Annotated in this window: 51 protein-coding genes, 1 tRNA gene and 1 pseudogene (2 of these 53 cut by a window edge); 24 read left to right on the top strand and 29 right to left on the bottom strand. The window is 65.6% G+C overall.

Annotation, left to right across the window (positions count from 1 at the left end; all coding sequences use genetic code 11):
- Positions 1–874: the 3' portion of a DUF979 domain-containing protein gene (locus EUV02_RS00760; protein ID WP_135245317.1), read on the top strand. 80 nt of this gene lie to the left of the window's left edge; the window shows 874 of its 954 coding nt (coding positions 81–954); the start codon falls outside the window, past its left edge; it ends in the stop codon at positions 872–874.
- A complete protein-coding gene (locus tag EUV02_RS00765; protein WP_135244326.1) occupies positions 871–1,824 on the top strand; it encodes a DUF2891 domain-containing protein in 954 nt (317 codons plus the stop codon). Before EUV02_RS00760 ends, EUV02_RS00765 begins: the two co-directional genes overlap by 4 nt.
- A gap of 136 nt (positions 1,825–1,960) precedes the next feature.
- On the opposite strand, the gene fghA is transcribed toward EUV02_RS00765, so the two are convergent.
- The 4 genes from fghA to EUV02_RS00785 all read right to left on the bottom strand — a co-directional run bounded on the left by fghA (position 1,961) and on the right by EUV02_RS00785 (position 5,720).
- Complete coding sequence (fghA, locus tag EUV02_RS00770) at positions 1,961–2,809, bottom strand: S-formylglutathione hydrolase (protein ID WP_135244327.1); 849 nt, start codon at positions 2,807–2,809, stop codon at positions 1,961–1,963.
- Between the two features lie 9 nt (positions 2,810–2,818).
- On the bottom strand, positions 2,819–3,631 hold the full coding sequence (locus EUV02_RS00775) for a bestrophin-like domain (protein ID WP_135244328.1): 813 nt from the start codon (positions 3,629–3,631) through the stop codon (positions 2,819–2,821).
- 11 nt (positions 3,632–3,642) lie between these two features.
- Entirely contained in the window at positions 3,643–4,755 is a 1,113-nt protein-coding gene (locus tag EUV02_RS00780) for an S-(hydroxymethyl)glutathione dehydrogenase/class III alcohol dehydrogenase (protein WP_135244329.1), read from the bottom strand.
- Between the two features lie 107 nt (positions 4,756–4,862).
- Positions 4,863–5,720 (bottom strand): ice-binding family protein, encoded by an 858-nt coding sequence (locus EUV02_RS00785; protein ID WP_135244330.1) that lies wholly within the window; start codon positions 5,718–5,720, stop codon positions 4,863–4,865.
- Positions 5,721–6,188: 468 nt separating this feature from the next.
- On the opposite strand from EUV02_RS00785, the pseudogene EUV02_RS16070 reads away from it, so the two are divergent.
- A pseudogene (locus EUV02_RS16070) lies at positions 6,189–6,293 on the top strand (PEPxxWA-CTERM sorting domain-containing protein); the annotation flags it as partial.
- Positions 6,294–6,346: 53 nt separating this feature from the next.
- On the opposite strand, the gene EUV02_RS00795 reads toward EUV02_RS16070, so the two are convergent.
- Positions 6,347–6,943: a GNAT family N-acetyltransferase gene (locus tag EUV02_RS00795; protein WP_135244331.1), complete on the bottom strand. Its 597-nt coding sequence runs from the start codon at positions 6,941–6,943 to the stop codon at positions 6,347–6,349.
- Positions 6,944–7,087: 144 nt separating this feature from the next.
- On the opposite strand from EUV02_RS00795, the gene EUV02_RS00800 reads away from it, so the two are divergent.
- The gene (locus EUV02_RS00800) at positions 7,088–7,915 is read left to right on the top strand and encodes a hypothetical protein (RefSeq protein ID WP_135244332.1); all 828 of its coding nucleotides are present in this window, start codon (positions 7,088–7,090) and stop codon (positions 7,913–7,915) included.
- On the opposite strand, the gene hemF is transcribed toward EUV02_RS00800, so the two are convergent.
- From hemF to EUV02_RS00815, 3 genes are read right to left on the bottom strand one after another with little or no spacing between them, the layout of a single operon-like run.
- Positions 7,912–8,751 (bottom strand): oxygen-dependent coproporphyrinogen oxidase, encoded by an 840-nt coding sequence (gene hemF, locus EUV02_RS00805; protein ID WP_135244333.1) that lies wholly within the window; start codon positions 8,749–8,751, stop codon positions 7,912–7,914. The genes EUV02_RS00800 and hemF overlap by 4 nt on opposite strands.
- The gene (locus EUV02_RS00810; protein ID WP_135244334.1) at positions 8,748–9,197 is read right to left on the bottom strand and encodes a tRNA (cytidine(34)-2'-O)-methyltransferase; all 450 of its coding nucleotides are present in this window, start codon (positions 9,195–9,197) and stop codon (positions 8,748–8,750) included. The genes hemF and EUV02_RS00810 overlap by 4 nt, the downstream gene beginning before the upstream one ends.
- A gap of 3 nt (positions 9,198–9,200) precedes the next feature.
- Positions 9,201–9,860, bottom strand: a complete 660-nt coding sequence (locus EUV02_RS00815) for a fumarylacetoacetate hydrolase family protein (protein WP_135244335.1) — start codon at positions 9,858–9,860, stop codon at positions 9,201–9,203.
- Positions 9,861–9,934: 74 nt separating this feature from the next.
- Between EUV02_RS00815 and kynU the strand changes: the two genes are divergently transcribed.
- A complete protein-coding gene (gene kynU / locus EUV02_RS00820; protein ID WP_135244336.1) occupies positions 9,935–11,179 on the top strand; it encodes a kynureninase in 1,245 nt (414 codons plus the stop codon).
- A 111-nt stretch (positions 11,180–11,290) separates the two neighbouring features.
- Here kynU and EUV02_RS00825 read toward each other — a convergent pair whose 3' ends face one another.
- Positions 11,291–12,904: a tetratricopeptide repeat-containing sulfotransferase family protein gene (locus EUV02_RS00825; protein WP_135244337.1), complete on the bottom strand. Its 1,614-nt coding sequence runs from the start codon at positions 12,902–12,904 to the stop codon at positions 11,291–11,293.
- Positions 12,905–13,120: 216 nt separating this feature from the next.
- Here EUV02_RS00825 and EUV02_RS00830 point away from each other — a divergent pair, with 216 nt between their 5' ends.
- The 5 genes from EUV02_RS00830 (at position 13,121) to EUV02_RS00850 (ending at position 18,311) form a co-directional block, all read left to right on the top strand.
- Positions 13,121–13,828: a PEPxxWA-CTERM sorting domain-containing protein gene (locus EUV02_RS00830; RefSeq protein ID WP_135244338.1), complete on the top strand. Its 708-nt coding sequence runs from the start codon at positions 13,121–13,123 to the stop codon at positions 13,826–13,828.
- Between the two features lie 234 nt (positions 13,829–14,062).
- Positions 14,063–14,632, top strand: a complete 570-nt coding sequence (gene petA / locus EUV02_RS00835; protein ID WP_135244339.1) for a ubiquinol-cytochrome c reductase iron-sulfur subunit — start codon at positions 14,063–14,065, stop codon at positions 14,630–14,632.
- Between the two features lie 9 nt (positions 14,633–14,641).
- Positions 14,642–15,952, top strand: a complete 1,311-nt coding sequence (locus tag EUV02_RS00840; protein ID WP_135244340.1) for a cytochrome b — start codon at positions 14,642–14,644, stop codon at positions 15,950–15,952.
- An 11-nt stretch (positions 15,953–15,963) separates the two neighbouring features.
- Positions 15,964–16,806 (top strand): cytochrome c1, encoded by an 843-nt coding sequence (locus EUV02_RS00845; protein WP_135244341.1) that lies wholly within the window; start codon positions 15,964–15,966, stop codon positions 16,804–16,806.
- Between the two features lie 197 nt (positions 16,807–17,003).
- The gene (locus EUV02_RS00850) at positions 17,004–18,311 is read left to right on the top strand and encodes a serine hydrolase domain-containing protein (protein ID WP_166430447.1); all 1,308 of its coding nucleotides are present in this window, start codon (positions 17,004–17,006) and stop codon (positions 18,309–18,311) included.
- 53 nt (positions 18,312–18,364) lie between these two features.
- Here the strand turns inward: EUV02_RS00850 and EUV02_RS00855 are convergent, their stop codons facing one another.
- The 6 genes from EUV02_RS00855 to EUV02_RS00880 form a co-directional block, all read right to left on the bottom strand.
- Complete coding sequence (locus tag EUV02_RS00855) at positions 18,365–19,687, bottom strand: MFS transporter (RefSeq protein ID WP_135244343.1); 1,323 nt, start codon at positions 19,685–19,687, stop codon at positions 18,365–18,367.
- Between the two features lie 165 nt (positions 19,688–19,852).
- On the bottom strand, positions 19,853–20,953 hold the full coding sequence (locus EUV02_RS00860; RefSeq protein ID WP_135244344.1) for an acyl-CoA dehydrogenase family protein: 1,101 nt from the start codon (positions 20,951–20,953) through the stop codon (positions 19,853–19,855).
- 12 nt (positions 20,954–20,965) lie between these two features.
- Entirely contained in the window at positions 20,966–22,177 is a 1,212-nt protein-coding gene (locus EUV02_RS00865; RefSeq protein ID WP_135244345.1) for an acyl-CoA dehydrogenase family protein, read from the bottom strand.
- Position 22,178: 1 nt separating this feature from the next.
- Positions 22,179–22,592 carry a Zn-ribbon domain-containing OB-fold protein gene (locus tag EUV02_RS00870; protein WP_135244346.1) on the bottom strand — a complete coding sequence of 138 codons (414 nt, stop codon included), beginning with the start codon at positions 22,590–22,592 and terminating at the stop codon, positions 22,179–22,181.
- Complete coding sequence (locus EUV02_RS00875; RefSeq protein WP_135244347.1) at positions 22,592–23,746, bottom strand: thiolase domain-containing protein; 1,155 nt, start codon at positions 23,744–23,746, stop codon at positions 22,592–22,594. The genes EUV02_RS00870 and EUV02_RS00875 overlap by 1 nt, the downstream gene beginning before the upstream one ends.
- Entirely contained in the window at positions 23,743–25,365 is a 1,623-nt protein-coding gene (locus EUV02_RS00880) for an AMP-binding protein (protein ID WP_135244348.1), read from the bottom strand. Before EUV02_RS00880 ends, EUV02_RS00875 begins: the two co-directional genes overlap by 4 nt.
- A 233-nt stretch (positions 25,366–25,598) precedes the next feature.
- On the opposite strand from EUV02_RS00880, the gene EUV02_RS00885 reads away from it, so the two are divergent.
- Both EUV02_RS00885 and EUV02_RS00890 read left to right on the top strand, forming a co-directional pair.
- The gene (locus EUV02_RS00885; protein ID WP_135244349.1) at positions 25,599–26,717 is read left to right on the top strand and encodes an acyl-CoA dehydrogenase family protein; all 1,119 of its coding nucleotides are present in this window, start codon (positions 25,599–25,601) and stop codon (positions 26,715–26,717) included.
- A 2-nt stretch (positions 26,718–26,719) separates the two neighbouring features.
- Positions 26,720–27,913, top strand: coding sequence for an acyl-CoA dehydrogenase family protein (locus EUV02_RS00890; protein WP_135244350.1), 1,194 nt, complete (start codon positions 26,720–26,722; stop codon positions 27,911–27,913).
- Between the two features lie 9 nt (positions 27,914–27,922).
- On the opposite strand, the gene EUV02_RS00895 is transcribed toward EUV02_RS00890, so the two are convergent.
- Both EUV02_RS00895 and EUV02_RS16075 read right to left on the bottom strand, forming a co-directional pair.
- Positions 27,923–28,013: transfer RNA gene (locus EUV02_RS00895), tRNA-Ser, on the bottom strand.
- Between the two features lie 102 nt (positions 28,014–28,115).
- Positions 28,116–30,308, bottom strand: coding sequence for a flagellin N-terminal helical domain-containing protein (locus EUV02_RS16075; protein ID WP_135244351.1), 2,193 nt, complete (start codon positions 30,306–30,308; stop codon positions 28,116–28,118).
- A 110-nt stretch (positions 30,309–30,418) separates the two neighbouring features.
- Here EUV02_RS16075 and EUV02_RS00905 point away from each other — a divergent pair, with 110 nt between their 5' ends.
- Positions 30,419–31,096, top strand: a complete 678-nt coding sequence (locus tag EUV02_RS00905) for an RluA family pseudouridine synthase (RefSeq protein WP_243445724.1) — start codon at positions 30,419–30,421, stop codon at positions 31,094–31,096.
- A gap of 91 nt (positions 31,097–31,187) precedes the next feature.
- Here EUV02_RS00905 and EUV02_RS00910 read toward each other — a convergent pair whose 3' ends face one another.
- Positions 31,188–32,654 carry a DUF1254 domain-containing protein gene (locus EUV02_RS00910; RefSeq protein WP_135244352.1) on the bottom strand — a complete coding sequence of 489 codons (1,467 nt, stop codon included), beginning with the start codon at positions 32,652–32,654 and terminating at the stop codon, positions 31,188–31,190.
- 128 nt (positions 32,655–32,782) lie between these two features.
- Between EUV02_RS00910 and EUV02_RS00915 the strand changes: the two genes are divergently transcribed.
- The 4 genes from EUV02_RS00915 to EUV02_RS00930 all read left to right on the top strand — a co-directional run bounded on the left by EUV02_RS00915 (position 32,783) and on the right by EUV02_RS00930 (position 37,087).
- On the top strand, positions 32,783–33,955 hold the full coding sequence (locus EUV02_RS00915) for an acetyl-CoA C-acetyltransferase (protein WP_135244353.1): 1,173 nt from the start codon (positions 32,783–32,785) through the stop codon (positions 33,953–33,955).
- Positions 33,956–34,179: 224 nt separating this feature from the next.
- Positions 34,180–35,085: a crotonase/enoyl-CoA hydratase family protein gene (locus EUV02_RS00920; protein WP_135244354.1), complete on the top strand. Its 906-nt coding sequence runs from the start codon at positions 34,180–34,182 to the stop codon at positions 35,083–35,085.
- Entirely contained in the window at positions 35,082–36,080 is a 999-nt protein-coding gene (locus EUV02_RS00925) for an alpha/beta fold hydrolase (RefSeq protein ID WP_207790078.1), read from the top strand. The genes EUV02_RS00920 and EUV02_RS00925 overlap by 4 nt, the downstream gene beginning before the upstream one ends.
- A gap of 26 nt (positions 36,081–36,106) precedes the next feature.
- The gene (locus tag EUV02_RS00930; protein WP_135244355.1) at positions 36,107–37,087 is read left to right on the top strand and encodes an SDR family oxidoreductase; all 981 of its coding nucleotides are present in this window, start codon (positions 36,107–36,109) and stop codon (positions 37,085–37,087) included.
- Between the two features lie 137 nt (positions 37,088–37,224).
- Here EUV02_RS00930 and msrA read toward each other — a convergent pair whose 3' ends face one another.
- Together msrA and msrB are read right to left on the bottom strand one after the other, a co-directional pair.
- Positions 37,225–37,884, bottom strand: a complete 660-nt coding sequence (gene msrA / locus EUV02_RS00935; RefSeq protein ID WP_135244356.1) for a peptide-methionine (S)-S-oxide reductase MsrA — start codon at positions 37,882–37,884, stop codon at positions 37,225–37,227.
- An 11-nt stretch (positions 37,885–37,895) separates the two neighbouring features.
- Positions 37,896–38,405 carry a peptide-methionine (R)-S-oxide reductase MsrB gene (gene msrB, locus EUV02_RS00940; RefSeq protein WP_243445725.1) on the bottom strand — a complete coding sequence of 170 codons (510 nt, stop codon included), beginning with the start codon at positions 38,403–38,405 and terminating at the stop codon, positions 37,896–37,898.
- 145 nt (positions 38,406–38,550) lie between these two features.
- Between msrB and EUV02_RS00945 the strand changes: the two genes are divergently transcribed.
- A complete protein-coding gene (locus tag EUV02_RS00945; RefSeq protein WP_135244357.1) occupies positions 38,551–39,279 on the top strand; it encodes a potassium channel family protein in 729 nt (242 codons plus the stop codon).
- A 27-nt stretch (positions 39,280–39,306) separates the two neighbouring features.
- Here EUV02_RS00945 and EUV02_RS00950 read toward each other — a convergent pair whose 3' ends face one another.
- The gene (locus EUV02_RS00950; RefSeq protein WP_135244358.1) at positions 39,307–41,373 is read right to left on the bottom strand and encodes a 3-hydroxyacyl-CoA dehydrogenase NAD-binding domain-containing protein; all 2,067 of its coding nucleotides are present in this window, start codon (positions 41,371–41,373) and stop codon (positions 39,307–39,309) included.
- 122 nt (positions 41,374–41,495) lie between these two features.
- On the opposite strand from EUV02_RS00950, the gene EUV02_RS00955 reads away from it, so the two are divergent.
- Positions 41,496–42,704 (top strand): multidrug effflux MFS transporter, encoded by a 1,209-nt coding sequence (locus EUV02_RS00955; protein WP_135244359.1) that lies wholly within the window; start codon positions 41,496–41,498, stop codon positions 42,702–42,704.
- Complete coding sequence (locus tag EUV02_RS00960) at positions 42,701–43,603, top strand: EamA family transporter (protein WP_135244360.1); 903 nt, start codon at positions 42,701–42,703, stop codon at positions 43,601–43,603. Before EUV02_RS00955 ends, EUV02_RS00960 begins: the two co-directional genes overlap by 4 nt.
- Here EUV02_RS00960 and EUV02_RS00965 read toward each other — a convergent pair.
- On the bottom strand, positions 43,596–44,228 hold the full coding sequence (locus EUV02_RS00965) for a glutathione S-transferase family protein (protein ID WP_135244361.1): 633 nt from the start codon (positions 44,226–44,228) through the stop codon (positions 43,596–43,598). The two genes, EUV02_RS00960 and EUV02_RS00965, sit on opposite strands and share 8 nt — an antisense overlap.
- 53 nt (positions 44,229–44,281) lie before the next feature.
- On the opposite strand from EUV02_RS00965, the gene arfB reads away from it, so the two are divergent.
- Positions 44,282–44,701: an alternative ribosome rescue aminoacyl-tRNA hydrolase ArfB gene (gene arfB / locus EUV02_RS00970; protein WP_207790079.1), complete on the top strand. Its 420-nt coding sequence runs from the start codon at positions 44,282–44,284 to the stop codon at positions 44,699–44,701.
- A gap of 144 nt (positions 44,702–44,845) precedes the next feature.
- The gene (locus EUV02_RS00975; protein WP_135244363.1) at positions 44,846–45,226 is read left to right on the top strand and encodes a CsbD family protein; all 381 of its coding nucleotides are present in this window, start codon (positions 44,846–44,848) and stop codon (positions 45,224–45,226) included.
- Positions 45,227–45,250: 24 nt separating this feature from the next.
- Here EUV02_RS00975 and EUV02_RS00980 read toward each other — a convergent pair whose 3' ends face one another.
- From EUV02_RS00980 to EUV02_RS01010, 7 genes are all read right to left on the bottom strand, one after another.
- A complete protein-coding gene (locus EUV02_RS00980; RefSeq protein ID WP_135244364.1) occupies positions 45,251–46,321 on the bottom strand; it encodes an alpha/beta fold hydrolase in 1,071 nt (356 codons plus the stop codon).
- A gap of 2 nt (positions 46,322–46,323) precedes the next feature.
- Positions 46,324–46,755, bottom strand: coding sequence for a methylmalonyl-CoA epimerase (gene mce, locus EUV02_RS00985; protein ID WP_135244365.1), 432 nt, complete (start codon positions 46,753–46,755; stop codon positions 46,324–46,326).
- Positions 46,752–47,726 (bottom strand): NAD(P)H-dependent flavin oxidoreductase, encoded by a 975-nt coding sequence (locus EUV02_RS00990; RefSeq protein WP_135244366.1) that lies wholly within the window; start codon positions 47,724–47,726, stop codon positions 46,752–46,754. The genes mce and EUV02_RS00990 overlap by 4 nt, the downstream gene beginning before the upstream one ends.
- 66 nt (positions 47,727–47,792) lie before the next feature.
- On the bottom strand, positions 47,793–49,349 hold the full coding sequence (locus EUV02_RS00995; RefSeq protein WP_243445726.1) for a DHA2 family efflux MFS transporter permease subunit: 1,557 nt from the start codon (positions 49,347–49,349) through the stop codon (positions 47,793–47,795).
- A gap of 5 nt (positions 49,350–49,354) precedes the next feature.
- Positions 49,355–50,416, bottom strand: coding sequence for an HlyD family secretion protein (locus EUV02_RS01000; RefSeq protein WP_135244367.1), 1,062 nt, complete (start codon positions 50,414–50,416; stop codon positions 49,355–49,357).
- Entirely contained in the window at positions 50,413–50,877 is a 465-nt protein-coding gene (locus tag EUV02_RS01005) for a MarR family winged helix-turn-helix transcriptional regulator (protein ID WP_135244368.1), read from the bottom strand. Before EUV02_RS01005 ends, EUV02_RS01000 begins: the two co-directional genes overlap by 4 nt.
- Before the next feature lie 42 nt (positions 50,878–50,919).
- The gene (locus EUV02_RS01010) at positions 50,920–52,248 is read right to left on the bottom strand and encodes a mannose-1-phosphate guanylyltransferase/mannose-6-phosphate isomerase (RefSeq protein WP_135244369.1); all 1,329 of its coding nucleotides are present in this window, start codon (positions 52,246–52,248) and stop codon (positions 50,920–50,922) included.
- 115 nt (positions 52,249–52,363) lie between these two features.
- Between EUV02_RS01010 and prsK the strand changes: the two genes are divergently transcribed.
- Both prsK and prsR read left to right on the top strand, forming a co-directional pair.
- A complete protein-coding gene (prsK, locus tag EUV02_RS01015; RefSeq protein ID WP_166430448.1) occupies positions 52,364–54,448 on the top strand; it encodes an XrtA/PEP-CTERM system histidine kinase PrsK in 2,085 nt (694 codons plus the stop codon).
- Positions 54,445–55,102, top strand: partial view of a PEP-CTERM-box response regulator transcription factor gene (gene prsR, locus EUV02_RS01020; protein WP_135244371.1) — the 5' end (the start) only. Its footprint extends 707 nt past the window's final position; only the first 658 of its 1,365 coding nucleotides appear in the window; it begins with the start codon at positions 54,445–54,447; the stop codon falls past the right edge of the window. The genes prsK and prsR overlap by 4 nt, the downstream gene beginning before the upstream one ends.

The raw sequence follows: 55,102 nt of genomic DNA on the forward strand, positions 1-55,102 counted from the left end.
TAATCGCAAGCGCTGGGGCAATGCGGCGTTCTGGGGGCTGCTGGCACTGAGTTTCCTCGGCGGCAACGCGCTCGGCGACCTCGGCAACGGTGTGCTGGTGCTGGTGCTGGTGGCGCTCGCCGGGTTCGGCGCAGTCGGGCGCAGCCACCCGGCGACGACCGACGCGCCGACGCGGGTCGCGTCTGCCGCAAAGTTCGGTAACCGGCTGTTCGTGCCGGCGCTGGCGATTCCGGTGACCGCGCTGGCGGGCACCCTGTTGTTCAAGCACGTCGACATCGGCGGCTTGCCGCTGGTCGATCCCAAGCAGACGACGTTGGTATCGCTGGCGCTCGGCGTGCTCATCGCGTTGGCACTGGCGAGCGTCATGTTGCGCCCGCCGAAACTCGCGGCGTTGCAGGAAGGCCGGCGCCTGCTCGATGCCGTCGGCTGGGCGGCGGTCCTGCCGCAGATGCTCGCCGCGCTCGGCGGGGTGTTCGCGCTGGCCGGGGTCGGCGAGGTCGTCGGGCAGGGGGTCAGCGCGATTGTGCCGGACGGCAATCTGTTCGCGGCGGTCGCGGCGTATACGCTCGGCATGGCGCTGTTCACGATGGTGATGGGCAATGCGTTCGCAGCGTTTCCGGTGATGACCGCGGCGGTGGCGCTGCCGCTGCTGGTGCATGGCTATGGCGGCAACCCGGCGATCATCGCGGCAATCGGCATGCTGTCGGGGTTCTGCGGGACGCTGTGCACGCCGATGGCGGCGAACTTCAATATCGTGCCGGCGACGTTGCTCGAACTCGATGACCGCAACGGCGTCATCAAGGCGCAGGTGGCGACCGCACTGCCGCTGCTCGTCATCAACACGCTGCTGATTTACGGACTGGCATTTAGATGAGACTGACCCCTGACCTCGCGTCGCGGATAGCGAATATCGCGCTGGCGCATACGGTGCGCGAATTCCCGCACAAGCTCGACCATGTCTGGAACGGCGCCGGCGATGGCACGCGGCCGAGCGCACAGCACCCGATCTTCTATGGTAGCTTCGACTGGCACAGTTGCGTCCATGGCTATTGGCTGCTGCTGAGGCTGTTGCGGCTATTCCCCGACCTGCCCGAAGCCCCGGCCATCCGCGCCCGCGCCGACGATGTCTTCACCGCCGCAAAGGTCGCCGGCGAACTGGCCTATCTGGCGCGCCCCAACAGCGGTGGCTTCGAACGGCCCTATGGCTGGGCGTGGCTGCTGGCCTTGCACGGCGAGGCGGCGCTGCACGATGCCGCCTGGGGTGCGGCACTCGAACCACTGGCCCGAGCCTTCGCCGCGCGCTTCACCGCGTTCCTGCCGGTGCAGACCTATGCAATCCGCAACGGCAGCCACGCCAATACCGCATTCGCGCTGGTGCTCGCACACGACTGGGCGGCGGAGCATGACGCGCCGCTCGCCGCGCTCATCAGCCGCCGCGCCCGCGACTGGTACGGCACTGACCGCGACGCGCAGGGGTGGGAACCCGGCGGCGACGATTTCCTGTCGCCGGTGCTGACCGAGGCGCTGTTGATGCAGCGCGTGCTGCCGGCCGCCGACTTCGCCGTCTGGTACTCGGCGTTCCTGCCCCGTCTCGCGCAGCACCAGCCACCAGCCTTGTTCACCCCCGCCACCGTCAGCGACCGCAGCGACGGCAAGATCGCCCACCTCGACGGGCTCAATCTCAGCCGGGCGTGGGCGTGGAAGGCACTGGGGCACGGCGATCTGGCGCAAATCCACCTCGACGCGGGGCTGCCGCATATCGCCGGCGACTATGCCGGCGAGCATTGGCTGGCGACCTATGCAATGCTGGCTTTGGAGGGTTGAAGGGCCTCCGGCGGGCAGGGGCTTGCCCCTGCACCCATATATTCGCGGCACGCTGCAATAGCCGACGCCGACTCTTGGTACGCGGGCTGAATCAATGGGTGCAGGGGCAAGCCCCTGCCCGCCGGAGGCCCTTCGCTCAGACTGCCGGGCGCTTCAACCGCGCCGCATGCCAGTCCAGATGGTCATCGATGAAGCTCGAAATGAACCAGTAGCTATGGTCATAGCCGGCGTGGCGGCGCAGCGTCAGCGCGATACCGGCCTTGGCGCAGGCTGCTTCGAGCAGTTCGGGCTTGAGCTGTTCGGCGAGGAAATTGTCCGCGAGCCCTTGGTCGACGAGCACGTCGGGCAGCCGTGCGCCGTCAGCGATCAGCGCACAGGCGTCCACGCCACGCCACGCCGCGCGGTCGGCGCCGAGATAGGCGGTCAGCGCCTTTTCGCCCCACGGGCATTGCATCGGCGCGACGATCGGCGCGAACGCCGAAACGCTGCGGTAGCGGCCGGGGTGGGTGAGCGCCAGCGTCAGCGCGCCGTGGCCGCCCATCGAGTGGCCGGTGATGCCTTGCGCGTGCATGTCGGCGGGGAAGTGTGCGCCGATGAGGCGGGGCAATTCGTCGGCGATATAGCTGCCCATGCGGAAATTAGCCGCCCATGGCGCCTGCGTCGCGTCGAGGTAGAAGCCCGCACCTTGGCCGAGGTCATACGCCGCGTCATCGGCAACGCCGTCACCGCGTGGGGACGTGTCGGGCATCACCAGCATCAGACCGAGCTCGGCGGCACGGCGCTGGGCGCCGGCCTTGGTGCTGAAATTCTCTTCGGTGCAGGTCAGCCCGGCGAGGCACCACAGCACCGGCACCGGTCGCGTTGCGGCTTGTGGCGGGGTGAACACGGCAAAGCGCATCGGCGTACCGGTGCTCGAAGATTCATGGCGATAAAAGCCCTGCGTGCCGCCGAAGCAATGCGCGGTCGAAAGCGTCTCGTACGGCATGGCGTGTTCCTAGAATTTTGTGCCGGCGGCCTTGGCGTCGGGCGCCATCATCGACTGATAGACTTCCTCGAAGGCATCGGAGCTGACGCTGATATCGCCGCGGAACGGATAGTCCATCGCCGCGATCAGGAAGATGACGACGCCGATGAACGCTGCCAGCAGACCGACCAGCACGACATGGACATGGCGCGACATGCGCAGCATCCACACCAGCCCGATATTGATCGCCGCGCCGAACAATACCACCGCCCATAACAGCCCCTGGATGCCGGTGTTGACCGACGCCAACCGCAGCCGGCGCAGCTCTAGCAGGTTGTTGGCTTGGCGCAGCGCCTCCTGATGGATGACCGTTTCGCCGGCGTCGGCGGGCTTGAACGTCTGGATGCGCTTGAAGAAGGTGTCGAGCTCGACGGTGGTGCGTTGCTGCGTGATGCCCTCGCGCTGCATCGGCCAGGCGTTGTCGATGATATCGCGCGTATAGACGCGCAATATGCCCTTCAACTCGCCGCCGAGTGGCGCGGGATAGCCGCCGACATCGCGGTAAAGCGCCCCGACGCTCGCCGCCTCGCGGTCGACGATCGTCATCATGTCCGACAAATTCTGGCTGGCGTCGACCGCCATCAGGCCGAGCAGGATGCCGTAGAGCATCGCAAAGCTCGACATGGCGAAACCGACCATGTCGTTGGCGCGCGAATCGCGGTGCAACCAGTCGAGCGCGGTCAACCGGAACAACAACAACCCGCCAACGCCGAACGCGGTGAACGCGAACATGAACACCAGCGCCATCAGCCAGTCGGGATAGTCGTAGATCCAGAAGAACATGCCGCGCCCCCTCAGAACCGGATGACGGTGCGGATCGACTTGCCTTCGTGCATCAGGTCGAACGCATCGTTGATCTTCTCCAGCGGCAGCACATGGGTGATCAGGTCGTCGATGTTGATCTTCTTGTTCATGTACCAGTCGACGATCTTCGGCACATCAGTACGGCCGCGCGCACCGCCGAACGCCGAGCCCTTCCAGACGCGCCCCGTCACCAGCTGGAACGGCCGCGTGCTGATTTCCTTGCCGGCTTCGGCGACGCCGATGATGATGCTTTCGCCCCAGCCACGGTGGCAGCATTCGAGCGCCTGGCGCATGACATCGGTGTTGCCGGTGCAGTCAAAGCTGTAGTCGGCGCCGCCGTCGGTCAGTGCGACCAGCGTTTCGACGACTTTGTCGTTGCCCACGACCTTCGGGTTGACGAAGTGCGTCATGCCGAACGCCCGCGCCATGGCTTCCTTGCCGGGGTTGATGTCGACGCCGATAATCTTGTCGGCGCCGGCCATGCGCGCACCTTGGATGACATTGAGGCCGATGCCGCCCAGCCCGAACACCACGACATTGGCGCCGGGTTCGACCTTGGCGGTCCAGATCACCGCGCCGATGCCGGTGGTGACGCCGCAGCCGATATAGCAGATCTTGTCGAACGGTGCCGCCGGATCGACCTTGGCGACGGCGATTTCGGGCAACACGGTGAAGTTCGAAAACGTCGAGCAGCCCATATAGTGATAGATGGTCTGGCCCTTGTAGCTGAAACGGCTGGTGCCGTCGGGCATGACGCCCTTGCCCTGCGTCGCGCGGATGTGCGTGCACAGGTTGGTCTTCTGGCTCAGGCAGCTTTTGCACTGGCGACATTCGGGCGTGTACAGCGGGATGACATGGTCGCCGACCTTGACCGAGGTGACGCCGGCCCCGACTTCGCGGACGATGCCCGCACCTTCATGGCCGAGCACCGACGGGAAGATGCCCTCGCTGTCCTTGCCCTCGAGCGTGTAGGCGTCGGTGTGGCAGACGCCGGTCGCCATGATTTCGACCAGCACTTCACCGGCCTTGGGGCCTTCAAGGTCGAGCTCGACGATTTCGAGCGGCTGGTTGGCGGCAAAGGCGACGGCGGCGCGGGTCTTCATCGGCGGACTTTCCTGAATTTGGCTCGGCTGCTTCTACCGACTGTCGGCAGCAACTTCAAATTGCCAGATTCAGGTGTGCGTCCGTTTCAGAGCCGCGCCGCGCGCGCTTACACGACCAGCATCCGGCGCCGCCGCAGGCGCAGGCCGACGCCGGCAAAGCCGGTAATCAGCAGCGCCCAGCTCGCCGGTTCGGGCACCGCAGCCGTCGCGGCACCGCCGCTAAAGCCGTAGCTGCCGAAATCGCCGCTGCCGCAGGTGTTGGTGACGGTGTTGGTGTCGAGTGTTACCGCCGCGGTCGACGCCAGCGCCCGTCCGCACAGGATCTGCGCGCCGGTATCAAGCGTGATGCTCGCCTGCGCGAGGATGTTGCCGGCAAAGCGCGTCGCGGTGCCCAGCGTCGCCGAACTGCCGACATTCCAGAACAGCGTCGTATTGGCATTGCCGTTCAGGACCTGCACCGATGACGCACTCGCCGTCGTCAATGTCGAGCCGATCAGGAAGACGAACGCCGCATTCGGGTCGTTCTGTGCGTCGAGCGTCAGCAGTCCGTTGAGCTGCGCCGAACTGGCGAAGCGGTAGGTGCCGGGTGTCAGGATCGACACGCCGCCGGTCCCGAGTGTCTGGCCAGTCAGGTCGCTTGTCACCGGCATGCTAACGAGTGTTTGCATGGCGTTCGCCAGATCGGCCTGTGCCTGTGCCGCCACCGCGTCCGTCGCATGGACAGTGCCGGTCAGCGTGATGGTGCCCAGCCCGGTGATCGCCGTGCCTGGGCTGACGCCGAGGTCGCCGACGATGGTTGTCGGGCCAGTGTTGGTGACGGTCGCTGCGCTCAGGACGGCGAACTGCTGCGTTGACCCCAGAATAGTCAGCGCTGCAGCGGGCGCCGCAATGGCACTCAGCAGTATCAGTAGAAGTGCTTGATAGAGGTGTTGCGTGACGTGAAGTTGTGACCGAAATATATACATGACCAATTCCTCGGTTGCTGCGGTTGCAGAAAGTCGAGACCCCAATTTGGTATTTTTCGTGTCGGCAAGTACGTCCAGACGATGAGCTCCACTGCAGCACGCTGCACCTCCATGCGAGGCCCACGGAGACATAAAAGCACGTTTCGGCGGCGGTGGTTCCAAACTGTTTGAAAAATGCGACGAATCGAGTTTGGCAGTCCGACTGTCTTAATTTGACCGTAACACCTTGCTGGTAAACCATAATTCCTGGGGTTGAGCATTAGTCACAGACAGGGAGTTTAGAGTATGAAGATTTTGGCACTGACAGCAGTCGCACTCCTCGCGGCCGCACCGGCGCTGGCCGTGACAACGGTTAACGCCGACAAGGAAGCTCTTCGCATTGCCGCCGAGCGTGGCGATGCCTGGCACATCAAGCACCTCGGCCCGGTGACGCCGCCGGCGGTGATCGTTGAAGCGCCGACCACGCCGGCCGGCGCTGTGCCTGAACCGGCCAGCTGGGCGATGATGGTTGCGGGCTTCGGCCTGGTCGGTGGCGCGCTGCGTCGCCGCAGCCTGGCGCACGTCGCTTCCTGATCATCGGGTCAGACTGAATTGGGCCCGGAGGACGCACGTCCGCCGGGCCTTTTTTATGCGAGCAGCAGCACGTGCGGCGCGATATCGCGCGGGTAGAGCCCGGTCACCCGCGGATCGGGGAAAGTCTCGACGGCACGCGCATAGGGCTTGAACCCCTGACGCTGGTAAAAGCGCAGTGCGCCGGGATGATCGAGATCGCAGGTGTGGACCCAGACGCGCACCGTATCGTCGCGCCAGGCACGACGCAGCGCGTGTTGCATCAGCCAGCCGCCATGGCCATGTCCGGCGAGTTCGGGGGTCAGCCCGATGAACGCCAGTTCGGTCTGGCTCGGTGCCGCGAAATCAAGCTCGATAATGCCGATGGCGGTGCCGTCGCGGCGCGTCGCGACGTAAAGCTCGGTCGTCGGCGCATCGAGAATTGCGGCAAGTTCGGCATCTGACAGCAGCAAGCGGCTGAACCACAGCCACGGCCCGCCAATTTTACGGAACAGCGCGCGATAAGCCTCGACACTGGCCGGTGCTGTCCAGCGCTCGAGCTTGAACGGCGCGCGCACCGGCTCGGTCGGTGCGGCGGGACGCGCGGTCATTTCGAGGCTGGTGACGATGGTGGCGAGCCAGCCGGCGGGCACGGGGGTCAGGGTGGATTGCATGCTGCCAGCCATAGTCAAAGCGCCGGTCTTGCGGAAGCCGCGACGCATTGCCGCCAATTCGGTCGCAATTTGGGTGGCGGGCGCGATTGACGGCCATCGGCGCGATTCCTAGCATCGTGGCAGGGGCATTTCGGGGGAAATTCAATGACTTTTTCGGTGGGATCGGTTTGGCGCGCGACGCACGCCGTGGTGCGGCGCGACTGGCAAATCTATGCGGTGGTGCTCGCCGCATTTTCGGTGCTGCCGGCGCTGGTGCTGCGGATGACCGTGCAGATGCCATCGCTCGACCATCCCGAAGTCCGGCTCGGCGTCGCCGGCTGGTCGTTCCTCATCGTGAACTATGTTTTGGCGCTGATCGGCACGTTAACTGTCGCGGCGCTGGCGGGCGCGACGGCAGAACTGCGGGGGCAAAGCGTCGGCACTGTTCTGGCGGGCACAGTTAAGCCGATGATGAAGTTGCTTGCGGCGAGCTTGCTGGCGTTATTGATCATGACGGTTGCGTTCACAGCCATCGGTTTCGCGTTGGGGCTCTTGGCCGGCATAGTTGGCATCCTGTCAGGCGTGAAGCTGCCAGACACGCAAAGCGCAGGATGGGTGCTGTTTCTCATTTTGATTTTTACCGCCTTTATCGGCGTGGAACTCTATGTCGTGCTGCGCCTGAGTGCGTTGCCGGGCATCGCGCTTTTCGAACGCATCGGGATTAAGGCCAGCCTGCGCCGGACGTGGCGGATGACGCGCGGTCACATGCTGACGCTGCTCGCGTTGGCGTTGATCTACATTGTCGCGGCCGTACCGATCGTGGCGCTCGTCTATCTGGGCACGCAAAAGTTCGGACCGCCGACAGGCTCGCTGCCTGCATTCGTCGTTGCAGCGCTGCTATTGCTGCCCGGTCTGGTGCTCAGCACCTATTTCAGCGCGGCGATGGGCGTCGTCTATCGCCTACTCGCCGGCGCCGAGGTCGAGGCCGCCTAGTCCCATTTGGCGACGGGCGGCAGGCTCATCAGAATGGCATCGACATTGCCGCCGGTTTTCAGGCCGAACAAGGTGCCGCGGTCGTAGATCAGGTTGAATTCGGCGTAGCGGCCACGATACTGCAGCTGCGCCTCGCGGTCGGCGGCGGTGAAGCTGTCGTGGAGGTGGCGGCGGACCATTTCGGGATAGGCGCTCAGGAACGTCTCGCCGACATCGCGGGTGAAGGCGAAGTCCTTGTCCCAGTCATTCTCCAGCCAGTCGTAGAAAATGCCGCCGACGCCGCGCGCGACATTGCGGTGCGGGATGAAGAAATATTCGTCGCACCATTTTTTGAAGCGCGGGTAGTGTTCGGGGTCGTGGCGGTCGCAGGCGGCCTTGAACGCGGCGTGCCAGTCGGCGGTGTCCTTTTCAACCGGTAGCGGCGGGTTGAGGTCGGCGCCGCCGCCAAACCAGCGCTTGGTGGTGACCAGGAAGCGCGTGTTCATGTGCACTGCCGGCACCTTGGGGTTGGTCATGTGCGCGACCAGGCTGATGCCGGTGGCGAAAAAACGCGGGTCCTCGGTGGCGCCGGGAATGGTCTTGGCAAATTCGGGCGAGAAATTGCCGTGGACGGTCGAGACGTTGACGCCGACCTTTTCGAAAACGCGGCCCTTCATCACACCCATCGTGCCGCCGCCGCCTTCAGGGCGCTGCCACGGTGTGTAGACAAACCGGCCGGCGGGTTCGTTGCCACCAAGTTCGTCTTCAAGGCCTTCGAACGCCGCGCAAATCCGGTCGCGCAACGACTGGAACCAGGTCTCTGCGGCTTGTTGCTGGGCATCGAGCTTTGTGGTCATGACGGAAATCCCTGAGTTTGACGAAGCGCCTCGGCCAGCACGATGCCAGCCGCGACGGCGACGTTCAATGAGCGGGTGCCGGGCACCTGGGCAATACGTAATCGCACGGATGCGGCAGCGTGGACGAAATCGGGCGCGCCGGCGCTTTCCTGCCCGACCATGATGATGTCGCCGTCTGCAAAGTCCGCGTCCGCGTGGCGGACGTCGCCGCGCGTGGTCAGCAGCATGATGCGCCCCGGCTGCGCGGTGCGAAACGCCTCCCAGTCGCGGTGGCGCGTCAGCTGCACGATGTCGGCATAGTCCAGCCCGGCACGGCGCAGCTGCCGGTCATCGAACGCGAAACCGCAGGGTTCGATGATGTCGACGCCGACGCCGAGACACGCCGCCAGCCGCAGCATCGTCCCGACATTGCCGGGTTGGTCGGGCTGGAACAGCGCCAGTCGCACGTTTCAGGCCGGCGGTGCGATGGTCAGGTCGAGCGGCGCCAGTCCGTCGATGTGCGCGTGCAGCCGCGCGCCGACGCTCACCGGCCCGACACCGGCGGGCGTGCCGGTGAAAATCAGGTCGCCAGGCCGCAGAACCAGATAGCGCGCCAGCTCGGCGATGATTTCGGGGACCGACCAGATCATGTCGGACAGCTTCCCCGACTGGCGCACCATGCCGTCAACGCTGAGGCTGATGTTTGCGTCGGGCATCGTCGCGCCCAGCGTCAGCAGCCCGACCGGCGCGGCGCCGTCGAAGCCCTTTGCCATGTCCCACGGCCGCGCGGCGGCCTTGGCGGCAGCCTGCAAGTCGCGTCGCGTGAAGTCGATGCCGACGGCATGGCCGGCGATGCCGTCGGGTCCGATCGCGACGACGAGTTCGACTTCGTGATGGAGGTCAGATGTCATCGGCGGATAGGCGAGGCTGCCGCCCGGCAACACCGACGACGCGTGCTTGCTGAAAAAGAACGGCGGCTCGCGCACCGGATCGCTGCCCATTTCGCGCGCGTGCTCGGCATAGTTGCGACCGACACAGAACACCCGCCCGACTGCAAAGCGCCGCGTATCGCCGACAATGCCGAGGCTGGCGGGCGGCGCGGGGGCGAACAGATAGGGCGAATCGGACATGAGCGGCGGGCCTTTCGCTATCCGACCTAGCGCAGGCACTGCCGCCGCCGCAAATCGCTGCTATGGTCGCGGCGATGAGCACCGACCTGACCCGCGCGCACGCCGTGGCGCTTGACGCCGCCGATCCGCTTGGCGCGTTGGTAGATGAATTCGATATCGCGCCTGGGACCATTTACCTCGCGGGCAATTCGCTTGGGCCGCTGCCACGCGCCGCCGCGACCGCCGTCGCCGATGCCGTGCGCGAACAATGGGGCAGGGGCCTCGTCACCAGCTGGAACAAGGCCGGGTGGTTCGACCTGCCGTACCGCATGGGCGACGCCATTGCCGCGTTGGTCGGCGCCGACGCCGGCGAAGTGGTGATGACCGACAGCACCGGCATCAACCTGTTCAAGATGGTCGCCGCCGCCACCGCGCTCAACCCCGACCGCCGCGTCATCGTCATGGAAGGCAGCAACTTCCCGACGAACAATTACGTCGTGCAGGGGCTGACGCGCTGGCTCGGGCAGGGTCATGAAATACGCTTCGCCGAAAGTCATGAGCTCATCGATGCGATCGGCGACGATGTCGCCGTCGTCGCGCTGACGCACACGCACTACAAGTCAGCGCACATCCTCGACATGGCCGCGCTGACGGCGCGCGCGCATGCCGTCGGCGCGCTGACGGTGTGGGACCTGTGCCACAGCGCCGGTGCAATGCCCGTCGCGCTCAATGCCTGCGACGCCGATTTCGCGATCGGCTGCACCTATAAATATCTCAACGGCGGCCCCGGTAGCCCGGGGTTCGCATTTGCCGCGGCGCGCCACCATGCCGCACTCGACCAGCCGCTGACCGGCTGGTGGAGCCACCGTGCGCCGTTCGCATTCGACCGCGACTTTGCGCCGACCGAAGGCATCGGCCGGCTGCTCACCGGCACGCAGCCGATTCTGTCGATGGTTGCAGCGCAAGCCGGCCTCGAACTTGCCACACGCGCCGGTAGCGACGCAGCACGGGCGAAATCGATGGCGCTCGGGGCGCTGTTCGTCGATCTGATGGCCGCGCGGCTCCCCGATGCCGGCTTCCGCCTCGCCAGCCCGCGCGACATTGCCGCACGCGGCGGCCATGTCGCCTATGACCACGCCGACGGCTACCCGCTGATGAAGGCGCTGATCAGCCGCGGCGTCATCGGCGACTTCCGCGCCCCGTCAACGCTGCGCTTCGGCTTGTCGCCGCTGTACCTACGCTACGCCGACATCTGGGATGCGGTCGACCGGCTTGCCGATGTCGTTGAAAGCGGGCTCTGGCGCGCACCCGAATTCCAGACCGCCGAGAAAGTGACCTAAGGGCCTCCGGCGGGCAGGCCTGAGGCCTGCACCCATTTGTTTGGCGCTCTTCAATCGGCTGCAGGCCGCCATCTTGGACAAGTGCTGGCCTGCCCGCCGGAGGCCCTTGAATCACTTCTCATAGTCAAACTTGTCCACCCAAGGTGCCAGCACCGGCTGCACCGGCGCCAGCTGCGCGGCATAGCGGCGCCATTGGCCGATGCCGCTATCGGTCAGGCCGCGCGTCAGCTGGACGTCGCTGGGGGTGCGGAAGCGGCCGCCGATACGTGCGGCGAAGTCGCGCACCGCCGGGTCCCAATCGAGCCCTAGGAAGCCCAGCACCGCGCCGAGTTCGGCATCGAAATCGCGCACCAGCGTTTCGTGGCGGACATCGCGCAGGTTCAGCGGCATGATCGCGCGGCAGCGCTGCACGAGGCGCATGACCTGGTCATAATAGGCAGCAGCACCGTCGAGCGTCAGGAACTCGAACATCGCAGCATTGATCTGAAAGCGCCGGCGGAAACAGCTGAGCACGACATCGCGCGGGTCGCGCAGCGCCAGCAGGATTTTGGCGTCGGGGAACAGCTTGGCAATGACCGGCAGCGCGACGCTGTGCAGCGGCAGCTTGTCGACAACGGTGCGTCCGGCGACGCCACCGGGGACCGAGGCTTCGACTCGGCGCCAGTACTCGGCGCGGGCAGCGTCGGCGATCGCGGCATCGAGCGTTGCTAGACGCTGCAGCGCCGCGTCATTGTCGAGCCACCCCGGCGTCACTGCTGATAGATGGTCAAGCTCCTCGAGGCTGACGACGTCCGAATGCCCGGCAAGCGCCTTTTCAAGCAGTGTGGTGCCCGAACGCGGAAAGCCGATCAGGAAGGCATGGCCGGCGGCGGGGCACGCACCAGCGTCCCCGGTCCGCTGCTGCCACGCTGCCGCGGGTGCCGCGTCAAACCACGCTGTCAGCCGCCGTGCCTGGGCGATGCGGCGCTCGGGCAGCTCACGGGCGACGCGCGGGGCATTGGCGGCCTGCAGCAACGCATTGCGTGCGGTGTAGTCAGCAAACGCCGCCGCACATGCATCTTGTGCGTCATGCGCATCGGCGCGCAGGTCGAGCGCCGCGACGCGGTTCTGTGCGTTGATGTCGGGACGCGCCAGCAGGGCATCGAGCCGCGCGATGCAGCCGGAGGTGGCGCCGTGCAAGAACTCGGCGCGCGCCACCGCTAGCGTCGCGGTGACATTGCCAGGCGCCAGCACCAAGGCCGCCATGCCAAGCTCGCGCGCCGTTTCGGGGTCGCCCTGCCGAGCCGCGATGGCTGCGCGCGCGGCAAGTGGTTCGATTTCACCGGGACGCAGCGCGCTCGCCGCCGCGTAATGCGCTTCGGCGGCCGCAAGGTCGGCCTTCATGAACGTCACCGTGCCCGCGTCGATGCGCGCGGCATAGTTGTCGGGATCGATGGCGAGGCTGGCTTCAAGAGCGGTGCGCGCCGCGTCGAGCCCGCCCTGACGCGCGAGCAGTCCGCCGTAGCGCGCCAGCACCTCGGCGGCATCGGCGGCGGTGACACGCGGTCGGCCTTCGGTGCTCAAGGCTCGAAACACTTGCGCCAGCGCATCGGGATATTCGAGTCCGGCGCGCAACATGTCGAACGCGCGCTTGGCGGCTTCGTGACGGTCGCGCGCTGCTGCAGCGTGAATGGTAGCCCAACCATCGTCAGGCTGGCGCGCCGCGCCCGCCGTTGAAGCCGCCATCTTCTGTCCTCCGCTTGCCCGTGCGCCGGCGTCGATATGGTGCCAAAGTGTCAATAAAATTTACATATTCTTAGGCGCGTCGCAATGACTAACCGAAATTCACATTTGAATACAATCAGTTAAATTTTCGCAATTTTTTGGCACGATTCCTGCATCATTGCTTGTGGGTAGGGCGTCTCGTCTATCAACTGCCGTACGCGGCTTGGAGGGTCAATTATGAACTATATCGCAAAATTTGCGGCGCTTGCGGCGTTCGCCGGTGGCGCTGTTTCGGCGCAAGCGGCCGTGGTGTCGCTCAATTTCGAAGGCGTCAACGCGACGTACCCGTCGGGCTTCGCGCAGATTCTCAACTTTTACAACGGCGGCACCAGCAGCGACGCCACCACTGGTACCAACTATGGCGTGTCGTTCTCGTCGAACGCGCTGGCGCTGTGCCTGAACACTGCAACGGTCAACTGCTCGAACACGACCCGCGGTGGTCTCGCACCCGGTTCCGAATTCGGTGCCCTGTTCTTCCTGAGCGGCAGCTCGACCATTCTCGACTATGCAGCAGGCTTCACCACCGGCTTCTCGTTCAACTATTCGCAGGTCAGCCGTAGTGGCGGCACGGTAAACGTCTGGGACGGCCTTGGCGGCACCGGCAGCCTGCTCGGTTCGATCAGCCTGGCACTGACGCCGTCGGGCTGCTCGGGCTTCTTCGGCGCCTATTGCCCGTTCGTGCCGATCGGCGTTTCGTTCGGCGGTACCGCGAAGTCGATCGAGTTCGCCGGCGTCGCCAACTTCGTCGTGTTCGATGACGTGACCTTCGGCAGCGCGACGCCGGGGCCGGGCGTGCCCGAACCTGCCAGCTGGGCGCTGATGATCGCCGGCTTCGGCATGGTCGGCAGTGCACTGCGTCGCCGTCGCGGTTTCGCCACCGCATAACGGTTTCCAGCACCCCGGTGCTGTGCCCTCGATGGCGCGGAGCGGCCAAGCCCGTTCCGCGCCATCGCCATGTTCGGGCCGTGCCCGATCAGCGCGCAATGGCAAATCTGCCGCACAACTGCCCCCCGTGCCAAATTGCCCGTTGCACTGTGGCACCTGTCGCGGCTATCAGCCTTTCCAGTTCACGCGCGCCGCAGGGGTGGCGCGCACTTTGTGTTATGAGGGTGGCGCCGTATGGCTACTGATCAAGCCCATGTACCGGCAGCAGGCGAGCTGACCGAAAGCGGCGAGCGCCGCCGCGATTTCATTTACATCGCCACCGGGGCGTTTGCCGCGGTCGGTGCGGCAACGGTGGCTTGGCCGCTGATTAACCAGATGAACCCGTCGGCCGACGTGCTGGCGCTGGCGTCGATTGATGTCGATCTGGCCGCAGTGCAGCCGGGGCAGGCGATCAAGATCAGCTGGCGCGGTCTGCCGGTGTTTGCACGCAACCTGACGCAGGCCGAACAGGATGCCGCCAACAAGGTGCCGGTCGCCAGCCTGCGTGACCCGCAGACGCTCGCCGAACGCACCAAGGAAGGCCATACCAACTGGCTGATTACGCTGGGCGTTTGCACCCACCTTGGCTGCGTGCCGCTCGGTGCCGGCGAAGGCGAGACCAAGGGCGACTTCGGCGGTTATTTCTGCCCGTGCCACGGCTCGCAATATGACACAGCAGCACGCATTCGCTCGGGCCCGGCCCCGAAGAACCTTGAAGTGCCGCAATATGCGTTCAAGTCGCCGACCAGCGTGACGATCGGATAAGGTGAAACCATGAGCTTTCCCTGGGCCAAGCATTACGAACCCACCACCGAAGTCGGCAAGTGGATCGATTCGCGTCTGCCGCTGCCGCGGCTGATCTATGATTCAGTCGGTGCCGGTTATCCGGTGCCGAAGAACCTCAACTATTTCTATAACTTCGGCGTGCTCGCCGGTGTCGCACTGGTCGTCCAGATCATCACCGGCATCATCCTGGCGATGCACTACACGCCGAACGTCGGCCTCGCGTTCAACTCGGTCGAACACATCATGCGCGATGTGAACTCGGGCTGGATGCTGCGCTACATGCACGCTGTCGGTGCGAGCTTCTTCTTCATCGTCGTCTATCTGCACATCTTCCGCGGGCTCTACTACGGCTCGTACAAGCCGCCGCGCGAAGTGCTGTGGCTGCTCGGCATGGTCATCTACCTGCTGATGATGGCGACGGGTTTCATGGGCTATGTGCTGGTCTGGGGCCAGATGAGCTTCTGGGGCGCCACCGTCATCACCAACCTGTTCTCGGCAATCCCGGTAGTCGGCGAAGCGATCCACACCTGGCTGCTCGGCGGTTTCTCGCCCGACAACGCCACGCTCAACCGCTTCTTCTCGCTGCACTATCTGCTGCCGTTCGTGATCTTCGGCGTGGTCATCCTGCACGTCTGGGCGCTGCATATCCCCGGTTCGAACAACCCGACCGGCGTCGATATCAAGGGTCCGCAGGACACCGTGCCGTTCCACCCCTACTACACCGCGAAGGACTTTTTCGGTCTCGGCGTCTATTTCACGCTGTTCGCGATCGTCGTCTTCTACCTGCCGAACGCGCTGGGTGAACCCGACAACTATATCGCTGCCAACCCGCTTTCGACGCCGGCGCACATCGTCCCCGAATGGTATTACTGGCCGTTCTACGCGATCCTGCGCGCCTTCACCGTCAACTTCCTGTGGGTGCCGGCGAAGCTGTGGGGCGTGCTCGCCATGTTCTCGGCGATCCTGCTGCTGTTCTTCCTGCCGTGGCTCGACAAGTCGCCGGTGCGGTCGAACAACTATCGCCCGCTGTCGAAGCTGTTCTTCTGGGTGTTCGTCGTCGACTGCCTCATCCTCGGCCTGTGCGGCGGCAAGCCTGCGGCCGAGCCGTGGCTGCGCATCAGCCAGTTCGCGGCAGCCTATTATTTCGCGCACTTCCTGATCATTCTGCCGATCATCAGCCGTATCGAACGGCCGCTGCCGCTGCCGAAGTCGATCTCGGAAGCCGTGCTGACCAATGCCGGCCATAGTGTCGAAGCTGCTCGCGCTGCGGTTGCCGCCGTGCCGCAGCCGGCCGCGTAAGGGGATTACCAATGGGTCGTTTGATCGCCTTTCTCGCGCCGTTCGCCATTGGCGGCGTCTTTGTCCTCGCGCTGCTCGTCGGTGCCTTCATGCCACGCGATGCCGTCACGCCCGACCCGACGCTCGCGCTGCACAAGGAAGCCAAGGAAGTCAGCTTCCAGAGCGACGGTCCGTTCGGCACCTACGACCGCGCGCAGTTGCAGCGCGGCTTCAAGGTCTATCGTGAAGTCTGCTCGGCGTGCCATTCGCTGCACCAGGTGGCGTTCCGCGACCTCGCCGCGCTCGGCTTCACCCAGGCTGAAATCAAGGCGATTGCCAAGACCAACGAACAGCCGACGATCGACGAAAAGACCGGCGAACCGGCCATGCGCCCGGGCCTGCCGTCGGACAAATTCTATGGCCCTTACGCCAATGAAGTCGCCGCACGCGCTGCCAACAACAATGCGCTGCCGCCTGACCTGTCGCTGATGACCAAGGCGCGCGAACACGGCAACCGCTACGTCTATTCGCTGCTGACCGGCTATGCCAACGCCCCCGCGGGCTGGAAGGTGCCGGATGGCCTGAACTACAACCCGTACTTCAAGTCGATCAACATCGCGATGCCGGCACCGCTCGCCAGCGAAGGCCAGGTCGAATACACCGACGGCACCAAGCCGACGGTCGACCAGATGGCCAAGGACGTTGCGGCGTTCCTCACCTGGACCGCCGAGCCCAAGCTCGTCGAACGTCATCGCACCGGCTTCGGCGCGGTTATCTTCCTGCTCATCATGACCGGCCTCGGCTACCTCAGCTATCGCCGCGTCTGGGCGGAGATCAAGTACAAGACCAAGAAGGGCGAAGTCGCTTCGGCGTAAGCGCCTCGGCCGTCTGCAAGTTCAAGGCCGCCCGGCAACGGGCGGCCTTTTGCTTGGCCGAGGTGCTATCGCGGAAGATATTGCCCACGGCACGCAAACGCGTTGCGCGGCCGGACTTTCCCACACAATATCGGCGACGATTTCAGGTAAGGACAGAGCAAATGAACCTCGGCAGCCGATCTGTGCAACGAACCGCGATGACGCTTGCGGCAACCTTTGCTGTGTTGGCGCTGGGGGCGCCCCGCGCTGCGGCTGAACCGGCGAATACGCTACCCGGCGGCATATTGGCGGAAGCGCGCGCCGGCTTCACGCCCGAACAGGCACGCAAACTTCGACAGGGCTACAGCCCCGAAGCGTTGATTGCGGCGGGTGACGTTGCGCTGTTCCACTTCCTTGATATCGGCCTGTGGCTGGAAACCGAGATTGCCGCACGAAGTGGCGCGGTCATGCCTCTCGAAGTCCGTCTCGATCCCGCGATCGGACAGACCCATGTCGGCACTGCCGGCGGCGGCTTGCCGCTGCTCGCCTATCTGCGGTCGGAAAAGTCGCGGGCGCAGGGCATGATTGTGATGCAGGGCGGCCGGATCATCTTCGAAGACTATCCCGGCATGCGACCGACCGATAACCATGTCTGGATGTCGATTTCGAAGACGACGGCATCGCTGGTCGTCCGCCAGCTGGTCGAAGAAGGCAAAATTGACGTCGACAAGCCTATCGACAGCTATATCCCCGCGCTGCGTGGCACCGAATGGCGCGGCACGCGGGTGATCGACGTGCTCGACATGGCGTCGGGCATGGACATAGTCGAAAATCAGGCTAACCGCGAGAATCCGCACTCGATCATCGCGCGCTACAACCATGCGACCGTTGGCGAACCCAATGCCGATGGCAAGGTCGAGAGCCAGCTCGAAGTCATCCGTACCGCGAAACGGATGGGGCCGGCCGGCGTGGCCTTCGACTATTCCTCGCTCAACACAACGGTGCTGGCGCTGCTGGCCGAAGCCGTCGAAGGCCGGCGCTGGGGCGATATCTTTCAGGACCGCGTCTGGGCCAAGATGGGGGTCGAGGGCGACATGCAAGTCGCGCTGGCACCCGACGGCACCCCGCAGGCCCACGGCTTGTTGGCGACGCGGTTGCGCGATCTGGCGCGCTACGGGCTGCTGTATACGCCGAGCTGGGCCAAGGCATCACGCGAACAGATTGTCAGCGATGCCTATGTCCACGAGATCCAGACCGGCGGGCGCCAGCAGATTTTCCGCAAGGGCGAACTGGGCAATGTGATGGCGAAGGCGGTTTTCCCGGCACATCCGCCGTCGGCGAACCACTGGCAATGGGACGCCATTTGGGATGACGGCGATTTCTTCAAGGGCGGGGTGTTCGGGCAGGGGCTCTATGTATCGCCGCGCAACGATCTTGTGGTGGCGTGGTATTCGACAGTGATGTCATCGGACCTGCCGCAATATGCGCGACAGATCTCGGATGACCTGGGCAAGCGCAAGCCCTAGCCGTCACGCACATTCGGCAGATGCAAAGGCAGTAGTGCGAGGTTGCCGCGCGCCTACGCGCCGTTCGCGGCGTAGCGCGGGTCCTTGACCAGCAGCGTCACCACCGCCAGCGCGCAGCCGAGCAGCGCCATCGACAGCCCGATTAGCGTCGTGAAGCCATAGACCGTCGCGATGACGCCGCCGATCAGCGGGCTTATCGACGCGACCGAGGTTTCGGCGGTGGCCGAGATGGCGAGGCGCATCGGGATATCGGCTTTGGAGCCGAATTCGAGCACCAGCGTCTGCGCGCCCATCATATAGCCCGAACTCGCCGCGCCCATCGCGACAAAGCCGAGCACGAAGCCGGCTTGGTCGTGCGCCACCAGCATCATGCCGAACGCGCCGATCCACAGCAGCAGCGACAACAGGAACACCAGCCGGAAGCCCTTGCGGTCGCCGAGCATGCCCCAGACCAGATTGGCCAGCGTGTCGGCGCCCAGGAACGCGAACGACAGCAGCCCGAGCGCGCGGCCATCCAGGTGCATGACCTGCCCGGCATGCAGGATGCAGAACGGCATGCCGATGCGCCCCGCCGTCGTCAGCAGCTGGCTGATCAGGAAGTATTTGTACGCCTTGTCGTGCAGTAGCAGCGGCAGCTCGCGCACCCGGTGGCGCAGCTTCATCGGCGCGCGGCGCTGGTGGCTGTCGGGCTCGCGGATCAGCGTCACCAGTACCGTCAGGCCGAGGCTGGTCAGGATAAAGCTCAGCATGAACGTCGTCGCATAGCCGTTGCCGAGCACATTGCCGGCGATCAGCGTCTTGCCCGCCCACCACGACAGTGCCGCCGCAATCGCGCCGCCCGCCAGGTTGCGATACCCCTGTAACCGCCCGCGCTTGTCGAGCGGAATGACCTTTGCCATCAGCATCTGGAACGACACACGCTGCGCGCCCGAATAGTAGCCGAACATCGTCAGGAACAGCAGCGTCAGCCCGATCAGCCACGGCCCCGACAGCAGCCACCCGGCCAGCGCCAGCCCGAGCAGCGGCAGCCGCATCATCATGCCGGTGCGCAACGCGGTGGGCAGGATGCGCTTCTTGTCCTCGATGGTGCTGGCATTGATCAGCGGCGATGCCACCGCACCGATCTGCTGCAGTGCCTGCGACAGCCCGACCATCATCGACGAACCGGTGAGCATGAAAATATACGCTGGCACGAACGTCGGCGCGTTGATCAGCCGGAACCCCGTCATGCCGAGCATGCCGTGGCCGAAATTCGCGATGAAATTGCGCTTCAGGTTTGCCGCGACAAACGCATCATTGGCATGATCGTCGGGCGCGAGCGTCGGGTCACCGAATTCGATGCCGTGGCGTTCGAGGTCGTCTTCGTTGACGGTCATTTTAAGGCCAAAAGGGAAAGGATAAGGGCCTCCGGCGGGCAGGCCTGAGGCCTGCACCCATTAGTTTGGACGGTGCCAATGCGACCCACGCCGGTTGTTGCAGCGCCGGCAGAAGATGGGTGCAGGCCTCAGGCCTGCCCGCCGGAGGCCCTTGCTGCTCAATCTTCAATACCCTGCCAAACTTGCATACCGATCGCGGTGAAACGTCGACGACCCCCAGGCGTTTTCGAGGACGCGGGCGCGTTTGATGTAGAAGGCGATGAAATATTCGTCGGTCATGCCGATTCCGCCGTGGAGCTGGATGACTTCGCGGCTGACGAGGTGCAGCGTGTCGTTGGCAGTGGCCTTGGCGAGTGACGCCATCGCCGGTACGTCGGTGCTGCTGTCCAGGGCGGCGAGTGCGGCTTCGACATCGGTGCGCATCAGTTCGATGCGCGTGAACAGTTCCGCCATGCGGTGCTGCAGCGCCTGGAAGGTCGCGAGGATCTGGCCGAACTGGACGCGCTGCTTGAGATAGTCGAGCGTCACGCCGAAGCTGTGCTCCGCCAGCCCGAGCATTTCGGCGGCGGTGACGATGCGCGCGCGGTCGAGCAGCCGGTCGAGCAGGTCGCTGCCGCCGAGATACGCGTCGGCGCCGACTTTGACATTTGCCAGCGTGACGTTTGCGTGGCTGCGCGAGTCGGTGAGTTTGCGCGTGGCGAGGCCGAGGCCCGCCAAATCGGCAGGCACCGCGAACACGCCGACACCGTCGGGCGTCTGCGCCGCTACGATAAACAGCGCCGCGCCATGCGCTTCATGGACGAACGCCTTGGTGCCGCTGAGCGTCCAGCCGTCGCCAGACTTGGTCGCCGTTGTGGCGATGGCGGCGGGGTTGTGGCGCGGGCCTTCGTCGATGGCGAGCGTGCCGACGACTTCGCCCGAGGCCAGCCTGGGCAACCACGTCGCTTTCGCCGCGTCGCTGCTGCCGAGCACCAGCGCACTGGCGGCAAGCGCCGAGGATGCGAGCGGGCTGGCGGTCAGCGTCTTCGCGGTTTCTTCGAGCACGAGGCCGAGGCTGAGCCAGCCGAAGTCCGAGCCGCCAAACTTTTCCGGGATGACAATGCCGGCCCAGCCCATTTCGGCCATGGTTTTGAAGGCATTGGCGTCATAGCCGCACGCCGGCGCCAGGTCGCGGAACTTGCGGAACGCGGTGACCGGGCTTTCGTTCGTCGTCCATTCGCGCGCCATGTCGCGCAGCATCGTCTGTTCTTCGCTGAGTACGGCCATCGTAACGGTTCCTTACTGGTGGTCGAGCATGCCAAGGATGCGCTTGGCGATGACGTTGTTCTGGATTTCGGTCGAGCCGCCGTAGATCGTCGTCGCCTTGCCGGAGAGCCAGCCGCGTGTCGCCGCGAGCTCGGCGTCGGAGAAGCCTTCACCCTCCCAGCCCAGCCCCTGCAGGCCGGTGATTTCGATCAGCAGCTCGGACCGTTCCTGCACGAGCTTGGTGCCGACGGTCTTGAGGATCGAGCTGACTTCGGAGACGCCGCCCGCAGCCTTCGATTCTTGCGTGATACGCTGCGTGGTGAGCAAGAACGTCCGCCAGTCCATTTCGAACTTGGCGATGCGCGCGCGCAGCTCGGGGTCGGCAATGCGGCCCTGCGCATCGGTGCCGAGCGCTTCCTTCGCGGTCGCCACCAGCCCCTGCGCCATTGCCGCCGCCATGCGGCCACCGCCGCCCGAAATATTGGTGCGTTCGTGCTGCAGCAGGCGCTTGCCGATCGTCCAGCCCTGGCCTTCCTCGCCGACGCGGTTTTCCTTGGGCACCTTCACATTGTCGAAGAAGGTTTCGCAGAACGGCGACATGCCCGAAATCATCTGGATCGGCTTGACGCTGACGCCCGGCGATTTCATGTCGATGAGCAGGAAGGTGATGCCCTCGTGCTTTTTCGACTTGTCGGTGCGGACCAGCGCGAAGCACCAGTCGGCCCATTGCCCGCCCGACGTCCAGGTCTTCTGGCCGTTGACGATGTAATGGTCGCCCTTATCCTCGGCGAAGGTCTGCAGCGACGCGAGGTCGGAGCCGGCGCCGGGTTCCGAATAGCCCTGGCACCAGCGGATATCGGCGGTGCAGATCGCCGGCATGTGCCGCAGCTTCTGTTCCTCGCTGCCATATTCGAGCAGCGTCGGCCCGAACATCAAAATGCCCATGCCGCCGATCGGGTTCCACGCGCCGATGCGCGCCATTTCCTGATTTAAAATCGCCGCATGCGCCTTCGACAGCCCGCCGCCGCCATAGGCCTTCGGCCAGGTCGGCGTGCCCCAGCCTTTGCCGCCGAGCGCCTTGCGCCACGCGGTGCCTTCGGGGCCGGCGCTGTCGGCGCCGTAGGGGGAGGTCATCGCGCCGCCCTTGCCTTTCAGCGACGCGGGGAAGTTGGCGGCGAGCCAGTCCTGCACTTCGCTGCGGAAGGCTTCGAGCGCGTCGGGTTGTTCTTTTGCGGCAGTAGCCATCTCAGTCTCCAGACGGGGTGAACATCGGGTAGGGGGCGCCGGTGCTGCCATCGGGCGCGCTGCTCGGCACGAAGCGCACCTGCACGCGCTGGCCGATGGCCAATGCGTCATGGTCGCAATCGGTGATGTTGGTCATGATCGACGGACCTTCGTCGAGCGTCACATAGGCCAGCGTGAACGGCGCGTTCGGGCCGCGCCGCATCGTCGACAGCGTGTAGATGCTGCCCTTGCCCGAACAAGTTTCCCACACCGTCGCGTCCGAGCCGCAGAACGGGCAGATGGTGCGCGGGTAGTAATGCGCTTCGCCGCACGAAGTGCAGCGCTTGACGAGCAACTGGCCTTGCGTGGCGGCGTCCCAGAACGGCTTGGTTTCGGGGTTGATTTCGGGGGCGCGGAGTTTGCGGGGTTCGGTCATTATTGGCGCTCCAACACAAGCGTCGCGGCACCGTGGCGGATGCCGAGCGAGCCGCCGATGCCGGTGGCGACGGCAAGGTCGCAGTTCGGCACCTGCACCGCCGGATGCGCTTCGCCGCGCAGTTGCCTCACTGCTTCGATGACCTTGGTGATGCCGCCGCGGTTCGACGGGTGGTTGTTGCACAGCCCGCCGCCATCGGTGTTGAACGGCAGCTTGCCGACCCCCGAAATCAAATTGCCGTCGGCGACAAAACGCCCGCCTTCACCCTTGGCGCAAAAACCGAGGTCTTCGATCTGCATCAGCACGGTGATGGTGAAGCTGTCGTAGATCGATGCATATTTGATGTCGGCAGGTGTAACGCCGGCCTCTGCGAACGCTGCCGGGCCTGAACGCGCTGCGGCAGATGTCGTGAGGTCGAGGTTGCGGCCACCGTTCGGCCCCTTGAGCGCTTCGCCGGCACCGCGCACCGCCACCAGCGGGCGCTTCAAACCACGCGCGATTTCGGGCGCGACGACGACCAGCGCGCCGCCACCATCGGACACCACGCAGCAGTCGAGCCGGTGCAGCGGGTCCGAAATCATTGGCGAGTTGATGACATCCTCGACCGTCACCACGTCGCGCAGCATCGCGTGCGGGTTGTGCTGCGCGTGCGTCGAGGCCGCGACCTTGATCCACGCCAACTGCTCGCTGGTCGTGCCGTACTGATACATGTGGCGCGCTGCGCACATCGCGTACGTATTCTGTGTCGATTGCCCGACCCAGTTTTCGAAACCGGCCTCGGGCGCGCCTGGGCGGAAAGCGCTGAACGCTTCGGAGCGCGGCCGGCCGGCCAAGGTAATCAGCGCCACCGAACATTTGCCCGCGGCAATCGCTGCAGCCGCATGCGCGACGTGCAGGATATACGACGAGCCACCGGTTTCGGTGTTGTCGATATGGCGCGGGGAAATCCCCAAATAGTCGACCATCGACAGCGCGCCGAACCCCGCCGCGTCGCCGGCACAGAAATAGCCGTCGACATCGGCCAGCGTCAGCCCGGCATCGGCCAGCGCGCCGCGCGCACATTCGGCGTGGAGCTGCGGCGTCGAGTGGTCGGGCGCCAGCCGCAGCGGGTGCTCGAAGGCACCCGCGATATAGGCCTTGTTGCGGATGGTCATGCGGTGCCGAACGCCGCGATCGCCCGCTCCTTGACGACCTTGTAATCGAGCTTGCCGTTGGGGGCGCGCGCGACGCTTTCGACGATCAGGATATGGCGCGGTGCCTTGTAGCCCGACAGCAGCGCCTTGACGTGCGCGATCAGTTCGTCGGGGTCGGGCGTGGCAACGCCTTCCATCAGGTCGACCAGCGCGGCGATGCGTTCGCCAAAGCGCGGATCGGGCAGCCCGGTGACAGCGGCGTCGCGCACCGCCGGATGGCGCTTCAACACTTCCTCGACTTCTTCGGGGAAGACCTTCTCGCCGCCGGTGTTGATGCACTGGCTGCCACGGCCGAGCAACGTCAGCGTGCCGTCGGCCGCACACGTCGCCCAGTCACCGGGGATCGACCAGCGCCGCCCATCGAGTTCGGGGAAGGTCGCCGCCGACTTCGCCGGATCCTTGTAATAGCCAACCGGCAGGAAGCCGCTGACCGCGACGCGGCCGCGTTCGGGCGAGCCGGGTTCGACGCGGCGGCCGTCTTCGGTGAACAGCGCGCAGTTCGGCCCGAGCGTGAACGCCGCCGTCGCGACTTCTTCGGTCGCCGTCATCATCGAGCTGCCGAGCCCGAGCGCTTCGGACGACGAGAAGGCATCGACCAGCGTGATCTGCGGCATGTGGCGGATCAGCCCGAGCTTGTTTTCGCGCGCCCACATCGCGCCCGACGATGTCATCATCATCACGCTCGACAAGTCCCAGCGTCCCGGATTGGCATCGAGCACTTCGAGCAGCGGCTGCGCGAACGGCTGGCCGACGATGGTGATGCGCGTCGCCTTGTATGTCGCAACGATGTCCCACAGTTGCGCCGCGCTGAATGCGCCCTGCGGCAGCAGCAGCACCGTGCCGCCGGCGACCAGCGCCGCCATCGCGGTCAGCATGCCGGTGCCGTGCATCAGCGGCGGGCCGATCATCGCGCGCGGGCGGATGGGGGCGGCGGCAGCACGCGGGCCGGCTTCCTCGGGGCTGGACAGTGCCGGCACGCCCGCAAGCGGATTGGCGCCATAGTCCGACAGCCCGAGCAGGTCGCCGGTGCGCCACATCACGCCCTTGGGCATGCCGGTGGTGCCGCCGGTGTAGATGAACATCATGTCCTCGCCGCTGCGGCCCCAGGGCGCGATGACCTGCTCGGTGCGCGGGGCGATGCTGGCGTAATCGACCGCCCAGGCGGGCACCGGTGCGCCGTCGCGGGCAATCGCGATCCACAGCTTGACGCCGGGCAGCTTGGCGCGAACGGGTTCGATGACCGACGCATAGCCGGCTTCGAACACCACCGCCTCGGCATCGGCATTGTCGAGCAGATAGGCGATTTCTTCGGGGGCGTAGCGGTAGTTGACGTTGAACGGTACCATGCCCGCCTTGAACGCCGCGTAGTAGCCCGTCAGATATTCGGCGCAGTTCTGTGTGTACGACGCGACCTTGGCCTGCTGGCCCAGCCCGGCGGCGAGCAACGCGGCGGCGATGCCATTGGCCTTGGCGTCAAAATCGCGCCACAGCAGCACATCATCGCCCTGAATGAATGCGGCTTGGTCGGGCAGCGCGGCAGCCACCGATTCCCAGATATTGGCGTAGCTCCAGGCGCTCATGCGACGAACTCCCGGCTGGAAGTCGGGCGTGCGTGTGCAGGTCGTGTCATGTGTCGGTTCCCAAGGTGTGCGGCACTTGGCGGCCGCTTGTTTTCGATTGTCAGCATCCGATAGTCCGGCCTAGGAAGGCCGACGTCAAGCCGGTGTGCGGTCTATTTCGCCGGCTTGTGCTGAAAAATGACAGTGGCAGTGTCACCCGCACGGTGGCACGCCCGAGCAAGCGGGGCGGAGCGATGAGCCAGACAACCACCGAAGAGCGCAATGCCATCCAGGCCAGCGTGCGGTCGCTGATGGAGGACCGCAACACCGAAGCCGATGTCCGTCGCGTCATGGAAACCGCCGAGGGGCATGACCCGGCGGTATGGCAGCAATTGGTCGAACTCGGGCTGACCGGACTCGTCATCGCACCCGAATTCGGCGGCGCCGGGCTCGGGCCGGTCGAACTTGAACTAGTTATGGAAGAAACCGGCGCAGCGCTGCTGGCATCGCCGTTGCTGTCGAGCAGCGTGCTCGCGGCGGGGCTGCTGACGGCGGCCGGCGACGCCGCAGTCAACAAGCGGCTGCTGTCGGCGATTGCCGCGGGCAAGACAATCGCCACTGTCGCGATGACCGGTGATGCCGGGACGTGGACCGCCGACGGCGTTGCGGTCAGCGCACGCGCCGATGGCGACAAATGGTTGCTCGACGGCCGTGCCAATTACGTCACCCATGCGCAGCTCGCCGATGTGCTGCTGGTGCTGGCGCGCACCCCCGCCGGCATCCGGATTTTCGAGGTCGCCGCCAAAGCCGCTGGCGTGACGATTTCACCGCTGCCGACGTTCGACCGCACCTTGCGGCTGGCGCGCATCGATTTCGCCGGCGTTGCCGCGATGCCGGTCGGCACCGCCGGCTGGCCCGCTGCCGAAGCCGCGCTGCAACTGGTGCTGGTGGCGCTGGCGGGTGAACAGGCCGGCGGCGCGCGCCGGATGTTCGAAAAGACCGTCGACTATGCCAAGACGCGCATCCAGTTCGGCCGCGCCATCGGCAGCTTCCAGGCGATCAAGCACATGGCCGCCGATTTGCTGATCGAAGTCGAATCGGCGACGTCGGCGGCACGTGCTGCCGCGACTGCACTCGATGCCGCCGGCGAAGGCTCGAACGAACCCGCCGATGCGGCAATTCACCTCGCAGCGTTCGCCTGCGCCGATGCCTACACCACCGTCACCGCGACGGCGGTGCAGATGCACGGTGGCATCGCCTTTACCTGGGAACACTCCGCGCATCTCTATCTGCGCCGCGCCCGCGCGCAGGCGCAACTGTTCGGCGCCCCCGCGTATCACCGCGAGCGCTTTCTTACTGCCTTGGGAGCCTGACCATGACGACCGAAATCAGCGATGACGCCCTGCGCGCCGAAGTCCGCGCCTGGCTCAAGGCCAACTACCGCCCCGAAGAGCTGCGCGGCGCAACGCTGTGGAGCTCGACCCCCGAAACGCGGGCGTGGCTGACCAAGGTTCTGGAAGCCGGCTGGGCCACGCCGCGCTGGCCTGCCGAATGGTGGGGCCGCAGCCTGCCCGAACATCAGGCGCGCATTGTCGAGCGCGAATTCGCTGCCGTAAAGGCACCCGGCGCCGGACAGGACCGCGGCAACCTCTACGCCAACACCGCGATGGCGTACGGCAATGACGCGCTGAAGGCGCATTTTGTCCGCGGCATCCTGACCGGCGAAATCAACATGTGCCTGCTCTATTCGGAACCCGGCGCCGGGTCCGACCTCGCCGGCATCCGCACCCGTGCGGAGCTGAAGGGCGACAACTACATCGTCAACGGCCAGAAGGTCTGGACCTCGGGCGCGATGACCGCCGACTATGGCATGCTGATCGCGCGCACCGACTGGGATGCCCCCAAGCACGGCGGCATCAGCTTCTTCTTCTTGCCGATGAAGCAGCCCGGCGTCGAAGTCCGGCCGCTGCGCCAGGTCACCGACGAATCGCATTTCAACGAGGTGTTCATTACCGACGCGGTTTGCCCCGTCGACAACCGGCTTGGTGCCGAAGGCGCCGGCTGGCGCGTGCTGCAGACCGCACTCGCCTATGAACGCTCAGTGATGGGCGACGGCGCGCGCGGCCCGCGCAACGCCAGCGCCAAGGTCAGCCTGATCGATCTGGCGCGCGATGCCGGCAAGCTGAACGATCCGGTGCTGCGTCAGGATCTGGCGCGCGTCATCGCCTATCGCCGCCTCAATGACCTCAACAACGCCCGTGCCAAGGCGGATCTGAAGGAAGGCACGTCGAGCCCGATCATGTCGCTCGGCAAACTGGCGATGTCCCGCATCCTGCACGAAGAAGCGCGGCTGCGGACGTCGATGCTCGGTGCCGCGAGCCTGCTCGAAGGCAAGGACTTCCCGGTGTCGGACGACGCCAACTTCCTGTCGCTCAACGCCTATTTCACCTCGATCGGCGGCGGCACCGACCAGATCCAGCGCAACATCATCGGCGAACGCGTGCTCGGCCTGCCCAAGGAACCCGAAGTCGACCGCGACGTTCCGTTCCGCGAGGTGCGCGCCGGGTAGCGGGGGAATTGGCGGAGCGGGTGGGATTCGAACCCACGATAGGCTTTTAACCTATACACACTTTCCAGGCGTGCGCCTTCGACCACTCGGCCACCGCTCCGCAGCGGAACGGGGCGGGTAGCACCGCGAAGCGACGCGTTCAACGTAAAAGGGCGGCCCGTTGCCGGACCGCCCCTCCACGCTGGTTTCTGACCCGGGCGACTTAGCGCAGCAGCTGCAGGACCTGTTGCTGCGACTGGTTGGCCTGTGCCAGCATCGCCTGTGCCGCCTGGCTGAGCACCTGCGACTTGGCGAGGTTGGTGGTTTCGGCCGAGAAGTCGGCATCGATGATCCGCGACCGCGACGAGATCAGGTTGGTCGAGGTCGAGCTGAGGTTGTTGACCGTCGCTTCAAGGCGGTTCTGCACCGCACCGAGGTTGGCGCGGTCGAGGCTGACCGACGACAGCGCCTCGTCGATTGCGGTCAGCGCCGCGTCGGCGCCTTCCTGCGTCGACAGGTCGATGTCCGCGACCTTCAATCCGCCCTTGTCCGAACCATAGCCATTCTGTTCGAAGCCGAGCTTGGTGAAGTTCGACGTCGCGCCGAAACCGAGCGAGCCGGCTTCGATGTCGATGCTTTTCGACGAGGTCAGCGACACCGTCGAATACGCCGTCTGCACGGTGTCAGCGCTGTAGATCGTCGTGTCGGCAAGACCGGTCGAGGTATAGGCCGTGCCGGTGCCGCGCTGGGTGATGTTGCCTAGCCCGAAATTGGCCGCGACCACACCGCCGACGTTGCTGTGGCTGACGCTGATGTTGCGCCCGTCCGCCGCGGTCAGCGACAGCCCGCCCTTGCCGCTGTCGCTGGCGACGACACCGGTAAGCCCCGAGTATTTGTTGATTTCGGCAGCGACGTTCTGGCGCGTGGCCTGGGCGCTGTCGTTCTGGTCGAGCGTGATGGCAATCTGCACGCCGTTGATCGCGACGTTGATGGCAACCGTGGAGGCGACCACCGTCGTCGGGGCCGAGCCGTCGAGCGTCAGCGAATCGGCCTTGGCCGTGACGCCGGTCGCAGCCGTCGACGAATTGATCGCGGCTGCGATGGCGATGGCGCTGCCGGCCTTGTTGCTCGACAGTGCCAGCGTGTCGGAAAAGGTGTCATCGGCGGCAATGGCGCCGCGGATGGCGGTGCCGTTGATCACCAGATCGCCCGAATTGAGCGAGTAGGCGGTCGCCGACGTCGTGGCGACGGCGCGGGCATCGGAATTCACCGAAGAGACACCCCGCGCGAACGTGCCTTCGTGCAGCCCCGACCGGGCAATCTGGCCCGACGTCGTCGATGACAGCACGACGGGGTTGCCGTTCTGCGACACCAGGCTGAAGCTGCCCGACTGCGCGCCGGTCTTGAGGCCCGTCGACGCCGCGGTCAGCGTGCTCAGCGACACGACGATGTTGCGGCCGTCAGCAGCTTCGAGCCGGATGCCGGCCTTGTCATCGCCGGTGTCGACCGCCTTGACGCCGGTCTGCCCCGACATCAGGTTGATCGCGTCGATGGTCAGCGTGCGGCTGGCGGCGGCGTTGGTCGTGGTGGTGATCGCTGCCGACGTGAAGCCGTTGATGGTGACTGTGCCGGTCAGCGCCGCACCGGTCATCGACGTGCCGGTCATCACCGTCTTGCCGACAACGGCGGTAACGCCGCTCTGGTCGGCGACGCGGTTGATCGCCGCCGCCTTGGCAATTGCCGACGCACCCTTTTCAGCCGAAGACACGCTGTCGTCCGACGCCGAGGAGGCGCCAACGACGACGCCGTTGATCAGAAGATCGCTGGCGATCAGCGATTCGTTCGCCGACAGGTTCGATGCGGTCGCCTGGAAGGCGCCGGTGGCGCTGAGGGCGGCGGTAGCGCCGGTGCCGAGATCGGCAGCACGTGCCGAACCGATACCGAAGGTCACGGTCTCGCCGGCGCGGCTGCCGGTCTGCAGCTGCAGACCCTTGGCGGAGCCGTCGAGCAGTTTGATGCCGTTGAAGTTGGTGCGCGAGCCGACGCTGTCGATTTCGCCGGTCAGCTGCTTGATTTCGGCCTGCAGCGCCTTGCGGTCATCGCCGGTGACAGTGCCGTTGGCGGCCTGCACGGCGAGTTCGCGCATGCGCTGCAGCATGTTGGTGACTTCGCCCATCGCGCTTTCAGCGGTCTGCGCCATGCTCATGCCATCGTTGGCATTGCGGATTGCCACCGAAAGACCGCGGACGTCGGCGGTCATGCGCTGCGAAATCGCGAGGCCGGCGGCATCATCCTTGGCCGAGTTGATGCGCTGGCCGGTCGAAAGCTGCTCCATCGCCATGCTGAGGCCCATCTGGGCGGTGCGCTGGCCGGCCTGTGCCGTCAGTGCGGAGGTGTTGGTGTTGATAACGGTCATGTCTGCAATCTCCCATGCGGTGCCCGGCCACCGCGGACAGGGAGGCCGATGCAGCTAGGGACGGCGGGGCGCGAAAATAATTAACTGTGCGGTGCGCCGCGAAAGCTGGCATGAGCGCAGCCATGGACGATCTCGCTGCCCGCATTCTGTATATCGACGCGCATCTGCTGGTGTTGAACAAGCCCGCGGGACTCGCGGTGCACCCCGGCCCGCAGACGCCCGAAAGCCTTGAAGACCACCTCTACGCGCTGCGCGAAGGCTTCCACCGGCCGCCGCAACCAGCGCACCGGCTCGACCGCGACACCTCGGGCTGCCTGGTGCTGGCGCGCAACCCGCGCGCCCACAAGAAGCTGACGCAGCTGTTCATGGAAGGCGCTATCGGCAAGACCTATTGGGCACTCGTCGACGGCGCGCCCGAAGGCGATGAAGGCCTGATCGATGCGCCGCTGTTCAAGGTGTCGACGCGCGAAACCGGCTGGCGGATGATCATCGACCCGCGCGGCAAGGCGGCGCGCACGCGCTGGCAAGTGCTCGAACGCGCCTCGCCGCACAACGGCAACCGCTCAACGATGGCGTTCATGCCTGAAACCGGCCGCACGCATCAGGTCCGCGTCCATGCGGCCGCACTGGGCTGCCCGATTACCGGCGATCCGGTCTATGGCGCAGGGCAGGGGCCGATGCGCCTGCACGCGCGGCAAATCGTCATTCCGTTCACTGCGGGCCAGCCGCCGGTCAGCGTGATTGCGCCGTTACCCGACGATTGGCGGGTGGGCGTGCTGACGGCTTAAGAGCCTCCGGCGGGCAGGCCTGAGGCCTGCACCCAATTGAAGAGCGCATAACAATTGGGTGCAGGGCCTAGGCCCTGCCCGCCGGAGGCCCTTATTCCTTCGGCTCCGTCGTCGAAATCGGCTCGACCTTTTCGACGCCCGGCAGCGCGAAGCTGCCGTCGACGATGCTGCCGCGCGGCAGATAGGCGCGGAACACCAGCACGAACGGGCCAGGCGGGATCGGCAGCCAGTTGACGGCGCGTTCGCCGAACGGCTTGGCGGTCTGCAGGAACAGCTCGACCGAGCCGTTGCGATCGACGTGCAGGAACTTGGTGCGGTCGGTAATCGCGTAGCGCTTCGACGGCGTGTCGTAGAAGAACAGCCGGCCGTCCTTTTCCTGTTGGTAGACGGTCAACGACCAGAAAGCGCCGATCGGCATGTTGGCCGGCAGCCGCAGATAATAGCCGGTGCCCTTGCCAGCGAGCGGAGCGCCTTCCTTGTCGACGCTGGTGCGGAAATAGGCGGCTTCCTGGCGCGGCAGTGCCGCAAGCCCGCCGAGCGCGACCTTGGCGCGGGTGGCGTCGTCATCGCCGAACTGGCCGGCGTTGGCCGCCGAAATCGTCCAGCCGTTGACCGGCTCGCCCGCGGCCAGCCCGGTGCGCAGTTCGGCGCGCAGTTGCGGCAGCGCGCGGTTCCACAGCGCCTGCTGCTCGGGCGTCAGCTTGGCGAAGGCGTCCTTGTCGCCGGGCACGATGCCGATATCGGCGAACTTCGCCATGCGCGCGGCGTCATTCGCCGGTACCGGCCCGCGGCCGAGCGCTTCGTTGACCACCGCAAGGAAGGTCTTGGCGTCGGGCACCAGCGTCGGCACCGCGGTCACAGGCTTCAGGTCCTTGAGCGCGATTTCGGGCTTCAATGAGAATTGCTTGATGGCGTCGGCGGCGTTGATCAGATCATCCTGGCCGTTGACGACGACGCGCACCAGCATCCACGCATCGTTGGTGGCGCTGCGCACGACGGGGATACCTTCGGGCGCGCGGCCCTGCCAGTCGGGGCCGACGAGCAGCACATTACCGCCGACGCCGCCCATGCGCGTGCCCAGCACCGAGGTGTTGTCGGTAAACAAATCCATCAGCGCCGCGCTGTGATAGCGTCGCGGCAGCGCCGGCATGGTCAGCGTCACCGGCCCGCCCGAAAGATCGAGCCAGGCGCTCGAATATAGCGTGTCGTTGTTCGGCGTGGTGACTTCGCGCGACGCGGCATCGGCGAGCGTCAGGCGCGGCAGGAAGTGGTTGACGCCGGGTACGCCGAGCTTGGCAGTGGTCGCCATATAGTTGGCGCGCGTGCGCATCATTTCATAGACCGGGAAGCCAAACTGGAAGGCACCGCGGACATGCGCCAGCTCGGCGCTTTCCTCGAGCGGTGTGACGACCGGCTCGGGCTTGGCAACGGCAGGCTTGGAAGCCGGCTTGGCGGCTGCGGCCTTCGCGGGCGCCTTGGCGGCGGGCTTGGTCGTCGCCGCCGCACCGGGCAGCGCAATCAGCAGCGCCAGGGCTGCGGCAGTAAGGATATTGCGCATTGGCTCCCCTTCATTATTACAGTGCGCTTTAAATTGCAGGCGACTGCAACAAGCACTGGCACTCGCGTTCCATCTTGTGCAAGGACGTTGGTGTCAAGCAAACGGACCAATGAAAAAGGAGAATTCTTGTGGGTGAAGCTTATATTGTTGCAGCGGGTCGTACCGCCGGTGGCCGTCGCGGCGGTCGTGTCAGTGGCGTGCATCCGGCCGACCTCGCCGGCAAGGTGCTCGACGAGCTCGTCGTGCGTGCCGGTGCCGATCCGGCGCGCATCGAAGACGTCATCATGGGTTGCGTCAGCCAGTTCGGCCAGCAGTCGGGCAACATCGGCCGCAACGCCGTCATGGCCTCGTCGCTGCCCGAGTCGGTTCCGGCCACCTCGGTCGACCGCCAGTGCGGCAGCTCGCAGCAGGCGCTGAGCTTTGCCGCTGCCACCGTGATGAGCGGCCAGATGGACATGGTCATCGCCGCCGGTGTCGAAAGCATGAGCCGCGTGCCGATGGGCGCCGCTGCCAAGCTGGCGCACGAAGCCAACCTCGGTTCGCCGAACAGCCCGAAGATCAAGGCACGCTACAACGGCCATCAGTTCAGCCAGTTCGTCGGCGCCGAAATGATCGCCAAGAAGTATAATTTGTCGAAGGACGAGCTCGACGCGTTCGGCTTTGAAAGCCACCGCCGCGCCATCGCCGCGACCAACGGCGGCGCGTTCAAGGACGAAATCATCGCCGTCGAAGTCGTGCTGCCCGATGGCAGCACCGAACTCCACACCATCGACGAAGGCATCCGTTTCGACGCCAGCCTCGAAGGCATCCGCGCGGTCAAGCTGCTGCAGGAAGAAGGTCGTCTGACGGCTGCCACCTCGTCGCAGATCTGCGATGGTGCCTCGGGCGTGCTCGTCGTCAATGAACGCGGCCTCAAGGAACTCGGCGTCAAGCCGCTGGCGCGCATCCACGCGATGACCGTCATCGGTGAAGACCCCGTCATCATGCTCGAAGCGCCGATCAATGCGACGCGTCGCGTGCTCGACCGTGCCGGCATGAAGCTCGATGATATCGACCTGTTCGAAGTCAACGAAGCCTTCGCCAGCGTGCCCGCAGCCTGGCTGCAGCAGCTCGGTGCCGACCCCGCCAAGCTCAACGTCAACGGCGGCGCCATCGCGCTCGGCCACCCGCTCGGCGCCAGCGGCACCAAGCTGATGAGCACGCTGATCTATGCGCTCAAGGCGCGTGGCAAGAAGTGGGGCCTGCAGACGATGTGCGAAGGCGGCGGTCTCGCCAACGCCACGATCATCGAAATCCTCTGACCTGTCTTCCCCTCCCCGCAAGGGGAGGGGCGACTCGCCAAAAGCGAGCGGGGGTGGGTGCCATCGTTCAGACTGGCACTTCCCGCTCGCCGAGGCGCGTTGACTGCGTTTCGACAGGCGACGCCGGCATGTGCATGCGCGTGCGCCCAAGCACCCACCCCCGCTCGCCTGACGGCGAGTCGCCCCTCCCCTAACGGGTAGGGGAAGAGCAGCAGGAGCTTCCCATGGCATTCGAACAAATCATCTACTCGGTCGCCGACGGCGTCGCGACGATCACGCTCAACCGCCCCGAAAAGCTCAACGCCTTCACCGGCAAGATGATGAGCGAGATGATCGAGGCGTTCGACATGACCGACGCCGATGACAACGTCAAAGCCGTCATCGTCACCGGATCGGGCCGCGCCTTTTGCGCCGGTGCCGACCTGTCCGAAGGTGCCAAGACCTTCGATTATGACGCACTCGGTGTCGGCCGCGGCGGCGGCGGCTCGCCGACACGCGCCGATGGTACCACCGATTACAGCCACCATGCGGTGCGCGACGGCGGCGGTCGCCTGACCTTGCGCATCTTCGAAAGCCTGAAGCCCGTCATCGGCGCGATCAACGGCGCGGCGGTCGGCATCGGCGTGACGATGCAGCTGGCCATGGACATCCGCATCGCCAGCGAAGCGGCACGCTTCGGCTTCGTCTTCGCCCGCCGCGGCATTGTCCCCGAAGCCGCGTCGAGCTGGTTCCTGCCGCGCATCGTCGGCATCTCGCAGGCGCTCGAATGGTGCTATTCGGGCCGCGTCTTCGGTGCCGAGGAAGCGCTCGCCGGCCGCCTCGTCAGCCGCGTTGTCGCGCCCGACCAGCTGCTCGCCGAAGCCAATGCGCTGGCGCGCGAAATCGCCGACAATTGCGCCCCCGTCTCGGTATCGCTGACGCGGCAGATGATGTGGCGCATGCTGGGTGCCGATCACCCGATGGAAGCGCACAAGATCGACAGCCGCGCCATCTGGGCCCGCGGTCGCCAGGCCGATGCCAAGGAAGGCGTCGTCAGCTTCCTAGAAAAGCGTCCCGCGAAGTATCCCGACACCGTGTCGAAGAACATGCCCGACTTCTTCCCGTGGTGGGACGAGCGTCACTACAAATGAGCGACGCGCCCACGCCGACAGAGGACCCCATCGATCCGCTGAGCGCCGATGATCCGGCACGCGCGGCGCGTATGGCGGCGTGGGCGGAAATCCCGGCGCCGTTGGCGGCGTTCAACGGCGCCGTCCCGCCCGCACCTGCGTGGTTCGGCGCCGCGCTGGCACACGCCCCCGAACGCAGCTTCACCGATGTCGGCGGCACGCAAATCGAAACGCTGACCTGGGGCGAACGCGGCAAGCCGGGGCTGCTGCTGATGCACGGCAACGGCGCCAATGCCGACTGGTGGAGCTTCATCGCGCCGTTCTTTGCCGCCGATTACCGCGTCGTGGCGTTTTCGTGGAGCGGCATGGGGCGGTCGGACCACCGCGACACCTACGGCTTCGAATTGTTCGTCGACGAGCTGATCGCCGTCGCCGAAACCGCCGGGGCGTTCGATGCCGGCAAGCCGCTGATGGTCGGCCACAGCTTTGGCGGCTTCCTGATGATGGCGACGGTGCAGCGCGCCGGTGCACGCTTCAAGGGCGCGGTGATTGCCGATACGCCGTTTTCCGAACCCGATGACCCGCACCGCCACCGCCCGCCGCAGCGCAGCGGCTCGGCGCACCGGCCCAACCCGACACTCGCCGCCGCGCTGGCGCGCTTCCGGCTGGCGCCGCCGCAGGGCTGCGAAAACCCGTACATTGCCGACTATATCGCGCGCCATTCGCTGCGCGAGACGCCCGAAGGCTGGGTCTGGCGCTTCGACCCGATGATCTTCGGCCGGCTCAGTGTCGATGATACCTTCGACCTGCTGTCGAACCCAAGCTGTCCGGTGGCGCTGGTCTGGGGCGACAAGTCGTTCCTGATGCCGCCGCACCGCGTCGAACGCATCCTGGCGCGCTTGCCTGCGGGTTCCCCGGGCATCGCCATTCCCGATGCCGAGCACCATGTGATGATCGACCAGCCTTTGGCGTTCGTCGCGGCACTGCGCGGGCTTTTCGCCGGCTGGCCGCACTGATAGGGTCGCGTACGGGGAGACACATCATGGCACGCAGCGCATTCGTTACCGGGGGCACCGGCTTCGTCGGGCTCAATCTGATCGAGCGGCTCAAGGCCGAAGGCTGGGACGTCACCGCGCTGGTGCGACCGACGTCGGACCTGCAGTTCATCAACCGCTTCCAGCCGAAGCTGGTCACCGGCGCGATTACCGATCGCGCCTCACTCGATGCGGCGATCCCCAAGGGCGTCGACACGCTGTTCCACGTGGCGGGCAACACCAACATGTGGCGCAAGCGCAATGCCGAACAGACGCGCGACAACGTCGAAGGCACGCGCAACGTCGTCGATGCCGCCATTGCCAAGGGCGTGCGCCGGCTGATCGTCACCTCGTCGATTTCGGCGTACGGCCCGGTCACCGGCGCGGTCACCGAGGAAACCCCGAGCAAGGCGGCGCAATCGCGCGTCAACTATGAACTGACCAAGTGGCAGGCGCAGGAAATCGCCCGCGCCGCGGTCGGGCAGGGGCTCGAAGTCGTCATCATGCAGCCCGGCGCAATCATGGGCCCCTACGACATCGGCACCTGGTCGCGGATGTTCCACATGGTGCGCGACGGCAAGATGAACGCCGTGCCGCCCGCCGGGCTGACCTTCGCGCATGTCCATGAAGTTGTCGGCGCGCATATTGCGGCGGCAGATAAAGGCGAAAACGGCGGGCAATATCTGCTCGGCGGTGAAAACCGCACGATGCTCGACCTGGTGCAAGCCATCGCCGCGCTGCTCGGCACCAAGGCGCCGTCGTCGACGGTGCCGGTGGCGCTGGTCAAGCTCGTCGCGCAGTTCGGCGACTTCGCCAGCAACTTCACCGGCAAGGAACCCCCCTTCACCCCCGAAATGGCCGAAGGCCTCGGCGGCAACAGCACCGTCAGCGCCGCCAAGGCGCAGCGCGAACTCGGCTTCAAGGTCGTGCCGCTCGAGGTGATGGTGAAGGACTGCTACGACTGGATGCGCGCCGAGGGGCGGATTTAGCCGATTAGAGCCTCCGGCGGGCAGGGCCTTGCCCTGCACCCAAATGTTCTGGTGGTGCTTCAGACTCAGCGCCGCGATTGTGACACCCGCGCAAATTTTCGGGTGCAGGGCCAAGGCCCTGCCCGCCGGAGGCCCTTTCACCCGACCGGCGTCGCCCGATAATATTGCGGCATCTGCGCCTTCAGCGCGGCGATCTTCGGCAGGTCGTTGATCACGATATAGGGCTGGTCGGGGTTCAATTTCAGATAGTTCTGGTGGTAGCTCTCGGCCGGATAGAAGGTGTCGCCGGGCTCGACAGTGGTGACCACCGGCGCACCGAACACCTTGGCCTTGTTGAGCTGCGCGATATAGGCATTGGCGACTTTCGCCTGCTCGCCGTTCAGCGGGAAAATCGCCGAGCGGTATTGCGTGCCGGTGTCAGGGCCCTGGCGGTTGAGATCCGTCGGGTCGTGCGCGACGGTGAAGAAAATGCGCAGCAGTTCGCCGTAGCTGATCTTGCTCGGGTCGTAGCGGATTTCGACGGCTTCGGCATGGCCGGTCATGCCGGTGCCGACAAGGTGGTATTGCGCCGTTGCCGACTTGCCGCCGGCATAGCCCGACCGCACCGCGGTGACGCCCGCGACATGTTCATAGACGCCCTCGATGCCCCAGAAGCAGCCGCCCGCAAGCACGGCAGTCGAGGTTGCGGGTTTCGCGGCACGGGGCTGGTCGAATTGCGGCGGTGGCACAGTCGCGGCGTCAAGTGGCAATGCCATGGCGCCGAGCAGCGCGGCGGCAAATATGAGTCGGGTGTTCATCTGGGGTTCCTTCAGGCCTTGGGCACGAAGTTCAGTGCGACGCCGTTGATGCAGTAGCGCAGCCCCGTCGGCTTGGGGCCGTCATCGAAGACATGGCCCTGGTGGCCGCCGCAGCGCGTACACCACACTGCGGTACGCTCCATGCCGAAACTTCTATCGGTGGTGGTGCCGATGGCCTTGGGCAGCGGCGCCCAGAAGCTCGGCCAGCCGGTGCCGCTGTCGAACTTGGTCGTCGATGAAAACAGTGGCAGCGCGCAACCGGCGCAGACGAAGGTGCCGACACGATGTTCGTTCAGCAACGGGCTGGTGCCGGCGCGCTCGGTGCCTTCCTCGCGCAGTACGTAATAGGCCGCCGGCGACAGCCGCGCCCGCCATTGCGCCGGCGTGTAGCTGACCTTGAACGGTCCCGGCGGCGCAGTTGTGGCACCGGCGCGTCCCTGCAGGTTGAACAACACTGCAACACCGGCGGCAGCCGCCGTACCTGCAATCAGATTGCGCCTTGTCATCGTCAACTCGGCCATCGAACACTCGCTCCTGTAGGCGCCATGCCAGCCTATCCGTCGGCAGCACGCCGAAGGTTACACCGTGCCAGCAGATTTGTCGCAGCCGGCGGTTGCGTGCGGCGTCTTGTCGTCGCAAATTGGCGCGCAAGGGGAGCACCACGCGATGAGTCCGACAGATACGGGGCAAGACGAAACGACGGCCGCGCGCCGCCGCGCACGGTCGCGTCTGCAATCCGCGCAGGCGCGTGTGTCGACGGCGTTCCGCGAACGCATGTTGACGGTGCTGCTGGTGCTGCTGCTGCTGCTGGCGTTCGTCGTGCCGTCGGCGGTGCAGTCGGTTTTTCAGGCCGAGTTGCTGGTCGATATCCTGCTGACGCTGGTGCTGATTGCGGGCACCATGGCGGTATCGGCCAATCGCCCGCTGATGATGGCGATGGCGGTGCTGGCATTTCTGGCGATGGGCCTGCGCTGGTCCGAATGGATTTTGCCGGGGACGCTGTTGCCGATCGTCCGCGAATCTTCGGTGCTGATTACGTTGTTCGTGCTGGCCATCGCGGTGGCGATCAACGTGTTCAGCAGCTCCACCGACATCAGCGAGCGCATCGTCGGCACGGTCATCCTCTACCTGCTGATCGGCATGATCTGGGGCATTGCCTATATGGCCATCGCCACGCGCCACCCGGATGCCTTTGCGCAGACCAGGGTAGTCGAGTTCCCGATCACCAACTGGATCTATTTCAGCTTCGTCACGCTGACCACCGTCGGTTACGGCGACGTGCTGCCGGTCAGTCGCATCGCGCGGTCGCTGGCGACGCTCGAGGCGCTGATCGGGCAGCTTTATCCGGCGATCATCATCGCGCGGATGGTGTCGATGCCGCGCGCCGATAGCTGAGGCGCGGCACCGACTTTTCCATCGGCGTTACTGACCGGTGAAGGTCTGCCCGCTCGCCGCCAGCTTTTCGAGCAGCGGTGCCGGGGTGATGCCGTAGTGCTTGAGGCGCTCGACGATCTTCGCCAGCCCGTAATGGTCAGCCCAGAACATCGGCCCGCCGCGATAGACCGGCCAGCCATAGCCGTTGAGCCAGACGATATCGATGTCCGACGCGCGCTGCGCCATCTTCTCCTCGAGGATCTTGGCGCCTTCGTTGACCATCGGCAGCAAGCAGCGTTCGAGGATTTCGTCATCGTCGATCGACCGGCGGTTGATGCCGCGTTCAGCGGCATAGTCGAGGATGATCTTCTCGGTTTCGGGCGACGGCGTGCGGTTGCGCTCCGCGTCATAGTTGTAGAAGCCCTTGCCGTTCTTCTGGCCGCGCATCCCGGCTTCGCACATGCGGTCGCGGATGGTTTCGCCCTTCGACGTTGCGGCGTTCCAGCCGATGTCGAGCCCGGCAAGGTCGCTCATCTGGAACGGCCCCATCGGGAAGCCGAAGTCATAGAGGACGCGGTCGACGTCTGACGGCAATGCGCCTTCCAGGATCAGCTTCTGCGCCTGCTGCTGGCGGAAGCTCAGCATGCGGTTGCCGATGAAGCCGTGGCAGACGCCCGACACCACGGCAATCTTGCCGATCTTCTTGCCGATGCCCATTGCGGTGGCGAGCACGGCGGGTTCGGTCTTGGCACCGTTGACGACTTCGAGCAGCCGCATCACGTTCGCCGGCGAGAAGAAGTGCATGCCGACGACCGACCCCGGCCGCTTGGTCGCCGCAGCGATTTCATCGACGTTGAGGTACGAGGTGTTCGACGCGAGGATGGCGCCGGGCTTGGCGACACCGTCGAGCTTGGCGAACAGCTCCTTCTTGATGTCCATGTTCTCGAACACCGCTTCGATGATCAGGTCGGCCTGGCCCAGGTCGGCGAGGTCGAGCGAGCCTTTAAGCAGCCCCATGCGCGTTTCGACATCGGCGGCGGTCAGCTTGCCCTTTGCAGCGGTGTTTTCGTAATTCTTGCGGATGACGCCGATACCGCGCGACAGCGCCTCTTCCTTCATCTCGACGATAGTGACGGGGATACCGACGTTGAGGAAGTTCATCGCAATGCCGCCGCCCATCGTGCCGGCGCCGATGATGCCGACCGACTTCACCGGCAGCAGTTGCGCGTCGGCGGGCAGGCCTTCGACCTTGGCGGCCATGCGTTCGGCGAAGAACACATAGCGCTGGGCGCGCGACTGCAGGCCCTGCATCAGCGGCACGAACAGCGCGCGCTCGACCTTAATGCCTTCGTCGAACGGCAGGTTCACCGCGGCCTCGATGCACTGGATATTGGCTTCGGGGGCTTCGAAGCCGCGCAGCAGCTTGGCGTTCTTGGCGCGGAAATCGGCGAACAGCTTGGCCGCGTTGGGGCGCGCGGCATCGACCTTGTCGTTGACATCGCGGGCGAGGCGCAGCGGCCATTTTTCGGCAATCGCCTTGCGCGCCATCGCCATTGCGCCGGGGAGCAGCTGGTCATCGGCGACGACTTCGTCGAACACGCCCATCTTGAGCGCTTCCTTGGCCCCGACATGACGGCCGCTGGTCACCAGGTCGAGCGCGATTTCGGGCCCAACAAGGCGCGGCAGCCGCTGCGTGCCACCGGCACCGGGCAGCAGGCCGAGCTTGACTTCGGGCAGGCCGCATTTCGCCGACGCCGCAGCAATGCGGTAATGGCAGGTCAGCGCGACTTCGAGCCCGCCGCCGAGCGCGGTGCCGTGGATGGCGGCGATGATCGGCTTCTTGCTCTGTTCCATCGCCGTCTGGACGTCGAACAGGCTGGCGCTCTTGACCGCCGGCTTGCCGAATTCGGTGATGTCGGCACCGGCGATGAAGGTGCGGCCGGCGCAGATCAGCACGATGGCCTTGACCGCCGGATCGGCCTCGGCTGCGGCAATGCCCAGCGCCAGTCCGTCGCGCACCGGCGCCGAAAGCGCATTGACGGGCGGCGAATTGAGCGTCAGCACCGCCACTTCGCCGTCGCGCGTCAAATCCATTACCGCATTGATTGCCGTCATTGTTCAACTCCCCAATTGGTTTACGTAAACGTTAGCCGATAAAATCCGTCGCATGCAACCGACTCAATGGGTCACCGTGTGCATTTCATCCCGCCGCCTGCCACCGATTGACCCGAAACACCATGTCCGACACCGAAACTGCCCGCCCGCACCCGACCAAGGCCACGCTGCTGCTGCTCGGCACGTTGACCGCCTATGGCGCGGTGTCGATCGACCTGTACTTGCCCGGCATGCCCGCGATCGGCCGCAGCCTCGGCGTCGACAGCGGCGCGGTGCAGCATACGATGGCGGCGTTCTTCATCGGCATGTCGCTCGGCCAGATGATTTACGGCCCCTTGTCGGACCGGATGGGGCGGCGGCCGCTGCTGTTGTTCGGCGCGGCGGTCTATGTCGCGGCGTCATTGCTGTGCGCGCTGGCGCCGTCGATCGAATGGCTCGTCGCCGGGCGCTTCGTCCAGGCGCTCGGCGCATGTTCGGGGGTGGTGCTGGCGCGCGCCATCGTCCGCGACCGCTTCGACCATCAGGATTCGGCGCGGATCTTCTCGCTGCTGATGCTGGTGCTCGGCATCGCGCCGATTTTGGCGCCGACGCTTGGCGGCTGGCTGGTCGGCTGGGTCGGCTGGCGCGGCATCTTCGGCGCGCTCGCGGCGTTCGGCGTCGCAACCTTCATCGCGGTGGCGCTGTGGCTGCCCGAAAGCCGCTCGGCCGCGACTGCCGAACTGGCGCGCAACGAGCATGTCGGGCTGAGCTACGCCGCGATGCTGCGCAACCCGCGCTTCCTCGGCTTCCTGCTCACTGGCGCGTTCAACGGCGCGACATTGTTCGCCTATATCTCGAACGCGCCCGACCTGCTGATCGACCAGCTCGGCTTCGATATTGCGCAGTTCGGCTGGCTGTTCGCGCTGCTGGCCGTCGCCGTCATCGGCTCGGGGCAGGTCAACCGCCTGCTGCTCGATCACATCCCGTCGATGCGCATCCTGCACGTGGCGAGCGCCGTCGGCGTCGTGATCGGCATCGTGCTGCTCGGCGTGGCGGCGAGCGGGATTGGTGGGCGCTGGCTGCTGCTCGCGGTGCTGTTCGCGGCACTCGCGTCGTATGGCTTCATTGCCACCAACACCACCGCGGCGGCGCTCAGCGTCGACCCGCAGCGCGCCGGCACTGCCTCGGCAATGATCGGCGCCGGGTCGTTCGCGATGGGCGCGCTGGCCTCAATGCTGGCGGGCGCCCTGCACGACGGCACGCCGTTGCCGATGGCGGCGATCATGGCGAGCGCGCTGACGCTGTCGGCGCTGGCGCTGTTCGGGCTGGCGCGGCCGGCGGCACGGACATGACACAGACGCGCGCCTTCGGTTGGCGACCGCTGCTGCTCGGGCTCGCGGTGATGGCGGTGTGGGGCAGCAACTTCACCGTCATCAAGCTGGCGCTCGGCACGCTGCCGCCGCTGCTGTTCGCGACTCTGCGCTTCACCTTTGCGCTGCTGCCTTTGGTGTTCTTCCTGCCGCGCCCGCAAGTGCCGTGGCGCAACCTTGCCGCCTACGGCCTGTTCATCGGGCTCGGCCAGTTCGGGCTGCTGTTCATCGCCATCAACGGCCATATCGCGGCGGGCCTCGCGTCGCTGGTGGTGCAGTGCCAGGCATTCTTCACCATCGCGTTGTCGATGTGGATCGGCGGCGAGCGGCTGCTCAAAATCCAGTGGCTGGCGCTGGCCTGCGCGGTCACCGGCATCGGCATCATCGCGCTGCACGGCGACACCAGCACGACACCGCTCGGGCTGGCGCTGGTGCTGGCGGCGGCCGCCTGCTGGGCCGGCGGCAACATCGTCCAGCGCCGCTCGGGGGCAACCAACATGCTCGCCTATGTCGTCTGGGCGAGCCTGTTTTCGGTACCGCCGCTGCTGGCGCTGTCGCTGATCGTCGAAGGCCCGGTAGCAATTACACAGGGCCTGCGTGCGGCGACGCCGTTGGTCTGGGCGGCGGTGCTGTGGCAGTCGGTCGGCAACACGATGTTCGGCTACGGCGCCTGGGGCTGGCTTCTGGGCCGTTACCCGACCTCGACGGTGGCGCCGCTATCGCTGCTGGTGCCGGTGTTCGGCATGGGCTTTGCGGCATGGATTCTCCACGAGCCGCTGCCGGCATGGAAACTCGCCGCCGCCGGGCTGGTGCTCGGCGGGCTGTGCATCAACATTTTCGGGCAACGGCTGGCGGCCCGCCGCGCAGCAAAGCCTATTTAGGCAACCGGAAGCTATACGGAGCCGTCCGGTCGGCCACCGCAATCCACGCCGGCCGCGCTTGCAGGCGCCGCGCATAGGCGAGCAGCCGCGGCAGGCTCGACAGCTTGCCCTGGACCGCGGCGATTTCGGCGACGAATGACATCATGATGTCGGCGCCGGTGAGTTCGTCGCCCATCAGGAAGGGTTTGTCGCCGAGTTCGCTGTCGATGAAGGCGAGGTGGCTCATCACCTGTTCCTCGATGCGTGGCAGCAGCGGCGCGGCGGCTTCGCCGAGGCGGCCGGTGTAGAGCGCCAGCATGAATGGCAGCATCGCCGAGCCTTCGGCAAAGTGCAGCCATTCGAGGTACTTCTCATGGTCGGCGGTGCCCGGCTTGGGCATCATCCGGCCCTTGCCATAGGTGCGGATGATATAATCGGTGATGGCGCCCGATTCGGTGACGCGCAGGCTGCCGTCTTCGATGACCGGCGATTTGCCGAGCGGATGGACGTCCTTGAGCCCCGGGGGGGCCAGTCGGGTCACCGCGTCGCGGGTGTAATCGACAGTGCGGTAGGGGATGCCGAGTTCCTCGCACAGCCAGAGGATGCGTTGCGAGCGCGAATCGTTGAGGTGGTGGACGGTCAGCATTGCAGATCCCCTGTGCGGTTTATTTCGCGGTGTCGGCAGAGTATGCCTGAATCATGATATTCGTCACGCCCGAAATCAGCATCGACGAGGCCGAGCTCGACGAAAGCTTCATCCGTGCCAGCGGGCCGGGCGGGCAGAACGTCAACAAGGTTTCGACCGCGGTGCAGTTGCGCTTTGATGTCCGGCGCTCGCCGAACCTGCCCAATGACGTCGCGGTGCGGCTGATGCGGCTGGCAGGCAGCCGGCTGACCAGCGACGGCGTGTTGGTGCTGACCGCGCAAAGCCACCGCACGCAGGAACGCAACCGCGCCGATGCGCGCGAACGGCTGGTCGAACTGATCGCCAAGGCCGCGGTGCGCCCGGTGCGGCGACGGGCGACCAAGCCGACGTTGGGATCAAAGACGCGGCGGCTCGAATCGAAAGCCGTGCGGTCGGGAATCAAAGCGGGCAGGGGCCGCGTCCGCGACGATTGACTTGTGCGCTGCTTCGCTTTGACCGGCGAAATCGGCAGCCCGTCGTGCTATTGTGAAAAATTGCTGGCATCCTCGCTTGGCGATGCAACTTTTCGTTCCCATATCGGTAATCCAGTTTGAACCCCCCCCTCAGGAGCAGACACCATGAACAGTGACGAAATCGAAGGCCGCGTCCGCGACTTTGCCGGCCAGGCCGAAGCCAAGCTCGGTGCCGCCGTTGGCGATACCCAGGCGCGCGTTGCCGGCGTCGTCGACAGCGTCAAGGGCAAGGCCCAGGAAGCTTTCGGCACGGCGCGCGAAAAGGCTGCCGACGGCTATGAGCGCGCCCGCGCCAAGGCGCGTGAACTCGCCGACGAAGCCCCTGAGTATGTCGATCGCGCCCGCGAAACGACGCGCCGCTATGCCGACAAGGCCAGCGCCACGGTCAAGACGCAGGTTCAGGAACAGCCCGTCGTGACGCTGCTCGGTGGCGTTGCTGTCGGCTTCCTCGTCGGCTGGCTGCTCAGCGGCCGTCGCTCGGAATAGTCACTAGCGCGCGGTGCTGGCGCCTCAGCGCGCCAGCGCCGCGCGGATATCGGCCTCGACATAGGGCAACCAGACCCTGGGTTCGCCCAGCGTCATGTGCCCCATCGTGGCGTCCGATGCCGGCACGATGACCGTCCGGATGTTGGGGAATTGCTTGACGATGGCCGGCATCGGATCGGTGTCGGGCGGATATAGCGGGTCATCGGCGAAGTTGAGATTGACGACGCGCGCTGTCACTGCGTCGAGCAACGGCTGCGGGTCATAGGTCCGCACAGCATCGAGCTGCCACGCCAGATCGAGTCCGTCACTCGCCGGTTGCTCGCCTGCCATGACCGCCTCGGCAGCCTTGGCGCCCGGTACGAACATCTTGAGCGCCGGCGGCGCCACCATCACCAAGGCACTGATTGCATGCGCTGTCCGCACGCCGGCGCCGCCCGGCGACGGGTCGGCGAGCAGTGCATCGCGGCTGGCAATGCGCCACAGCAGGTTGCGCCCCGTCGGCTTGACCGGCAGCGAAGACAGCACGATTACCGTGCCCGCGAGATCGGGAAACTCGGTCGCCCATAGCCAGGCATTCGACCCGCCCATCGAGATGCCGAGCACCAGCTTGAGCTTGCGGATGCCCAGCGTCTTGCGCACCACATGCGCCTGCGCCACTACCATGTCGTGATAGTCATAGTGCGGGAAATTGCGCCCGGCGCCGTCGCTCGGCTTGCTGGAGCCGCCGGTGCCAATGGCATCGACCAGGACAACATAGGTCTTCGCCAGATCGAGCGGCGCGCCCGCTGCATAGAGGCGCTTGTCAAACTTGGGATCGAGGAACGCGGCGCTGCTGCCGCCGGTGCCGTGGAGCAGCAGCACGGCGTTGTCGATGCTGCCGTCGCTGCCGCGATGCGGGGTGCCGAAGGCGTGATAGGCAATGCGCAGCGGCTGGCTGCGACCATCGGCAAAGGTGAAGTCGGGCATCACAACCGTATGCTGTTCGCGCGGATCGGCTGCGGTCATCTTGGGTCCCGGAATTTGTGTGGCGCCCGCCGCGCCGCCGGTTGCCAGCGTTATGGCAACCAGCGGCACGGCGAGGCGGCCCCAGTTCATGCCTAGTGCGCTTCGGGCTTTGCCATCAACTCGACAAGCACGCCGCCGGTGTTCTTCGGGTGAACGAAGATGACCGGCACGCCGTGCGCGCCCATCCGCGGCTCGCCGGTGCCGAGCACCGTCGCGCCGCGGTCGCGCATCGCATCGCGCGCCGCGACGATGTCATCGACTTCGAAGCAGATGTGATGCTGACCGCCCGACGGGTTCTTCTTGAGGAAGCTCCACACCGGCGACGCATCGCCGTACGGCTCGATCAACTCGATCTGGCTGTTGGGCAGATCGATGAAGCACACCCACACGCCCTGTTCGGGCAGCGCGAACTTCGCCTTGCTGACGGTGGCGCCGAACAGGTCGCGGTACATCGCGACGGCGTCATCGATCGACGGCGTCGCGACACCGACATGGTTGAGGCGGCCGATTAGCTGCGCGCTCATTTGCGCATGCCTGCCAGACGGTTGTCGATGATGCCTTCGGCTTCCGCGATGATGCGGTCGATCAGTTCCTTGCAGGTCGGGACGTCGTTGATCAGGCCCTGGACCATGCCCGCCGACCAGATGCCGGCGTTGATGTCGCCGCTTTCGAGCCCGGCCTTGCCGCGCTGGCCGGCGACGAGGTCGCGGACCTGTTCGAACGCTGCGCCCTGCTTTTCGAGCGCGACGACCTGTTGGCTGACTTCGTTGCGGGCAACGCGCGCGGTGTTGTGCATGGTGCGGAAGATCAGGTCGGTCGAACGCTCGTCCTGTTCGACCATCGCGGTCTTGAACGCATCGTGCAACGGCGCTTCCTGCGTGGCGCAGAAACGCGTGCCCATGTTGATACCGTCGGCACCGAGCGCGAGCGCGGCAACCAGACCGCGACCGTCACCGAAGCCGCCCGAAGCCAGCATCGGAATCTTCACCTTGTCGGCAGCGGCGGGGATCAGGATCAGGCCGGGGATGTCGTCTTCGCCGGGGTGGCCGGCGCATTCGAAGCCGTCAATCGAAATGGCATCGACGCCCTTGCGTTCCGCCGACAGCGCGTGGCGGACCGAGGTGCATTTGTGGATGATCTTGATGCCGGCGGCCTTGAACATCGCCCATTGTTCGGCGACCGCAGGCGTGCCGGCGGTTTCGACAATGGTGATGCCGGCGTCGATGATCGCCTGCGCATAGGCGTTGTAGTCGGGGGCGTTGATCGTCGGGAAGACCGTCAGGTTGACGCCGAACTTCTCGCCGGTCAGCGTGCGGGTGCGGGCGATTTCGTCGCGCAGCGCATCGGGGCTGGGCTGCGTCAGCGCAGTCAGGAAACCGAGGCCACCGGCGTTGGCGACGGCGGCGACGAGCGGTGCGCGGCCAACCCATTGCATGCCGCCCTGCGCGATGGGGTGCCGAATCCCGAAGGTTTCGGTGAAGCGTGTCTTGATCATGTCGTCTCCCTAGGTGCTTTTTCTATGTCGATAGATGGAGTGGCGCGGGCACGTCCACAAACTTTATCAATCCATGACCATGTGCGCAGCTTCGTCGTCGATGGGCTGCGCCTGCCGTGCCGGTGGCCGCAGGAACAGCATCAGCGGAAGCACCGCGACCGTCAGCCACATCAGCATGCGGAACACGTCGATATAGCCGACCATAGCCGCCTGCGCGGTGACGGCGGCATTGAGCGCCGACATGACGGTATCGCCGCCGGGGCCAAGCGCTTGTGTCATGTTGCCCTCGGCAAACGGCACCGTCATCGGTGTCAACGCACTGCCGATATCGGCGTGCGCGACCTGCACCTGCCGTGCCAGTGTGCCGATGACGATCGACACGCCGATCGAGCCGCCGATGTTGCGCAGCAGGCTGTAGAAGCTGGCGGCATCGGTGCGGAACGCCGGTGGCAGTGTCGCAAACGCGATGGTGTTGAGCGGCACGAACATGAAGCCCAGCCCGAACCCCTGTAAAAGCCCGCTGAAGATGACTGGCTGCATGTCCATCTGCGGGCTGAACTGGCTCATCCAGAACATCGAGGTGCCGGTCATCGTCAGCCCGCACAGCAGCAGGAAGCGCGGATCGACCTTGCCGACAATCTGCCCCATCAGCATCATGCCGATCATCGTGCCGAGCCCGCGCGGCGCCAGCACCATGCCGGTGGTGAGCACCGGATAGCCGAACAGCCCCTGCAGCATCGGCGGCAGCAGCGCCGTCGTCGCCACCATCATCATCCCGACGATAAAGATGAACACGAAGCCGGTGGCGCAGTTGCGGTCGCGGATCAGCGCCATGTTGAGGATGCCGTCGCCTTTGGCATAGGTGTGGACGCCGAACACCCAAAAGGCGGCGGCCGCGAGGATCGCCTCGATGCGGACTTCCCACGACTCAAACCAGTCGATCTGCTGGCCGCGGTCGAGCATGACCTGGAACGCCAGCAACGCAATACTCAGCGACACGAAGCCGAACATATCGAAGCGTCGGTGCGCCACCGGGGTCTCGCGCAGGAATGCCAGCGCGCCGAGCAACGTCAGGCCGCCGACGGGCAGATTGACATAGAACACCCAGCGCCATTCGAAATTGTCGGTGAGCCAGCCGCCGAGCAGCGGGCCCATCACCGGCCCGACCATGACGCCGACGCCCCACCACGCCATCGCCTTGCCGTGCAGCGAGCGCGGATAGGCATCAAGCAGGAACGCCTGGCCGAGTGGCACGAGGAAGGCGCCGCTGGCGCCCTGCATCATCCGGAACGCCACCATCTGGTTGAGCGACTGCGCCGTACCGCACATCATCGAAGTAATGACGAACCCCGAAATCGCCGCGATGAACAGTTTGCGCCGGCCGAACTTGTCGGCGAGCCAGCCGGTCAGCGGTGTCGCGATGGCAGACGCCGCGATGTACGAGGTCAGCACCCAGGTGATGGTATCGGCGGCGGCGCCGAGGCTCGCCTGCATGTGCGGCAGTGCGACATTGGCAATCGTCGAATCGAGCACCTGCATGAAGGTCGCGAGCATGACGACGATGGTAATCGCCAACGCGTTCGGCGCGATGACGCCTTCGGCTTCGGGTGGATGGCTCGCCACGCGGGTCAGCCGCCGGTTCGCAGGTCAACCGTGACTTTGGCCGACAGCCCGGCGAGCAACGGCTGCGGCGGTTTCGAATCGATGGCGATGCGCACCGGCACGCGCTGGACAACCTTGACCCAGTTGCCGGTGGCGTTCTGCGCCGGCAGCACCGAAAACTCTGAGCCGGTGCCGGCGCCGATGCTGACGACATGGCCGTCAAGCGGGTTGTCTGGGTAGGTATCAAGCTTGATCCGGGCTTTTTGGCCGGGGCGCATGCGTTCGAGGTCGGTTTCCTTGAAGTTCGCCTCGACCCACATATGGTCACCGACCATCAGGCTCATCGTCGGGACGCCGGCGAAGATCATCTGGCCGACCTGGACCTTGTCGGTCTGGCTGGCGCGGCCGGCGACCGGCGCATAGATCGTCGTGCGCCGCAAATCGAGCGCTGCGCGGTCGCGCGCCGCACGCGCCGCGGCCACCAGCGGATGCGATTCGATCGCGGCGGCGGACACACCCTGACCAGCGAGCGCCGACTGCGCCTTGGCGGCTTCCGCCTCGGCACTGGCGAGTTCGCTGCGCGCCTGCGCGAGTTGGTGTTCGGCCTGCTGGTAGCGTGCACGTGTCGTGAAGCCGGTGTCGAGCAGGCCCTTCTGGCGCTCAAGATCGATTTCGGCGAACGACACCGCCTCGCGCTTGCCGCGCACATCGGCGCCCTTGCCGCCCGAGGTGTCGCGCAACTGGTGGACTTGCAGGCGTGCCGACGCCAGCGCCGCTTCGGCCTGGGCGAGCGTGATCTGGAACGGCTCGGGATCGATGCGGATCAGCACATCGCCGACCTTGACCGGCTGGCTTTCGGTGGCACCGACGGCGATGACGCGGCCATTGACGTCCGAACTGACCGAAACCCGGTCCTGCTGGACATAAGCGTTGTCGGTCGAAATTTCGTTGCTGCCGAGCAGCCACAGCGCCACGCCGCCGGCAATCAGCAGTAGCGGCAGCGCCACCATCAGCAACGGCGTGCGCAGCCGGTCCCACAGGGTCCGGCGCTTGGTCAGCTGCGCGGGGTCGATCCGGTCGTGCATCATGCCCGCTCCTGCAGCGGTGCGTCGGGCAGCGTGGCCGGGCCACGCGCCGAAAGGTTGTTCCGCAGCGCCGCGAGGCCATCGTAAAGCGATTCGCGTAGCGACGGCGAAATGCCGTTGAGCGCTTCCTCGACCAAGGCCCCGCCGAGCTGGCGCAGCTGGTCGAGCAGCGGCCCTGCCGGCTCGGTCAGATAGAGCTTCCAGGCGCGGCGATCGGCCGGGTCCGGCCGGCGTTCGACCAGTCCTGCCTCCTGCAGCCGGTCGACCATCCGGCATAGCGTGATCGTCTCGACCTCGAGATACTCGGCAAGCCCGGCCTGGTTGGTACCCTCTTGCCGCGACAGCGCGACGAGCACCTGCCACTGTGCACGGCTGACGCCGAGCGCGCGCGCACGCGCATCGAAACGTCGCCGCAACAGCCGCGAACAATCGCCAATCAGGAATCCGAGCGGGTCATCTTGCATGACCCACATATAATATACATTGCTTATTATATGCAATGAGATTCAGGTTTTGGCGGGGGTTCCGCTCTCCACGATGAGCAGCCGCGCGCCGCTTGCCGACACGATGATATCCCCAGCAGCGGTGTCGGCGTTGTCGAGCCGCTTGCCCGCAACTTCGGCCGCACCGGCGATTGCAGTGACGCGTGCTGCTGGGGCCTTCCAGCTGGCGCCGGCGTCGAGTTCAATCTCGTAAACCCGCACGCCGTCGCCTTCCGCCAGCCGTCGCAGGCAGCCCCCGGCGAAGCTTTCGACGCGCGGCTGCACCAGCGCCGCGTCACCAGCAAGACGGTCGACAATCTTCCGCACGCCCTGCGTTTGGCCTGCAGCGCTGACGAGTACCGCATCGGCGGTCGCGACAATGACCAGATCCTGCACACCGATGGTCGCCAGAATCGGCCCCTCACTGCGCAGCAGGCAACGCTGTGTATCGACGGCAATGACGTTGTTGCTGCTGACATTGCCATCGGCATCGGCAGGCCCGAGATCGCGCAGCGCGTCCCACGACCCGATATCCGACCAGCCCATCGCGACCGGCACCACCGCCACGCGTTCGGCGCGTTCGAAAACCGCATAGTCGATCGAATCGGCAGGACAGCCGGCAAAGATGCCCGCATCGGGGGTCACCGCGCCGGCGTCGCGTCGGGCTGCGGCAAAGGCACGCTGGCAGGCGTCACGCATCGCCGGCGCGTGTTTCGCCAATTCGTCGAGCAGCACATCGGCGCGCATCAGGAAGATGCCGCCGTTCCACACATGGCGACCTTCGGCGAGCCAGCGCGTCGCGGTCGCAATGTCGGGCTTTTCGACGAATTTCTCGACCTTGTTGACCCCGTCAGCGAGCTTTTCGCCGATTTCGATATAGCCGTAGCCTGTCGCCGGATGGTCGGGCGTGATACCGAATGTCACCAGCCAGCCGGCTTCGGCGAGTGGTAGAGCGGTGGCAACCGCGGCTTGCAAAACCTCGGGATAAGCAATGTGATGGTCCGATGGCATCACGAGCATCAGCCCCGCTGGATCGTGCTGCAGCACCTCCAGCGCCGCCAGGGCAATCGCCGGTGCCGTATTGCGTGCGACGGGCTCGAGGATCAGCGCGCCGGGTGTGGCATCGACGGCGGCGAGCTGGTCGCCAATCGTCACGGCATGTGCGGCGCTGGCGACGACCAGCGGCGGATGGAAGCGCGCCGCGTCGGCACACCGCGCGGCAGTCGCCTGCAACATCGTCGCCGCTTCGGTCAGGCTGATCAGCTGCTTGGGCATGGCCGCACGCGATACCGGCCACAGCCGCGCGCCGACGCCGCCCGACAGCAGTACAGGCCAGATACGCTTTTGGGTCATACCGTCTCCGTTGATTGACGCAGCGCCTACTTGAATGCGACACCTGCGCCAAGCAGAAGTCGCCGCACGGCGGTGCCGTCGCTGTTGCCATGCCGAGGGGGAGGACGAAGCCACCGTGTTGACCGACGTCGGACTGTTCAGTCACACCGTCGCAGCGCTGGGCTTTGGCGCGCTGGCGGTGGTGCTGCTGACCCGGCGCGCGCAGAGCGGCACCAGCCTGTGGCTGATTGCCGCGTCGCTGGTCACTATGGTCTGGGCATTGGTCGTCGTGCTTGCCGAACGTCGTGGCGGTGGCTGGCAGCTTTTGGCGTCGCCAGCCGAGACACTGCGCTCGGCGGCGTGGATCGCCTTCCTGCTGGCGGTGCTGCGGCGCAGCTGGCGGCTCGATGAGCGGCGACGCTCGACGTTTCTGATTGCCAGCCTGCTCGGCTTTGTCGTGGCGCTGCAACTGCTGCTCGATATTGTCTGGGCACTCGGCGTCGTGCCGATCGCCAACCAGCCGCTGCTCGCCTCGACGCTGGTCATCAGCCGCATGGCGATGGCAATTGCCGGACTGGTGATGCTGCACAATCTGTTCGTCAACGCCGACCCCGAAAGCCAGGGCGAAGTCCGGCTGCTGTGCATCGGTCTGGCAGGCGTTTTCGCTTATGATCTTAACTACTACACGCTGATTTTCCTGTTCGGCACACCGTCAGTCGATCTCTACAACATCCGTGGTGCTGTCGACGTCATCGTGGTGCCGTTGCTGCTGGTGTCGTCGAACCAGAACTGGGCGTCGCGCGTCCATGTCTCGCGGCAAGTGGTCTTCCATTCGTTGTCGTTCAGCATGATCGGTGTCTATCTGATCGCGATGGCGACGGCGGCCTATGGCCTGCGCCTTGTCGGCGGCGACTGGGGCCGGCTGCTGCAGATCACCTTCCTGTTTGCGATGGTGTTGCTCGCGGTAGTGGTGCTGGTGTCGCCGCGCTTCCGGGCGTGGTTGCGGGTGCTGATTGCCAAGAACTTCTTCGCCTACAAGTATGACTATCGGCAGGAGTGGCTGCGCTTCATCTCGACCGTGGCAGGCGCCGGTGCCGGGTTGGGCAGCCTGTCCGAACGCGTCATCCGCGGCGTCTGCACCGTCGTCGACTCCCCTGGCGGTGTGCTGTTCACGCTGGACGGCGAGGGCAATTATGCTGTCGCTGCGACATGGCGCTTCGACGGCTTTACCGCGGCGCCGCTGTCGGCGGACGGTGCGCTGCCCGGCTTTCTGGCCAACCGCCAGCGCATCATCGACCTTGACGAATTACGCGCCGGCAGCGGCGACTATGGCGCGGTGCGCTTGCCACCCTGGGCCGCGACCGACACGCGCGCTTGGCTGATCGTGCCGCTCACCCATCTTGAACGCCTCGAAGGCTTTCTGCTGATCGAGCGCACGCTGGTCGCGCGTGCGCTCAACTGGGAAGACTTTGACTTGTTGCGCACGCTCGGGCGCCAGGCCGCGAGCTATATCGCCGAGGCGGCAAGCCAGGAAGCGCTCGACGAGGCCGGCAAGTTCGACGAATTCAACCGGCGCTTCGCGTTCATCATGCACGACCTCAAGAATCTGGTCAGCCAATTGTCGCTGGTGGCGCGCAACGCCGAGCGCCATTCCGATAATCCGGCGTTCCGTGCTGATATGGTGGCGACGCTGCAAAGCTCGGTTGGCAAGATGAACGACCTGCTGGCGCGGCTGTCGCAGCGCGAGATCAGCAAGGGCGACGGCGTTACGGTGCTCGATGTCGACAAGCTCGTTGCCGAGGTCGTTGCGGCGAAAAAGCCCGGCTATCCGCAGCTGGAACTGACGCCGTCGGGCAAGCCGGTCGAGGTTTCCGGCGACGGCGCCCAGCTCGAGCAGATGTTCGCGCACCTGATCCAGAATGCCATCGATGCCAGCGTCGATGCGACGGCAGTCACCGTCAGCGTGGCGAGCGGCGCCGACGAAGTGGCGATTGCCGTTGCCGATCAGGGTGTCGGCATGACACCAGCGTTCCTGCGCAATGATTTGTTCCGGCCGTTTCATTCGACCAAGCCCGGCGGTTTCGGTATTGGGGCCTATGAAGCACGAACAATCGTGCGCAACATGGGCGGGCAACTTGATGTCGCCAGCACACCGGGTGAAGGGACTGTATTTACCGTGCGATTGCCGATCCATCACGCAGTCGGGAGAATAGCCTCGTGAGCGAGGACAACCTGCGTCCTAAATTGCTCGTTGTCGAAGATGACGAAGGGCTGCAGCGCCAGTTGCGCTGGGCGTATGAAGACTATGACGTGACCATTGCCGGCGACCGCGAATCGGCGATTGCGGCGCTGCACGCGATCGAGCCGCCGGTGGTGACGCTCGATCTCGGCCTGCCGCCCGACCCCGATGGCACTAGCGAGGGATTCGCGACGCTCGAGGAAATCATGGCGCTGCGCCCCAACACCAAGGTCATTGTCGCGTCGGGCCACGGAGCCCGCGAAAGCGCGCTCGGCGCCATCGCCAAGGGGGCGTTCGATTTCTACCAGAAGCCCGTCGATATCGACGAGCTCGGCCACATTGTCCGCCGCGCGATGCACGTCCACGCGCTCGAGGAGGAAAACCGCCGGCTGCAACGCGCCGCGACCGGCGAGGGCGTCGTCGGCGGCATTATCACCGGTGCGCCTGAAATGCTTAAGGTCGCGCGGATGATCGAGCGAGTCGCCAGCGCCGACGTCTCGGTGATGCTGCTTGGCGCCAGCGGTACCGGCAAGGAATTGCTCGCCAAGGGGCTGCACGACAATTCGCTGCGTGAAAAGGGCCCGTTCATCGCCATCAACTGCGCGGCGATCCCTGAAACTTTGCTCGAATCCGAAC

It is taken from the genome of Glacieibacterium arshaanense (assembly GCF_004681125.1).
GTDB classification, from domain to species: domain Bacteria; phylum Pseudomonadota; class Alphaproteobacteria; order Sphingomonadales; family Sphingomonadaceae; genus Polymorphobacter_A; species Polymorphobacter_A arshaanense.

What these genes read in the sequence shown, in the direction of transcription:
- msrB (WP_243445725.1), bottom strand. Translation starts at nt 38,405, where the DNA reads ATGGCCGAGTTGACGATGACAAGGCGCAATCTGATTGCAGGTACGGCG.
- EUV02_RS00800 (WP_135244332.1), top strand. Translation starts at nt 7,088, where the DNA reads ATGACTTTTTCGGTGGGATCGGTTTGGCGCGCGACGCACGCCGTGGTG.
- EUV02_RS00870 (WP_135244346.1), bottom strand. Translation starts at nt 22,592, where the DNA reads ATGACCGAACCCCGCAAACTCCGCGCCCCCGAAATCAACCCCGAAACC.
- EUV02_RS00910 (WP_135244352.1), bottom strand. Translation starts at nt 32,654, where the DNA reads ATGCGCAATATCCTTACTGCCGCAGCCCTGGCGCTGCTGATTGCGCTG.
- EUV02_RS00965 (WP_135244361.1), bottom strand. Translation starts at nt 44,228, where the DNA reads ATGCTGACCGTCCACCACCTCAACGATTCGCGCTCGCAACGCATCCTC.
- EUV02_RS00795 (WP_135244331.1), bottom strand. Translation starts at nt 6,943, where the DNA reads ATGCAATCCACCCTGACCCCCGTGCCCGCCGGCTGGCTCGCCACCATC.
- EUV02_RS00830 (WP_135244338.1), top strand. Translation starts at nt 13,121, where the DNA reads ATGAACTATATCGCAAAATTTGCGGCGCTTGCGGCGTTCGCCGGTGGC.
- EUV02_RS00865 (WP_135244345.1), bottom strand. Translation starts at nt 22,177, where the DNA reads ATGGCTACTGCCGCAAAAGAACAACCCGACGCGCTCGAAGCCTTCCGC.
- EUV02_RS00930 (WP_135244355.1), top strand. Translation starts at nt 36,107, where the DNA reads ATGGCACGCAGCGCATTCGTTACCGGGGGCACCGGCTTCGTCGGGCTC.
- EUV02_RS16075 (WP_135244351.1), bottom strand. Translation starts at nt 30,308, where the DNA reads ATGACCGTTATCAACACCAACACCTCCGCACTGACGGCACAGGCCGGC.
- EUV02_RS00980 (WP_135244364.1), bottom strand. Translation starts at nt 46,321, where the DNA reads ATGAACTGGGGCCGCCTCGCCGTGCCGCTGGTTGCCATAACGCTGGCA.
- EUV02_RS00990 (WP_135244366.1), bottom strand. Translation starts at nt 47,726, where the DNA reads ATGATCAAGACACGCTTCACCGAAACCTTCGGGATTCGGCACCCCATC.
- fghA (WP_135244327.1), bottom strand. Translation starts at nt 2,809, where the DNA reads ATGCCGTACGAGACGCTTTCGACCGCGCATTGCTTCGGCGGCACGCAG.
- EUV02_RS00920 (WP_135244354.1), top strand. Translation starts at nt 34,180, where the DNA reads ATGGCATTCGAACAAATCATCTACTCGGTCGCCGACGGCGTCGCGACG.
- EUV02_RS00950 (WP_135244358.1), bottom strand. Translation starts at nt 41,373, where the DNA reads ATGACGGCAATCAATGCGGTAATGGATTTGACGCGCGACGGCGAAGTG.
- EUV02_RS00765 (WP_135244326.1), top strand. Translation starts at nt 871, where the DNA reads ATGAGACTGACCCCTGACCTCGCGTCGCGGATAGCGAATATCGCGCTG.
- EUV02_RS01005 (WP_135244368.1), bottom strand. Translation starts at nt 50,877, where the DNA reads ATGCAAGATGACCCGCTCGGATTCCTGATTGGCGATTGTTCGCGGCTG.
- EUV02_RS00925 (WP_207790078.1), top strand. Translation starts at nt 35,082, where the DNA reads ATGAGCGACGCGCCCACGCCGACAGAGGACCCCATCGATCCGCTGAGC.
- EUV02_RS01000 (WP_135244367.1), bottom strand. Translation starts at nt 50,416, where the DNA reads ATGATGCACGACCGGATCGACCCCGCGCAGCTGACCAAGCGCCGGACC.
- EUV02_RS00945 (WP_135244357.1), top strand. Translation starts at nt 38,551, where the DNA reads ATGAGTCCGACAGATACGGGGCAAGACGAAACGACGGCCGCGCGCCGC.
- EUV02_RS00845 (WP_135244341.1), top strand. Translation starts at nt 15,964, where the DNA reads ATGGGTCGTTTGATCGCCTTTCTCGCGCCGTTCGCCATTGGCGGCGTC.
- EUV02_RS00960 (WP_135244360.1), top strand. Translation starts at nt 42,701, where the DNA reads ATGACACAGACGCGCGCCTTCGGTTGGCGACCGCTGCTGCTCGGGCTC.
- mce (WP_135244365.1), bottom strand. Translation starts at nt 46,755, where the DNA reads ATGAGCGCGCAGCTAATCGGCCGCCTCAACCATGTCGGTGTCGCGACG.
- EUV02_RS00780 (WP_135244329.1), bottom strand. Translation starts at nt 4,755, where the DNA reads ATGAAGACCCGCGCCGCCGTCGCCTTTGCCGCCAACCAGCCGCTCGAA.
- EUV02_RS00855 (WP_135244343.1), bottom strand. Translation starts at nt 19,687, where the DNA reads ATGACCGTCAACGAAGACGACCTCGAACGCCACGGCATCGAATTCGGT.
- EUV02_RS00840 (WP_135244340.1), top strand. Translation starts at nt 14,642, where the DNA reads ATGAGCTTTCCCTGGGCCAAGCATTACGAACCCACCACCGAAGTCGGC.
- EUV02_RS00860 (WP_135244344.1), bottom strand. Translation starts at nt 20,953, where the DNA reads ATGGCCGTACTCAGCGAAGAACAGACGATGCTGCGCGACATGGCGCGC.
- EUV02_RS00885 (WP_135244349.1), top strand. Translation starts at nt 25,599, where the DNA reads ATGAGCCAGACAACCACCGAAGAGCGCAATGCCATCCAGGCCAGCGTG.
- kynU (WP_135244336.1), top strand. Translation starts at nt 9,935, where the DNA reads ATGAGCACCGACCTGACCCGCGCGCACGCCGTGGCGCTTGACGCCGCC.
- EUV02_RS00975 (WP_135244363.1), top strand. Translation starts at nt 44,846, where the DNA reads ATGAACAGTGACGAAATCGAAGGCCGCGTCCGCGACTTTGCCGGCCAG.
- EUV02_RS00955 (WP_135244359.1), top strand. Translation starts at nt 41,496, where the DNA reads ATGTCCGACACCGAAACTGCCCGCCCGCACCCGACCAAGGCCACGCTG.
- EUV02_RS00875 (WP_135244347.1), bottom strand. Translation starts at nt 23,746, where the DNA reads ATGACCATCCGCAACAAGGCCTATATCGCGGGTGCCTTCGAGCACCCG.
- hemF (WP_135244333.1), bottom strand. Translation starts at nt 8,751, where the DNA reads ATGACCACAAAGCTCGATGCCCAGCAACAAGCCGCAGAGACCTGGTTC.
- arfB (WP_207790079.1), top strand. Translation starts at nt 44,282, where the DNA reads ATGATATTCGTCACGCCCGAAATCAGCATCGACGAGGCCGAGCTCGAC.
- EUV02_RS00775 (WP_135244328.1), bottom strand. Translation starts at nt 3,631, where the DNA reads ATGTTCTTCTGGATCTACGACTATCCCGACTGGCTGATGGCGCTGGTG.
- EUV02_RS00905 (WP_243445724.1), top strand. Translation starts at nt 30,419, where the DNA reads ATGAGCGCAGCCATGGACGATCTCGCTGCCCGCATTCTGTATATCGAC.
- EUV02_RS00880 (WP_135244348.1), bottom strand. Translation starts at nt 25,365, where the DNA reads ATGAGCGCCTGGAGCTACGCCAATATCTGGGAATCGGTGGCTGCCGCG.
- EUV02_RS00815 (WP_135244335.1), bottom strand. Translation starts at nt 9,860, where the DNA reads ATGTCCGATTCGCCCTATCTGTTCGCCCCCGCGCCGCCCGCCAGCCTC.
- EUV02_RS00825 (WP_135244337.1), bottom strand. Translation starts at nt 12,904, where the DNA reads ATGGCGGCTTCAACGGCGGGCGCGGCGCGCCAGCCTGACGATGGTTGG.
- EUV02_RS00785 (WP_135244330.1), bottom strand. Translation starts at nt 5,720, where the DNA reads ATGTATATATTTCGGTCACAACTTCACGTCACGCAACACCTCTATCAA.
- EUV02_RS01010 (WP_135244369.1), bottom strand. Translation starts at nt 52,248, where the DNA reads ATGACCCAAAAGCGTATCTGGCCTGTACTGCTGTCGGGCGGCGTCGGC.
- EUV02_RS00850 (WP_166430447.1), top strand. Translation starts at nt 17,004, where the DNA reads ATGACGCTTGCGGCAACCTTTGCTGTGTTGGCGCTGGGGGCGCCCCGC.
- msrA (WP_135244356.1), bottom strand. Translation starts at nt 37,884, where the DNA reads ATGAACACCCGACTCATATTTGCCGCCGCGCTGCTCGGCGCCATGGCA.
- petA (WP_135244339.1), top strand. Translation starts at nt 14,063, where the DNA reads ATGGCTACTGATCAAGCCCATGTACCGGCAGCAGGCGAGCTGACCGAA.
- EUV02_RS00890 (WP_135244350.1), top strand. Translation starts at nt 26,720, where the DNA reads ATGACGACCGAAATCAGCGATGACGCCCTGCGCGCCGAAGTCCGCGCC.